Source organism: Sphingobium sp. AP49 (assembly GCF_000281715.2).
Lineage (GTDB): Bacteria > Pseudomonadota > Alphaproteobacteria > Sphingomonadales > Sphingomonadaceae > Sphingobium.
In genome coordinates, this window is the sequence record NZ_CP124576.1 from 3,077,282 (window position 1) to 3,132,626 (window position 55,345).

61 protein-coding genes and 1 pseudogene (2 of these 62 cut by a window edge) are annotated in these 55,345 nt (G+C 62.2%); 29 read left to right on the plus strand and 33 right to left on the minus strand.

What is annotated here, in order from left to right; translation table 11 throughout:
- The 3 genes in view from PMI04_RS14670 to PMI04_RS14680 are tightly spaced (at most 54 nt apart) and all read right to left on the minus strand, a layout consistent with a single transcriptional unit that may run on beyond the window.
- Positions 1–136 carry the 5' end (the start) of an HNH endonuclease signature motif containing protein gene (locus tag PMI04_RS14670; protein ID WP_007706619.1) on the minus strand. Its footprint begins 731 nt before the window's first position, so the window shows 136 of its 867 coding nt (coding positions 1–136); the start codon lies at positions 134–136; its stop codon lies beyond the left edge, outside the window.
- Positions 136–1,032: an abortive infection family protein gene (locus tag PMI04_RS14675; protein ID WP_007706602.1), complete on the minus strand. Its 897-nt coding sequence runs from the start codon at positions 1,030–1,032 to the stop codon at positions 136–138. The genes PMI04_RS14670 and PMI04_RS14675 overlap by 1 nt, the downstream gene beginning before the upstream one ends.
- A gap of 54 nt (positions 1,033–1,086) precedes the next feature.
- Complete coding sequence (locus PMI04_RS14680) at positions 1,087–2,007, minus strand: hypothetical protein (RefSeq protein ID WP_007706598.1); 921 nt, start codon at positions 2,005–2,007, stop codon at positions 1,087–1,089.
- Positions 2,008–2,217: 210 nt separating this feature from the next.
- Here PMI04_RS14680 and PMI04_RS14685 point away from each other — a divergent pair, with 210 nt between their 5' ends.
- Both PMI04_RS14685 and PMI04_RS14690 read left to right on the plus strand, forming a co-directional pair.
- Complete coding sequence (locus PMI04_RS14685) at positions 2,218–3,084, plus strand: hypothetical protein (RefSeq protein WP_007706589.1); 867 nt, start codon at positions 2,218–2,220, stop codon at positions 3,082–3,084.
- A 26-nt stretch (positions 3,085–3,110) separates the two neighbouring features.
- Positions 3,111–4,112: a DUF2971 domain-containing protein gene (locus PMI04_RS14690; protein ID WP_007706586.1), complete on the plus strand. Its 1,002-nt coding sequence runs from the start codon at positions 3,111–3,113 to the stop codon at positions 4,110–4,112.
- Positions 4,113–4,152: 40 nt separating this feature from the next.
- Here PMI04_RS14690 and PMI04_RS14695 read toward each other — a convergent pair whose 3' ends face one another.
- The 3 genes from PMI04_RS14695 to PMI04_RS14705 form a co-directional block, all read right to left on the minus strand.
- The gene (locus tag PMI04_RS14695) at positions 4,153–5,325 is read right to left on the minus strand and encodes a hypothetical protein (protein ID WP_007706583.1); all 1,173 of its coding nucleotides are present in this window, start codon (positions 5,323–5,325) and stop codon (positions 4,153–4,155) included.
- Between the two features lie 88 nt (positions 5,326–5,413).
- A complete protein-coding gene (locus PMI04_RS14700; protein WP_007706580.1) occupies positions 5,414–6,244 on the minus strand; it encodes a DUF559 domain-containing protein in 831 nt (276 codons plus the stop codon).
- Between the two features lie 122 nt (positions 6,245–6,366).
- A complete protein-coding gene (locus PMI04_RS14705) occupies positions 6,367–6,774 on the minus strand; it encodes a hypothetical protein (protein WP_007706575.1) in 408 nt (135 codons plus the stop codon).
- Between the two features lie 84 nt (positions 6,775–6,858).
- Between PMI04_RS14705 and PMI04_RS14710 the strand changes: the two genes are divergently transcribed.
- From PMI04_RS14710 to PMI04_RS14750, 9 genes are all read left to right on the plus strand, one after another.
- A complete protein-coding gene (locus tag PMI04_RS14710; RefSeq protein ID WP_007706573.1) occupies positions 6,859–7,869 on the plus strand; it encodes a hypothetical protein in 1,011 nt (336 codons plus the stop codon).
- Between the two features lie 18 nt (positions 7,870–7,887).
- Complete coding sequence (locus tag PMI04_RS14715; RefSeq protein ID WP_007706563.1) at positions 7,888–8,316, plus strand: hypothetical protein; 429 nt, start codon at positions 7,888–7,890, stop codon at positions 8,314–8,316.
- 24 nt (positions 8,317–8,340) lie between these two features.
- Positions 8,341–9,441, plus strand: coding sequence for a DUF4238 domain-containing protein (locus PMI04_RS14720; protein WP_007706561.1), 1,101 nt, complete (start codon positions 8,341–8,343; stop codon positions 9,439–9,441).
- Positions 9,442–9,768: 327 nt separating this feature from the next.
- Positions 9,769–11,058 (plus strand): hypothetical protein, encoded by a 1,290-nt coding sequence (locus PMI04_RS14725; protein ID WP_007706558.1) that lies wholly within the window; start codon positions 9,769–9,771, stop codon positions 11,056–11,058.
- Between the two features lie 151 nt (positions 11,059–11,209).
- Positions 11,210–12,007 (plus strand): type IV toxin-antitoxin system AbiEi family antitoxin, encoded by a 798-nt coding sequence (locus tag PMI04_RS14730; RefSeq protein WP_007706556.1) that lies wholly within the window; start codon positions 11,210–11,212, stop codon positions 12,005–12,007.
- Complete coding sequence (locus PMI04_RS14735; RefSeq protein WP_007706553.1) at positions 12,008–12,910, plus strand: nucleotidyl transferase AbiEii/AbiGii toxin family protein; 903 nt, start codon at positions 12,008–12,010, stop codon at positions 12,908–12,910.
- Positions 12,907–17,682, plus strand: a complete 4,776-nt coding sequence (locus PMI04_RS14740; protein WP_007706546.1) for a hypothetical protein — start codon at positions 12,907–12,909, stop codon at positions 17,680–17,682. The genes PMI04_RS14735 and PMI04_RS14740 overlap by 4 nt, the downstream gene beginning before the upstream one ends.
- A 2-nt stretch (positions 17,683–17,684) precedes the next feature.
- Positions 17,685–21,311 carry a hypothetical protein gene (locus PMI04_RS14745; RefSeq protein ID WP_007706544.1) on the plus strand — a complete coding sequence of 1,209 codons (3,627 nt, stop codon included), beginning with the start codon at positions 17,685–17,687 and terminating at the stop codon, positions 21,309–21,311.
- Positions 21,312–21,584: 273 nt separating this feature from the next.
- Entirely contained in the window at positions 21,585–22,901 is a 1,317-nt protein-coding gene (locus tag PMI04_RS14750) for a chloride channel protein (RefSeq protein WP_007706542.1), read from the plus strand.
- 12 nt (positions 22,902–22,913) lie between these two features.
- Here the strand turns inward: PMI04_RS14750 and PMI04_RS14755 are convergent, their stop codons facing one another.
- From PMI04_RS14755 to PMI04_RS14795, 9 genes are all read right to left on the minus strand, one after another.
- The gene (locus tag PMI04_RS14755; RefSeq protein ID WP_007706540.1) at positions 22,914–23,612 is read right to left on the minus strand and encodes a hypothetical protein; all 699 of its coding nucleotides are present in this window, start codon (positions 23,610–23,612) and stop codon (positions 22,914–22,916) included.
- A 117-nt stretch (positions 23,613–23,729) separates the two neighbouring features.
- Complete coding sequence (locus PMI04_RS14760) at positions 23,730–23,939, minus strand: hypothetical protein (protein WP_007706538.1); 210 nt, start codon at positions 23,937–23,939, stop codon at positions 23,730–23,732.
- A 64-nt stretch (positions 23,940–24,003) separates the two neighbouring features.
- Entirely contained in the window at positions 24,004–24,132 is a 129-nt protein-coding gene (locus PMI04_RS14765) for a hypothetical protein (protein ID WP_007706537.1), read from the minus strand.
- 116 nt (positions 24,133–24,248) lie between these two features.
- Positions 24,249–24,572, minus strand: a complete 324-nt coding sequence (locus tag PMI04_RS14770; protein WP_007706532.1) for a DUF6481 family protein — start codon at positions 24,570–24,572, stop codon at positions 24,249–24,251.
- Between the two features lie 624 nt (positions 24,573–25,196).
- Positions 25,197–25,445 (minus strand): hypothetical protein, encoded by a 249-nt coding sequence (locus PMI04_RS14775; protein ID WP_037485606.1) that lies wholly within the window; start codon positions 25,443–25,445, stop codon positions 25,197–25,199.
- Between the two features lie 123 nt (positions 25,446–25,568).
- The gene (locus PMI04_RS14780; RefSeq protein WP_007706526.1) at positions 25,569–26,117 is read right to left on the minus strand and encodes a hypothetical protein; all 549 of its coding nucleotides are present in this window, start codon (positions 26,115–26,117) and stop codon (positions 25,569–25,571) included.
- Between the two features lie 156 nt (positions 26,118–26,273).
- The gene (locus PMI04_RS14785) at positions 26,274–26,648 is read right to left on the minus strand and encodes an STAS/SEC14 domain-containing protein (RefSeq protein WP_007706519.1); all 375 of its coding nucleotides are present in this window, start codon (positions 26,646–26,648) and stop codon (positions 26,274–26,276) included.
- Positions 26,649–26,723: 75 nt separating this feature from the next.
- A complete protein-coding gene (locus PMI04_RS14790) occupies positions 26,724–26,975 on the minus strand; it encodes a hypothetical protein (RefSeq protein ID WP_007706515.1) in 252 nt (83 codons plus the stop codon).
- A gap of 95 nt (positions 26,976–27,070) precedes the next feature.
- Positions 27,071–27,277, minus strand: a complete 207-nt coding sequence (locus tag PMI04_RS14795) for a hypothetical protein (RefSeq protein WP_007706513.1) — start codon at positions 27,275–27,277, stop codon at positions 27,071–27,073.
- Between the two features lie 174 nt (positions 27,278–27,451).
- Here PMI04_RS14795 and PMI04_RS14800 point away from each other — a divergent pair, with 174 nt between their 5' ends.
- Positions 27,452–28,564, plus strand: a complete 1,113-nt coding sequence (locus PMI04_RS14800) for a histidine kinase (protein WP_007706511.1) — start codon at positions 27,452–27,454, stop codon at positions 28,562–28,564.
- A gap of 5 nt (positions 28,565–28,569) precedes the next feature.
- Complete coding sequence (locus PMI04_RS14805) at positions 28,570–29,319, plus strand: LytTR family DNA-binding domain-containing protein (RefSeq protein WP_007706508.1); 750 nt, start codon at positions 28,570–28,572, stop codon at positions 29,317–29,319.
- Positions 29,320–29,390: 71 nt separating this feature from the next.
- Here PMI04_RS14805 and PMI04_RS14810 read toward each other — a convergent pair whose 3' ends face one another.
- From PMI04_RS14810 to PMI04_RS14820, 3 genes are all read right to left on the minus strand, one after another.
- Positions 29,391–29,735, minus strand: coding sequence for a UrcA family protein (locus PMI04_RS14810; RefSeq protein WP_007706505.1), 345 nt, complete (start codon positions 29,733–29,735; stop codon positions 29,391–29,393).
- Between the two features lie 568 nt (positions 29,736–30,303).
- Positions 30,304–31,119: a phosphotransferase gene (locus tag PMI04_RS14815; RefSeq protein WP_007706502.1), complete on the minus strand. Its 816-nt coding sequence runs from the start codon at positions 31,117–31,119 to the stop codon at positions 30,304–30,306.
- 120 nt (positions 31,120–31,239) lie between these two features.
- Complete coding sequence (locus tag PMI04_RS14820; protein WP_052028039.1) at positions 31,240–32,805, minus strand: YadA-like family protein; 1,566 nt, start codon at positions 32,803–32,805, stop codon at positions 31,240–31,242.
- A gap of 1,119 nt (positions 32,806–33,924) precedes the next feature.
- Between PMI04_RS14820 and uvrA the strand changes: the two genes are divergently transcribed.
- The 8 genes from uvrA to PMI04_RS14860 all read left to right on the plus strand — a co-directional run bounded on the left by uvrA (position 33,925) and on the right by PMI04_RS14860 (position 41,001).
- On the plus strand, positions 33,925–36,852 hold the full coding sequence (uvrA, locus tag PMI04_RS14825; protein ID WP_007706495.1) for an excinuclease ABC subunit UvrA: 2,928 nt from the start codon (positions 33,925–33,927) through the stop codon (positions 36,850–36,852).
- Positions 36,853–36,875: 23 nt separating this feature from the next.
- Positions 36,876–37,715 carry a hypothetical protein gene (locus tag PMI04_RS14830; protein WP_007706491.1) on the plus strand — a complete coding sequence of 280 codons (840 nt, stop codon included), beginning with the start codon at positions 36,876–36,878 and terminating at the stop codon, positions 37,713–37,715.
- Between the two features lies 1 nt (position 37,716).
- On the plus strand, positions 37,717–38,223 hold the full coding sequence (locus tag PMI04_RS14835) for a hypothetical protein (protein ID WP_157178083.1): 507 nt from the start codon (positions 37,717–37,719) through the stop codon (positions 38,221–38,223).
- A gap of 195 nt (positions 38,224–38,418) precedes the next feature.
- The gene (locus tag PMI04_RS14840) at positions 38,419–38,589 is read left to right on the plus strand and encodes a hypothetical protein (protein WP_010336649.1); all 171 of its coding nucleotides are present in this window, start codon (positions 38,419–38,421) and stop codon (positions 38,587–38,589) included.
- A complete protein-coding gene (locus PMI04_RS14845; protein ID WP_007706483.1) occupies positions 38,586–38,864 on the plus strand; it encodes a type II toxin-antitoxin system RelE/ParE family toxin in 279 nt (92 codons plus the stop codon). The genes PMI04_RS14840 and PMI04_RS14845 overlap by 4 nt, the downstream gene beginning before the upstream one ends.
- 288 nt (positions 38,865–39,152) lie before the next feature.
- Positions 39,153–40,316 (plus strand): hypothetical protein, encoded by a 1,164-nt coding sequence (locus PMI04_RS14850; RefSeq protein ID WP_007706482.1) that lies wholly within the window; start codon positions 39,153–39,155, stop codon positions 40,314–40,316.
- A gap of 168 nt (positions 40,317–40,484) precedes the next feature.
- Complete coding sequence (locus PMI04_RS14855) at positions 40,485–40,700, plus strand: cold-shock protein (protein WP_007706481.1); 216 nt, start codon at positions 40,485–40,487, stop codon at positions 40,698–40,700.
- Positions 40,701–40,797: 97 nt separating this feature from the next.
- Positions 40,798–41,001, plus strand: a complete 204-nt coding sequence (locus PMI04_RS14860) for a hypothetical protein (protein ID WP_007706479.1) — start codon at positions 40,798–40,800, stop codon at positions 40,999–41,001.
- Here PMI04_RS14860 and PMI04_RS14865 read toward each other — a convergent pair.
- Positions 40,998–41,633: a hypothetical protein gene (locus PMI04_RS14865; protein ID WP_007706477.1), complete on the minus strand. Its 636-nt coding sequence runs from the start codon at positions 41,631–41,633 to the stop codon at positions 40,998–41,000. The genes PMI04_RS14860 and PMI04_RS14865 overlap by 4 nt on opposite strands.
- 278 nt (positions 41,634–41,911) lie before the next feature.
- Between PMI04_RS14865 and PMI04_RS14870 the strand changes: the two genes are divergently transcribed.
- The 3 genes from PMI04_RS14870 to PMI04_RS14880 all read left to right on the plus strand — a co-directional run bounded on the left by PMI04_RS14870 (position 41,912) and on the right by PMI04_RS14880 (position 43,244).
- A complete protein-coding gene (locus PMI04_RS14870; RefSeq protein WP_007706474.1) occupies positions 41,912–42,352 on the plus strand; it encodes a hypothetical protein in 441 nt (146 codons plus the stop codon).
- A gap of 140 nt (positions 42,353–42,492) precedes the next feature.
- Positions 42,493–42,693: a hypothetical protein gene (locus PMI04_RS14875; protein ID WP_007706470.1), complete on the plus strand. Its 201-nt coding sequence runs from the start codon at positions 42,493–42,495 to the stop codon at positions 42,691–42,693.
- 179 nt (positions 42,694–42,872) lie between these two features.
- The gene (locus PMI04_RS14880) at positions 42,873–43,244 is read left to right on the plus strand and encodes a glycine zipper 2TM domain-containing protein (protein ID WP_007706468.1); all 372 of its coding nucleotides are present in this window, start codon (positions 42,873–42,875) and stop codon (positions 43,242–43,244) included.
- Positions 43,245–43,313: 69 nt separating this feature from the next.
- Here the strand turns inward: PMI04_RS14880 and PMI04_RS14885 are convergent, their stop codons facing one another.
- From PMI04_RS14885 to PMI04_RS14900, 4 genes are all read right to left on the minus strand, one after another.
- A complete protein-coding gene (locus tag PMI04_RS14885) occupies positions 43,314–44,246 on the minus strand; it encodes an FAD-binding protein (RefSeq protein WP_007706466.1) in 933 nt (310 codons plus the stop codon).
- The gene (locus PMI04_RS14890) at positions 44,243–44,992 is read right to left on the minus strand and encodes an electron transfer flavoprotein subunit beta/FixA family protein (RefSeq protein ID WP_007706463.1); all 750 of its coding nucleotides are present in this window, start codon (positions 44,990–44,992) and stop codon (positions 44,243–44,245) included. The genes PMI04_RS14885 and PMI04_RS14890 overlap by 4 nt, the downstream gene beginning before the upstream one ends.
- Positions 44,993–45,104: 112 nt before the next feature.
- Positions 45,105–46,304, minus strand: coding sequence for an ADP-forming succinate--CoA ligase subunit beta (gene sucC, locus PMI04_RS14895; RefSeq protein WP_007706459.1), 1,200 nt, complete (start codon positions 46,302–46,304; stop codon positions 45,105–45,107).
- Positions 46,305–46,451: 147 nt separating this feature from the next.
- Positions 46,452–46,745, minus strand: coding sequence for a hypothetical protein (locus PMI04_RS14900; RefSeq protein ID WP_157178086.1), 294 nt, complete (start codon positions 46,743–46,745; stop codon positions 46,452–46,454).
- A gap of 99 nt (positions 46,746–46,844) precedes the next feature.
- Here PMI04_RS14900 and PMI04_RS14905 point away from each other — a divergent pair, with 99 nt between their 5' ends.
- On the plus strand, positions 46,845–47,243 hold the full coding sequence (locus PMI04_RS14905; protein ID WP_007706451.1) for a low affinity iron permease family protein: 399 nt from the start codon (positions 46,845–46,847) through the stop codon (positions 47,241–47,243).
- Between the two features lie 96 nt (positions 47,244–47,339).
- On the opposite strand, the gene PMI04_RS14910 is transcribed toward PMI04_RS14905, so the two are convergent.
- Both PMI04_RS14910 and nhaA read right to left on the minus strand, forming a co-directional pair.
- Positions 47,340–47,519 carry a hypothetical protein gene (locus PMI04_RS14910; RefSeq protein WP_007706448.1) on the minus strand — a complete coding sequence of 60 codons (180 nt, stop codon included), beginning with the start codon at positions 47,517–47,519 and terminating at the stop codon, positions 47,340–47,342.
- 109 nt (positions 47,520–47,628) lie between these two features.
- Positions 47,629–48,843 (minus strand): Na+/H+ antiporter NhaA, encoded by a 1,215-nt coding sequence (gene nhaA, locus PMI04_RS14915; protein WP_007706445.1) that lies wholly within the window; start codon positions 48,841–48,843, stop codon positions 47,629–47,631.
- 185 nt (positions 48,844–49,028) lie between these two features.
- On the opposite strand from nhaA, the pseudogene PMI04_RS14920 reads away from it, so the two are divergent.
- Positions 49,029–49,682, plus strand: a pseudogene (locus PMI04_RS14920) (glycosyltransferase); the annotation flags it as partial.
- Positions 49,683–49,694: 12 nt separating this feature from the next.
- On the opposite strand, the gene PMI04_RS14925 reads toward PMI04_RS14920, so the two are convergent.
- The 7 genes from PMI04_RS14925 to PMI04_RS14955 all read right to left on the minus strand — a co-directional run bounded on the left by PMI04_RS14925 (position 49,695) and on the right by PMI04_RS14955 (position 53,370).
- Entirely contained in the window at positions 49,695–51,281 is a 1,587-nt protein-coding gene (locus tag PMI04_RS14925) for a recombinase family protein (protein WP_007706440.1), read from the minus strand.
- A 135-nt stretch (positions 51,282–51,416) separates the two neighbouring features.
- Positions 51,417–51,785: a hypothetical protein gene (locus PMI04_RS14930; protein WP_007706433.1), complete on the minus strand. Its 369-nt coding sequence runs from the start codon at positions 51,783–51,785 to the stop codon at positions 51,417–51,419.
- A complete protein-coding gene (locus tag PMI04_RS14935; protein ID WP_007706429.1) occupies positions 51,782–52,252 on the minus strand; it encodes a hypothetical protein in 471 nt (156 codons plus the stop codon). The genes PMI04_RS14930 and PMI04_RS14935 overlap by 4 nt, the downstream gene beginning before the upstream one ends.
- Complete coding sequence (locus tag PMI04_RS14940; RefSeq protein WP_007706426.1) at positions 52,245–52,448, minus strand: hypothetical protein; 204 nt, start codon at positions 52,446–52,448, stop codon at positions 52,245–52,247. Before PMI04_RS14940 ends, PMI04_RS14935 begins: the two co-directional genes overlap by 8 nt.
- Before the next feature lies 1 nt (position 52,449).
- Positions 52,450–52,617 (minus strand): hypothetical protein, encoded by a 168-nt coding sequence (locus tag PMI04_RS14945; RefSeq protein WP_007706423.1) that lies wholly within the window; start codon positions 52,615–52,617, stop codon positions 52,450–52,452.
- Between the two features lies 1 nt (position 52,618).
- Positions 52,619–52,912 carry a hypothetical protein gene (locus PMI04_RS14950; protein WP_007706420.1) on the minus strand — a complete coding sequence of 98 codons (294 nt, stop codon included), beginning with the start codon at positions 52,910–52,912 and terminating at the stop codon, positions 52,619–52,621.
- Positions 52,909–53,370, minus strand: a complete 462-nt coding sequence (locus PMI04_RS14955; RefSeq protein WP_007706417.1) for a hypothetical protein — start codon at positions 53,368–53,370, stop codon at positions 52,909–52,911. The genes PMI04_RS14950 and PMI04_RS14955 overlap by 4 nt, the downstream gene beginning before the upstream one ends.
- A 142-nt stretch (positions 53,371–53,512) precedes the next feature.
- On the opposite strand from PMI04_RS14955, the gene PMI04_RS14960 reads away from it, so the two are divergent.
- The gene (locus PMI04_RS14960) at positions 53,513–53,920 is read left to right on the plus strand and encodes an HIRAN domain-containing protein (protein ID WP_081490991.1); all 408 of its coding nucleotides are present in this window, start codon (positions 53,513–53,515) and stop codon (positions 53,918–53,920) included.
- Here the strand turns inward: PMI04_RS14960 and PMI04_RS14965 are convergent.
- Positions 53,883–54,761, minus strand: a complete 879-nt coding sequence (locus PMI04_RS14965) for a S24 family peptidase (protein ID WP_238535881.1) — start codon at positions 54,759–54,761, stop codon at positions 53,883–53,885. The two genes, PMI04_RS14960 and PMI04_RS14965, sit on opposite strands and share 38 nt — an antisense overlap.
- A gap of 76 nt (positions 54,762–54,837) precedes the next feature.
- Between PMI04_RS14965 and PMI04_RS14970 the strand changes: the two genes are divergently transcribed.
- Positions 54,838–55,326 (plus strand): hypothetical protein, encoded by a 489-nt coding sequence (locus PMI04_RS14970; RefSeq protein WP_007706406.1) that lies wholly within the window; start codon positions 54,838–54,840, stop codon positions 55,324–55,326.
- On the plus strand, positions 55,323–55,345 hold the 5' end (the start) of the coding sequence (locus tag PMI04_RS14975; RefSeq protein WP_037485591.1) for a winged helix-turn-helix domain-containing protein. 496 nt of this gene lie beyond the right edge of the window; 23 of the gene's 519 nt are visible here — the first part of the coding sequence; its start codon is at positions 55,323–55,325; the stop codon falls past the right edge of the window. Before PMI04_RS14970 ends, PMI04_RS14975 begins: the two co-directional genes overlap by 4 nt.

Consider the following 55,345-nt stretch of genomic DNA (forward strand, 5'->3'; position numbering starts at 1 on the left):
CCGCTCCGGCTTCGCCCCGGCGACTATTCGACCAGTCCGACACGTCGAGACCGGCGGCGCGCACTAGATCGATGACGCGGTCCTTGCGCAGCGGGCGCAGCGCCGCGAGTGAGGGCGTGGAAGGTTGTCGCGGCATCAGGTTTCGCCAGCATGCTGAGGCAGGGAGCGGTGCTCTTTTCGTTCCCAGCTCTCGATCAGGAACAAGGCGAGCGAACTTGCCGCGTTGAGGGCAAGGCGCGCGATCCGCGCATCGATGCGGCGGAATCCTCTCTCCCGTCCATGAGCGTCTCCGCCATGTGTCCGTAGAGCACCGATTCCTTTGGCAACGGACGTCAGGCCACTGAGCGTTTGCCTGATATCAGATTCCACCTCGGACGGAAGGTCGGAGCGGCCCGGCGATAGGCCCAAAGGCTCCTGCACCGCGCGCATCAACCCATCGATGTCCTTTTTGGGGGGAAGCGGCAATTTGAGTTCGACGAGGATCGAACGGCACACCGCTTCAATCAGGGAACAAGCGGCCGTCACCGCATCTTCCGGGTCATCTTCCAGATTCGGAAGAGCGCGGGCAATCTCCATCTGCACGGTGTCGAAGTCCAACGTCGCGACCTTTTGGATGAACGGCTCCACGATCGTGCCGGACCCTCGTCGCTCAGTCACAAGGGCCTTACCGCCGACGATGACGACGGCGAGACCATCCGGTGCAAGCGCCTTGTTGAGATGCTCGCGCACAGCGATCGCCTTGTCGGGTTCCGCCAGATAGTCGCGAGGATCACAGACCCGCTCGATAATCCGGGTGACGTATATGTCGCCGTTGCCGTCATAGTGATTTGCAGTCTGGCGCAGAAAATCCGTCGTCGCTGGAACGCGCGAGCTGGCGCCGATCCGCATATCCAGGCCACAGTCGAGGAAGAATTGTTCGATCTTCGGTCCCGAACGGTAGATCCCGATGGCCGGCGCATTGTCGTTGCCGGCCCCACCTGTGATCGTATCGACCAGCGCCTTGATGACAAAAGGTGAAAATTTCCCGGTCACACTCTCTCCGCGCGCAAAGCATGGGCAGGCTGTTTTCGACCCATCCAATAAATTCTAGATTTGAATGGGGATTGGCGTCCAACTGCCCCCCGCTTCGGGCATTAGGTACATCTCTTCGGTTGGCCACGCTGGCGGTTCAACCGACATGAAACCTGTCAGTTCATGGGTCAGCGCGTCCCGCCCGAACTGCGCGACCAGCATGACCGCGCAGGCTGCGACCGCAGCAAAACCGTTGGCCAGCGTCGCCTGTTCGAACTCATGTTCGCGATTGTGCTTCACGCCATGATAGGCCGCAAACCAAGGTAGCGAGTTTGTCGGGTCGAGAGCGTCCCAACCGGCGAACGGCCTGACCGGGGCAATGTCCGGGCAAGGATGGAAGTGAACCCTATATTCCCGCAGGCCGAGGGGGGCTGCGAGCTTCACAAACTCATTCGTGTTGAATTTTGCGGTTGAGCCGTTGGCCGTCAGGATGCCGCGCCAGTGCATCTCGACCTCGGTCGCCGCCAAGATTAGCAGGTTACGGATCTCGTGCCCATAGACCGACAGCGTGCCGGCAGCAGGCTGCACGACGCGACAGATCAGCCGCAGATCATCGATCAAGGATCCAAGCTGGTTCTGCGCGCCGGTGACATAGCGCCGCTCCTTCGCGGCGTCAGGAAACCAGAGTTTCTCTTTCACCATCAGCGCAATTGGCCGGGCGACACGAGGATGAAATTCACCCGGCCCACGGATCATCCGCTGGAAGGGGCCGGAACCATCGAATCCGTCGAGCCAGGGTGTCGAGCGTCGTAGGCATGCCCAGATCGTTTCACCCGGATCCGCGGCATAATAGGTACCCGCGCCCGCCTCAGGGTTGGTGACGCCCATATGAGTGGCCGTCCGATCGGTGATCCGCCACAGCTGTTGCGCTTGGCCGGAGCCGACGTTGCGGACATACCAGCCCTCTTCTCCATGTCCGCCTTGAGCCAGTGCCATTCCCCCTCCATTCGTTGCATGGGCGTAGCGGATTGAGGGCGGGATCGCACCACAAAGGTGCGACGGAGAATAAGCGAAGCTCACTGGCAGTCACCAACGGTCCTGGTTATCAAGCTGGCGTTGCGGCGGTGGCCTCGATCCCGCTATTCCTGCGCAATCGCTGATCCGGCCGTTACCGGAAAGCTCGCTGCGGGTGGAGTAAGTCGGATAATGCAACTCGCGCTGGTCGATTCTGAGCGACTCGAGGCCTTCCCCGGCGGGCGTGGGCAATGCCCAACCTGCGGTGCGGCGATGGTTGCCAAGTGCGGGCCGCGCATTCTCCATCATTGGGCACACGCGGGCCGTCGGAATTGCGACCCGTGGTGGGAGAATGAAACCGAATGGCACCGGGACTGGAAGAACCTCTTTCCCGAGGCTTGCCGGGAGATTTCGCACACCGCGCCGGACGGCGAGATCCACCGCGCTGACATCCGCACTCCGACCGGCATTTATATCGAGGTGCAACATTCGGCGATGACCGACGCCGAACGGATTTCGCGGGAGGCATTCTACAAGAACCTCGTTTGGGTGATCGACGGGCGAGCCTTTCGGGACAATTTCGATATCTACCATATCCTGCCCGACCCCGGCTCCGAGCTGGCCCAAGACCTGGTGTGGTCGAAGGCGACCCGCTCGATGCAGGGCGCCGCGCGGGGCTTATTCTTTCGCGTCTCGGAAGGGCGCAAAGACTATCCCGGTGAGTATATCAGCAAGGCGACGCTATCTTTCGGTGAGATCCATAGCCTTCGAGAGCTGCAGACCGAGATCGAACAGGCCTATCGCGGCCACCATCAATATGACTGGGTGCGACCGCGGCGGACCTGGCTCGATGCGACTTGCCCGGTCTACATCGACTTTGGGGACGAGCATCTGGTGAGGCTCGAGATTTATGACGAGTCCAATCTTCCCTGTATTCGCTATGTGTCGAAGCGGAAGTTCGTGCACGACGTCATGGTCGAGACGGACGCGGGGGCGATCGCAACACGCTTCTATCCGATAACGACGGCTGATCGGGTGAGTGGAGGTTTTGCGATCTGACGGCCGGGCCTAAGCGAGGGGATGTCATGAGTGAGCAAGTTCCACCGAAGCGGCTCTACAAATATCGCAGCTTCAGCAATCTGACGCTCGCCATGCTCGTCGAGGACACAGTCTATTTCGCCGATCCTACGACGTTCAACGATCCGCTCGACACCAAGCCCACCCTCGACACCGATCTGCCCAGTGTGGCGCTCGAACCGGTTCTGGCGCAGCTGATTGAGCAACGGACGACGGCCGAGATGGCGGCGGCGGCAAAGACGATCCGGTACAACGGCCCAAAGACGCTCGATCATATCGCACGGCAGAGCCGCAAGGCCGCTGAGCGTCTGCTCGCTGATATTCGTTACAACGCCACCAACCCCGACTATGAGGTCGACGATCCAGAGCAATTCCTGCTCGGGCAATATGTGCAGGAAGAACTACTGCGGCGATACGATCGCGGTGTCTTCTCGCTCGCGGAACGGGTCAATTGTCCGTTGATGTGGAGCCACTATGGCGATCAACATCGCGGAATTTGTCTCGGCTATTCGGTGCCGGTCGACGTCGCCGGTGACGTGCACAAGATGAAATACGGCGGATCGCGTCTCGTCCAGGCAAGCGCAGTCTCGGCCATGCTCGCCGGCGACAGTGCGGCGCGGCGCGGAGTCGATGAAGCCGTCCTCCTCAAGAAAGCGAGGCCCTGGGCCTATGAGCGCGAATGGCGCCTGCTGGGTCCGCGTGGCGAGCAGCATTCGCCGCTCGAACTGGAAGAGGTCATCTTCGGCATGCGTTGCTCTTCGGCGGTCATATTTGCTGTCATCCGGGCATTGGAGGGCCGTGATCGTCCAGTGCGGTTCTACGAGATTCGTGGACAGCACGGGCGGTTCCTCCTCGACAAGCGCGTCGCGGACACGGGCGAGCTCCTGGCGACGCTGCCGCGACGGCATCGCGGCATCTATGAGATGTTCAGCGAGTTCGAGGACCTCGACGCCCCTGGCGGTGATGATGGAGCGGTCCGCCCGGTGTCTTCGTCACCGCCGACCAAATGAGGGGATCGGCCGACGGCGCCCAATGGGATCAAAGCGACGATCAGAACGTCGCCACGTCGACAGGGCGGAACAGTTCTATCGGTCCCAGGATGTGGCCATCGCGCAAGAGACTGGCGCCGCTATAGCCTGTGTCCGGAGGATCCAGCAGGCGCAGATCGTTGATGGCGGTCGGACCGGTTCTTGCGGCTGAGACGAGTGTTTTGAAGATGGTCTGCTCCACGCCGACGAAGGTTCCCGATCCAATATCGAGGCGAAACGGATCGCGAGGTGTCATCACGACCGTCCCGTCCTTCAGATAATAGGGAAGGCCGCCTTCAGGGTTGGACGGAAAATAGCCGCCGACGAAGCGAAGGCCTTTCAGCTGGGGAAGAAAGGACTCCCAGACGACAACTTGGAACTGCAGCTCGTCGGTAATGACCGAGCCATGGGCCAGCGCCGCCGAGAGGATCGGTTGGCGCAGCCTGCGGAGCGTCGGGGCATAGTGCAATGATCTGATTGCCGCGGCGAAGCTACCGCCCTCGTCAAAGAACGGACGTTCGCCCGGAGTCCGAGGGTCTTCTGCCGAGAGCTTGGTGAAAGTGCGGGCACTATCCTTCTCGGTCGCCCAGCGCATCGCTACGATATAGCCCTTGACGCTCATCGGCTGGCTGTGTGCGTCGAGGACGCGGACACGCTTGAACTGGTTCCGCCAGCGCTGAAACTCCTTGGCGGTGAAGCCGACCGCATGACGCGTGCCCTTCGCTTCGGCCAGAGAGATGCTGCCGTCTGCCTCCGCGCAAAAGAAATCGGGTGCATCGCCGGTGACGTCGGTATCAGATCCGACCGAAACGCCGCCGTGATCGGCGAGCGCACCATGGTCACGCACGGCGTCGATCGGCGCGACATGCGCAATGCCGAGAGCTTTATCGAGAAACCAGCGGCAGAAGGCCTCGCCGAGTTCATTCGACTTGTTGCCCTTGAAGGTCTTGTTGGCGCCCATGCCGCCGCGCTGGAAGCGGAAATCGGCACAGGGCAGCAAATAACGAACCTGCTCGAAATGGGCGGGATCGGGGTCGGGTGGCGCGCAGTCCCAGCTATTCAGGTAATAGTGGTGGTAGAGATCGGCGAGATCGACCCTAAGGTGGTCGACGGCTTTTTTCGGGTCGCTTGGATGCTGGATCGCAGTCGGGACTTGCGGGAATGCATTGATCGCGAGTTTCACCGACTTCTGCATGTGCATTCCACCCCCGGTTTCGATTTATGGCCCTTCCTAGATCAACCGGTCGTCAAGCCAAACGCCTTTGGAGGGAGCGCTGGCGCGCTCAGACCATTTCGTGAAGGGGGACGCCCGCAATCTGCGCGAAGAGATAGTCGATGTCCTGCCACTTCGCCGCGCGGATCGTCATCATTCGCGATCGGTCCGCATCCTTGCGGATCAGTGCGGCGAGATGCGGATCGGCATCCATGAATTCCGGGGGATAGGCGCCGTCGTCGGCCACCAGCACGACGCGGTTCTGATAGGTTGGGCGATGCGCCTTCAGGTGATCGAGAAGCTCGATCGCCATGAATTCCGCCTGATGCTCCTCGATGACGAAGCTGCGGCCTTCATGGGTCATGACACGGCTCGCCTCGAGCTTGCGGGCACTGTCGGAAAAGGTGCTCGCGGTGCCGAACAGATGGACGGCGACGGTTTCGGGCATATCGATGACCAGCGGCAACACCTGCAGGAAGGTGTCGCGGCTGATCGCGCCACGCTGCGCCAGGTGAGCGGCGTTGCGCCGCTCGAAATCGACGATCGCGCGCTGAAAGAACAGCCAGTCTATGTAGATCGCATAGACTGGCGCGGGCACTCCGAGAGCCTGAACGAAGTCCATCACCTCAGCGACACAGGCGTCGACATCCAGGTGGATCTCCCGGCCGGTGAAGCGCAGCACCGTCCAGCCTAGCCTTTGCAGATAGCGCTGACGCCGACCGTCGCGGATACGGTCTTCGACCGATGAATGGGTATCGTGCCCGTCCAATTCAATGGCGAGTTTGTGCGCGCGGACGATGAAGTCCGGCCGGTAGCGCCCTACCTGTTGCTCGGCTTCGATCTCCAGCCCGGCCGAGCGGCATGCCTTGGCGAATTTTCGTTCAATTGGGGTCTGAGCCATCCCGAGCACCTATGTTGGAAGATCGGAGTGAGCCGTAAGTCCAGACTGCCGTGATGCAAACGGGAAAGGAGAACGGGATTAGAAGATTCGTGACAGGCCGAGCCGCTATCGAAGCCCAGGCATTAAAAATGAAAAAGATGTCCGTCTTCTGCAGCCAGGAGCCTTTGGAAAATCTCCGCCCATTCGCCTGATATCAGCACATCCAGGCGAGCCGCTTCTCGCTCGTCATAGCGTGCATGAATTTCGAAATGCTGGCCGAACAGCGCGTCGCAATGGAAGCAGCCGTTGCTCATATAAACTTGCGCGAGCGTTTTGCTGAACCGGGGTTTGATCTCGCCAACATCTTTCATATCGGAGACGGCGCGGTTCACGTCACCGATCAACGCCGGATATTCTGAGAAGTCCGCGACCGCGCACTCGGCGTCATTCTTCGCGCCTGCCAGAAGGAGGGACGAGACAATCGTTGTTTCGGCGCCGCATGACCCGCAGGTCGATGGCGCGGTTCGGATGATTACAGTCATATTGCTCATATCGACTCAGATATTGCGCAACGTTTGTCGAATTGCGAAGCAATAATCAGGCCGAAGCGCCGAGCCAGGAGGAAGGGGCATGCAATGCTGTTGACGGTGGAAGATGTGAGCGAGAAGCGGGCCGCGCAAAAGGCGCTGGAGGCATCTGTTTGCCAGCATCTGACGGATCAAGGCGTGCGGAATATCGGCTTCCCGAGCGGGAATGTCGATGAACGCCTCTACGCGAACGGCTTTGGTGAGCTATGGGCTGCCTTCGGTAAGGTGGAGGATGCCGCCATTCCCCGGCGCTGGAATGCCTTTGGTGTTTTCGACCCCAAGCGGCACGCGCAAATCATCACCGTTGAGGTCAATATTCCGATGACCTCCAATTCCGCGCGGGTGGCCGGTTTCTTCGCTCGGGAACCGGCAACTGGCGACGTCTATCTCATGCACGACGGCAGCATCGGCGGCGGCAAAGCCGGGGTCGGGCGGAGTGCCTTTCTTTCATGGTCGAAGGCGACGCTTGAGGATGTCAGCCGGGACGGCGGTGACGACAGGGCGGGAATCATCATCGGCCGGGTCGACTCCGACGACATTGCCGGCCGCCTCTGGCGTTTTGTCCAGCTCGTCAAAGGCTTCAAGGACGCCGTCGCCAGGGGGGAACTGGATGACCCAGACGTGCGGCGGGCGATCGCGGAATGGGAGAAGTTCAATAGCGAGGGTTCTGGCCGCCGACGGGGACAACGGCGCTCCGAGATCGATTATATCTCCTATCATGGCGACGTCGTCCAACGGCTGTTTGAGGAGCGACGGGCTCAGTGTGTCAATGACGAGCGCGTCCTGAACAGCAAGCTGATCGACCTCTATGTCCGCAAGGGGCAGTCCATGACGGAAATCTATGAAATCAAGACAAGCGTCGATCGGCAGTCGATCTATACCGCTATCGGCCAGCTCATCAGCCATTCCGCCGATGCGCCATCGCAGGTCAAGCGAACACTGGTTCTGCCGGAAGGGCCGATGCCGCCGGATCTCGAAAATTCCTTGGCGTCTCTGTCCATCGGGGTGCGCCGTTTTTCGATTTCTTCGGGCAAAACGCCGAAGATCACTCTCTCCTGAGCGTCAGTGGCGGGCTCGATGACCGAGAGTGAACAGCCAACGAAGGCGGATCTTGATCGCTCCGCAAGGGCCTTGCTGGCCTTTTTGGAACGGAATCTGCACGAGCGGCTGTTCGACTACCCGTTTGGCAGCTCGTACCCGAAGAATAGCTGTGAGAGCGTATCGCTCATCCACACCTACCTGTTGGAAGAGAAATATCGGCTTGGAAACGTCAGGATCATCAAGGGCACCAATCGCCGGCATGAACATCATCTGTGGGTCATGGCTGACGATCTGATTTATGATCTGACCGCCCATCAATTTCCAAGCCGCGAGCCTGTCATCGGCGCGCTGGCCGACAAATTCCTGCTCGATGAATATCCCGATTGGTCGTTCGAGACCAATCGGGATTTCGTGGACCGCGATGAAGTGATCGCACTCTATCGGGCTGGCGTCATTCCATTCTGACGGTGCAGGTGAGAAGGTCCCCAGATGCCTGAAAACAAGAGCCATCATTATGTGCCGCAGATGTACATGCGCCTGTTTGCGCCGGCCGGTGACAACCGGATCGGCGTCTATGTTATCGATCGCGCCAAGTTCATTCCCAATGCGCCAATCCGAGGACAGTCTTGCCGCGACTATTTTTATGGCAAGGATGCGCGCGCAGAGCGAACCTTTGGCCACATCGAAGGCCATGCTGCGAGAATCTTCACCGACGCGGTCAAGCACAACCGTCTCCCGAAGCCGGGCAGCCAGGATCATGAATGGCTGATCTTATATCTGGGTATGCAGCACGCTCGGACGGTCGGGGCAGCCGAGCAGCACAATGAGGGCTCAGAAAAGCTCGCCAAGGCAATCCTTCGACGCAAGGCCGAACTGGAGGGCAATAGCGAAATCATCGCCGCGCTCGACAGGGTTCGGATCAGGCGCACGAATGCGGTTTCCGAGGTCGTGGGCTACGCAACGATCGGGGCGAGCCTTCTCGCTGATCTCACTTTGGCGCTCATCCGAAACGACAGCGCTACGCCTTTCATCGCTTCCGACACGCCTGTCGTCCTCCACAACAGACTCTACGAAGGTCAGCGCGTCAGCGTCGCCGGCTACGCCAATGTGGGATTGCAATTGTTTCTCCCGCTCGGGCCGCGGCTCGCTCTCTTCGGCTTCGACAGCGCTGCCTACGCCGTGCATGCAGATTCAGACGACATCGTTACGATCGATGATGTCGCGCAGATCCGTTTGATGAACGATCTTCAGTGGGAGGCTGCTCACGCGGTGCTGTTGGTGCCCCCTGATATGCCCGAGGCGGAATTGTGCTCATCAGCGGCTAATTGGGAAGCACTTCGGCGTACAGAGCGCACGGTGTACCGCGAAGAAATCGTCAGTCAGTCGGACACCGAAATGCGGACCCGGCATGGATCGGGCGAGGCTCCCTCGGCGGTATCGCTCGATCTGTCGTTCATCACCTGCCTATTGCCCGCACCGGCGCCCCTCGATCCGTGGGAGATACCGCCGTTCCGGGATGCAGAGCGTGTCGCGCGCGCGGATCGGGCATTCGAACGGTTGGATGATTGGGATCTGGCGCGTCGAAGATGACACATGCGGTATCACGCGATGCTTGCTACGGTATGCACACGTAACGGAAACGGTGATTACCTGGTGCTTACTTATGATGAAGAAGGCCCTATGGTCGGGTATATGAAATTTCGCCGGAGATAGGGCCTGCTTCCGCACATTTGACATAATTATCTCATTTTTTCAGTATATTGGAATCCTAAATCATGATTACCCGGTGATTACTTTTCTCCGTGTGGGTCATGAGGTTTTTTGCTTCGTGTTCCGATGCTGAAGCTGATTGTAGTGATGTGCGCAGACGATCCCTGCCGTGCGATAAAGACCATCTATCTTTGCTCAGGGCCCGCAATGCCGATTCGCCGTTTTTCGAAAATTGTTTCAGATGTGGAGTTGACCGAACTGCTTCGGCGCTTCGAGGCCGGCACCACTGTCGATGCCAACAAGACGATCCACTTTCACCATTTGGACTCGGACGAACTGGAGCGGATCTTACCCGATGCCTTCGAGGCGGACCCGGGCTTCACGGGCCGCCAGGTCCGCTATGTATTGCGCGAAGCCCTGTGGAGCAGCCGAAAGAAGGGGCCGCTCACCATCGAGGCGCTGGTGGCCGAAGCGCACCGCATTGCCAAGAAGCAGTTGGCGCAGCCACAGAAACGCTATGCAATGTGGACCAAGTTTCGCGCGCGACAGATGCCGTTCTCACCCGGCTTTCGACTAAGCTGGAATGGTGTCTCGCTGGAGAGCTCCAACCACCTGCCGGGCTACATGGCAATGGGCGAGTATTTCTTGAACGGCCATGGTCGTATCGATCCGAGTCGCCCCGTTTTCTTCGGCCATTTGATCGCACGATGCGAGGCCCGGCACGAGGAGAATGCGGTCGATCAGATGCTGGATACGACCGACCTCTTCATGGCGCTGTTCAACATGTACGAGATGTGGGGACGTTGGTCGAAGGGCGGCGAGCGATGGGCCGAGGGCAAACTTTGGCACGGCCCTTATCATTTCGTGTTCGAGGGTCAGCGTTTTCTCGGTGAAGAGCACATCTGGTATAGCCCCAACTTCGACGAAGAGGCCTGGGGCATTCACCCCATGGATATGCCCGCCGTTCTACGTCTTATCCCGCGTGTCCGGCGGGCGCTGTCTGCCTTGGACAAGCACCCGCTGTGTGATCTGCTGATCAAGGTTCTCCGCTTGATGCAGAATGCGATGAGTTCGCGCGATCAGAGCTACAGCCTGCTGCGATACTGGTCAGCGCTGGAGCAGCTTTATGGTGATCCGCATGGACGGGAGAAAAACTATTCGCGCATCATCCAGCGCGCGTCCTTCGCCGAGCATGACAAGCAGATTGCGCGTTGGAAGCTGGGGCACATCTCGCGCATCCGCAACGAATATGTTCACGCCGGTGACAATGACGACGACCTGCGCGTGATGGCCCAGTATCTCCGCATGCTGCTGTCGCGGCATGTCAATTATCTGCTGTTTCACGCCTCTCAGGTCGAAAGCCACAGCCATTGGCTTGAGATCGTCGACCTGCCGGGTGATGAGGCCGTGCTGACCGCGCGCAAGTCAGTCATCGATCTGCGCATCGCGCTCATCCGGCAGGGGCAAGAGCCGCAAATCGACAGCCAAGCGAGATGATTAATTCTCAAGGCATTTTAGTCGTATCACGACAGATTTTGTATATTTTCTAATCTCAGCGGGATTAATCTCTATGCCAGTTTGCGCGTGAGAGCTACAAAGCGGTATGGAATCTAATCTCCGTACTCTTGGTCCTAACGAGACTCGCCTCATGCTGTCGCTCGCAGAGGATGACCGCGATATCGTCTCGGCAACTGAAGTGATCGAGCTGCTCGGCTCCGAAGCCACAGCGCGTTCGGTCATTCGCAGCTTGCTGCGTAAGGGCTGGCTCACGCGCCTCATCGGCGGTCGCTATATGGTGCTTCCGCCCTCGCACGGGCCGGAAAACATGGGTGAGAATAATGTCCTCGCGCTAGCCTCTGCGGCGGTCGAGCAATCCTATGTGGGGTGGTGGTCGGCGGCATCCTTTCACGGGCTGACAACCCAGCGCCCGCGCATCACGACGGTAGCCGTACTCAAGCAGCGCGATGACGTGACGATCGAAGGTCACGCTATTCGGTTCGTCCAAGTCGCCGTCCGGAAATTCTTCGGTTTCGCCGAACTTGAGATTTATGGCCGCACCGCCCGCCTCTCGACGCCGGCCAAGACCGTCGTCGATTGCATCGACCGGCCCGCGCTCGCTGGCGGCCCGTCCGAAGTCACCCGAATCGTATTCGGCGCATCGCGCAGCGTCGCGATCGCGGACCTCCTGGCGGACGCTTTGCGGATGCAGTCGCAGTCACTGCTACAGCGCCTCGGTTTCCTCGCCGATCTTGTGGGCTGGGCCATACCGGAAGTTGATCGAGCGCAGCTCCGCGCAGCGATTGCGCCCTCGGCGCGATCGACGTTCGGCCGCAAGGAACGCCGACCGGACGATATCGGCTATGTCAGCGATTGGGGCCTGTTCGTCCATGCTGCCAAAAGCGACCTCCTCGCCGACGTTCCCAGAATGTCGCCGGGCGCGCGTTGAATGCTGACCACCACCGAACTTCGCAATGTCGCCAGGCGCTCGGGCGCGCGGGACATTGGTAATGTCGAGATCGACGTCCTGCTGACCCATATTCTTCAGCTGTTCCACGAGCGCGGCGTGCTCGACCACCTTGCGTTCAAGGGCGGGACGATGCTGCGCAAGATGGTGTTTGGCCCGCGCGGCCGGCTCTCTACGGACCTCGACTTCACCAAATCCAGCGATATCGACGGGGACGATCTCCTTCTCGAAATCGCCGCGATCCTCCACGATGCGCCCTATCACGACATCACGTTCCTGTTGGAGCGCGACAAGGATTGGTATCGCATCGCCGACGGCCTGTCGGCCAATCCCCTCTGCTCCCACGAAGCCAACAAAACCGGCGTGCGCATTAAAATCCAAGTCAGCACACGCGAGATGCCGATCTTGCCGGTGGTGCCGATCGCGCAGCTCGAACAGGACTATTTCAAGCTGCTGCCCTTCGAGCCCGCTGCGATTCCCTGCCTCGCCTTTGAAGAGATCGTCGGCGAAAAGATCCGCGCCGCCAGCCAACGATCGAAGGTGCGCGATCTCCATGATCTGTCCGAGATAGCCAAGCGCGCGATCAATCGGGACCTCATCCGGTCGCTGGCGGTGTTGAAGCTGTGGGGGGTGGATGATGCATTGTCCTTCGGCCGTTTCCGCGAGCGGATCGCAACCGCAGATTACGACGTCGACGACCTGCGCATGCTTCTGCGGCGCGACGAAAATCCAGACCTGAAAGCCCTTGCCGGCCGTGTCATCGAGGGATTTCAGTTTCTGGACCAACTGACCGAAGCTGAGCGCGCCCTTGCTGCCGATACGCGAGGCCAGTTGCGCGACGAAGCTATGGCGCTGGTCAATCAGCTTCGCGCAGGCGCAGCGTGACGTCGCCAAGCGATGACACGGTGGATAACGATCCATCCGGCCGGGATGCCTCGCCCGAGGCGACCGGCGGGATCGGCACGAGCTATGAGCATGTTTGCATCGCGGCCTATCTCGCCGCCCTCCTAACCCAATCGCATGCCCCTGCATGTCCGGGCATTGTGACCGGCATTGCCCTCCAGCAAAAAGCAAACGGCCGTCCGCTGGACGACATCGTAATTGGCTGGAAGGACGAGACAGGTCGCGAGGGAACGGTCGACCTGCAACTGAAGCGCCGTCTTCCGGTGTCGGCTGGGGAAACGTCCGATTTCTCCAGGATCGTTACCGACGCCTGGGCGACGATGAAGCGGACCGACTTCGTCGATCGTCGTGATCTCGCGGGTGGGCTGAGCGAGTTGGTATCGTCGGCCAACCATTATGCGTGCCAAAAGCTGAGAGAGTTGGCGGCAGAAACTGACCCGCCCGGATTTGCTTCGGCGGTAGCAACACAGGTGGACAGCGCGGCTCGAAAAGCGAGCGCCACGGTACAGGAAATCCTGACGCGAACGCTCGGCGCCGCGCCAGACCGCGAGGACTCGCACTTCTTCTGGCGCAACTTCGTCATCGGGCGAATGGAAACGACCGCCCACCTCGGAATCGACCGCCTTCGCGCTATCGATATGCTCGTTAAGGTTTCACCGCCTGATGGCGCTAATCCGACCCAATTATTCGCAGTGCTTGAAGCTCTGGCACGACAGCTGAACGTTCATGCGGCTCAAGTCGATCGCGGAAGGCTCATCAGCCTTTTGGAGGAACGCTTCGGGACGCGGCTTTCCTCACTGCCTGGCGACGTTCCCGATGCGTTGGAAATTGGTCGCCGTGGTGCGATGCTGGAACTTGATGGGTTTCGCGACCAGTCCTTGGCCCAGTTGATCGATCCGCTCTTCACAACACGCGAGGGCGAAGGGCGACAGATGACCGAGCGAACCGTTCGGCTCGACGCGGTAGAAGCCGATCTGCGTGCATCGCGGTCGCTGGTCATAGTGGGAGAGCCCGGCGCCGGAAAGTCGAGCGCACTCGCTCAAATTGCCGTGACGCTCCTGGGCCAGCCGGGGATTGTCCCGATCGTTCGAAGCCTGCCGGCCCTCGCCCTGAGTAAGACGTCGATCATTTCGCAGCTGTGCGGCAAAGGCAGCTTCGCCGACCTTTCCGAAGCCAGCTTCGCGGCCCTGGCACGAAGCGCTCAGACCGTCCTGCTATTTGATGGGTGGAATGAGCTTAACCCCGAACAGCGCATGTGGGCGTGGTCCGAACTTGAAGCACTTCGGCGCGACTATCCAGCCTTGTTGCTGGTCATCGCCACGCGCGCAGGGACGGCAAGTCCGTTCTCGCAGGCAACCTCCCTCGAAATTCAGCCGTTCGGCCGCGATCGGCAACTTGAAACAGCTGCGCGCCTGATCGGCGCTGCGGGCCACGATCTCGTCATTCGCGCGCGCGCTGTTCCCGCTCTTCGTCCGCTGCTACGCACCCCAATCTTCCTCTCGGCGATTCTCCAACAGGGCGCTGCCGGGCAGTTGCCCACTGATCGTGAAACCGCCATCGCCGGTCTCGTCGCTGGTGCAGGCGGAACGCCCGCTAGACGCGAACAATTGCGCCTCGCGCTCGATGGTCAGCAAAATATATTCCTGCAGGCGATCGCTGATCATCTGATGATGGCGGGGACCACTTTTTCCCCGGAAGCCGGGCTTCTGCCGATTATCGGTGTGGTCGCGGGCGACTTAAAGGCGCGCCAGCTTCTTGCGCAGCCGATCTCCGCACAGGGCGTGCTCGATCTCCTTGTCAGCCATCATTTACTGGTCGGCACCGGCGCTCCCGGTGAGCGAACGATCAGCTTCCAACATCAGCTCATCCAGGAATGGTTCGCCTCTCTCAGCGTTGAAGCTGCCATCGTTGGTCAAACGAACGGCGTGGTCGATGCGGCTCTCCACAGCCTGATCGATGCACCATTCTGGTCCGTAACAATCCTCTTCGCCGTTGATCGTTTGAGCCGCTTGGCGGCAGCGGAAGCGCCATTGCGAACCCTGATCCTCACGACGCTCGGGATCGAACCATTCCTGGCCGCCGATTTTTTCGTTTTGGCGCGCAACCGCATTGGCGCGACGCTGGATGACAAGATCATCGGCTTTGCCAATCGGTGGCTTGAACTCGATTCAACGCGGGCGACAAAATTCATGCTCGCGACCGGAATGACGCAGTTCGCCGATCACCTTTGGGAGACCCTGAAAGCGAGCAGAGCGCTCGCCTTCGATCTGCGTCGATCCGGCCGCAGTTTCCCGATCGGCGCACTGGCACAAAACTGGGACCGGGAGTTCCCCAGACTTGATAGCGAGACACGCCGCCTTCTGCTGATCGACCTTGTTGAGCAAGGCGACGCTCCCAGCCTAGCGCTCAGCGTAGAAGCTGCAGCAAAGGACCAGAGTGCCGACGTGGTGTCGGGCGTGATCGACTATCTCGATTTTCGGGACGAACGCGCATCGCTGGACCATCTGCTCGACAGTCTGCCAAAAGCGATTTGGGCCGAACTCGCCCGTAGCCGCTTGCCGGACAATCTCGCCGATCGGCATCGCACACGCTGGCTGCGCCAACGTCGCAAGCGATTCAAGCGAGCCGAGGGCTTTGAATGGGTTAACCTGGCGCTGGAATTCGACTGCGCAAAACCGGCGGCGATCATTGATGCGGCATTAGATCTGAAGTCGGACAACCATTGGTCCAGCTACGAACTGGAACAGCGTCTATTCGAGCGCTTTCCAACCTTTTTCCAGGCAGCGCTGGTGTCACGGCTACTGAGTGACGGCCACCTACCGTACCGAGCATCGCAATATCTCATCGATGTTGAACCGGCCGAACAGGCGACGCTGCTCGCTATTGCTCAGTCGAAGGACACGCATTTCCACCGCCGGCAGCTTGCGGCGCAGCTGCTTGGACCGGACGCTGTCACCGGGCTGACCGATCATATGATCGCCTGCGCAGGAAACCGCGACGCGCTGCGCGCACCCGAGACGCAGGAGGTACGCGACGCATTGCGCAGCGTCCGCCTCAATCTGTTGGTGCCGGATGTCCTTGGGCGGGCCGTCGCCGATGCTGACCAGGCGGCGGTCCTCATCTCGCTCCTGGCGGACTGGCGTGGCGCAGATGAAGAGCGCCGTTTCACTGTCTCGCCTGAGGAGAGTGCATCGTTGATTGAGCGCGCCCAGAACTGGGCGGCATTGCTCCTCGCGCATCCTGATCTGCGGCGCTACGATCTGGCCGAGCTGGGTCGCCTGATCGGCCGGCTTGCCGATGTATCGCTGCTGCCCACCTTGATGAAAATCTGGGACCGGGATCGCACCCAACAGGCGGAAGAACGCGCTACGCGCGCGGTCAACCCGCATGGGCCGCGCGCAAGCGAGGCCTTTATGGGCTATGACAACCAGTATCGCGCTGCGGTGCTGGCGATCAGTGGCGACGCCGCGATCAGTACCATGATTGAGCGACTTGATGATCCTGTTTGGGAACCTGATTCTGCAATCGTGCTCGGGCAGTTGCTGGAGGTCGATCCGGTCGAGCGCGGTCCGATGGGGCCGAAAATGGACGATCTGGCCACACGTCATGCGCGGCTGCTCGAACGCAGCGCCAGCTCACCGCACCCTGTCGCCGCACGACTGATCGACAGGATCGATGCGCTTGTTGCTCTGGGCGACGTGGATTCGATCGCACGTGCGTTTCAGCTCGCCGGTCCGGTCACGCTTATGAATTACGGCAACCGCCGCCCAAGCCTGTTGAACCTGATCGAGGTGGGCAAGGATAACGGACTGCTGCGGGATTTCTGCAAGGCATTTACAGACCGGGGAGAGTTTCTTCCGGCCCATATCGTTCGCCATGGTATCAGGCTCGGCGTCGCCGCCCTGGCGGCGATGAGTTGGGTTCATGACAACGATTATTGGCGCGTCGAAGACTGGTTGCGCCTTATCGCCTATGCCGATGATGCCGAAGCAGCGCTGCCCCCGTTCGATGAGCTGCCGGTCGAGCTGGTGCGCCAATATCGGCTGCGCGATCTGGTTTACAAAATGGGCTACTCGATATCGCCGAAAGCGGTCGCGGCGCTCGTGGAGCTGCTGCGACGGTCACCCGACCTGTTCGCCGAGGGTTGGCCAGAGGCTATTGCCAGAATCGGCAGCCCGGACGCCGGCCACGCCCTTCTTGATGCCTTAGGGACAGTATCCGGCGACACCAAGGAATGGCGCGACACCCATGCGCTCCGACAAGCGCTCGCCACGGTCGCGGCGCGACCGGGAGAGGTGCGGACCCGAGCGATGACGATGCTTCGAGAGACCCGCCATCCAGCCAAAAGGGCGGCTCTAGCCGACGCGCTGGCGCAGACGATGGACGAGCAGGATGCCATGGAGCTTCTGACCTATGTCGCCGAGACCGGCGACGCCGTGATCGCGCGGGTGCTGGTCGATAGGCTTGAGCACGCAGCAGTATCGCGCCTCCCGATCGAAGGCATGTCCAATGCATTCGAACTGGAGGGCGCGCCTTTGCCGCGGTTGCGGCAATTGGCCTTCCGCCAACTGCTCACGAACCCAAAGCATACGGCGCTGCGATCCTGCCTGCAGGCGATCGACCATCTGCGCGATGAATATGGCAAACCCATCAGCGAACCATATCATCCCGACATCGAAAGCGGTCATGCCTGGCCCACCGCGGCCGAGCCGCTTTGGCTTGCTCTCGGGCCTCACGTTGAGCCGAGGCCCTGAGCATGGACCCGCGCACCATTAAGGCGCTGGCCGAGATGACCGACGAAGGCCGCTTCGAGCAAATGGCGCTGGCCATCCTCCATCATGCGGAGCCGATCTGCGCAGGCCTGCTGCAGCAAGGCGTCAACGCGAGCGGTAAAACCCGCGCATCGCCGGTCGACAATATTGGGTTCGTGCGGGGAGCGACGCGGCCACATCTGATCGCGTCTCACCACACCACTGCCGTCGAGAGAGACCTCCGTACAAAGTGGATGACCGAGCCGTCAGATGCCGGGAGTGCCAGGATCGGCGATATCGCGAAGACGGCCAAGATCGTCGCGGAGGAGCGGGAGCGAACGCCTGATCTCATCGCCACCCTGTTCCTGACGACAAATCGCGAACCGGACGAAACGCTTGTGCGCGATGCTGTCGCGTTGGGCGCCAAGTTCGGGATTACCATCGATATCTGGTCGCGGGTCCGGTTGGCGCGGGTTCTCGATCTTGATCCGATCGGCCAGTCGATCCGCCGCACCTTTCTCGGGATCGAGCAGGAACTGTTGTCGCCCGATCTGTTCGCCGACCTGTCCAGATTGAGCCTCGGCGTGCTGGCACCGTCGGGGCTATCGAGCAGTTGGATCGCGCGCGACGTTGATCGGCAATTTCTCCAGTCCCGCCGGCCGGTGAGCTTTGTGATCGGCGAGTCCGGCTCGGGAAAGACGGTCGCATGTCTCCGGGCAATGACGCACTGGATCGCCGGGGGCGGGTTCGCGCTCATTCTTCCGGAAGATATTATTGACGCAGCTACTTCGCTCAGCGGTGCCGTTCTGACCGGATTGCGGCGTCTCCATCCCGCGTTGGCCGACACGCCTGGCGCCCTGTCGCTAGCCTCTACAACCCAACCCCTCCTGCTGGTGATCGAGGATATCAACCATTCCGCCAATCCCGGTCGGGCAATCGAGAAGGTGGCGCGATGGGCCGGCGAGCCGGTGGCGGACGAGCAACGTGGCGCACCGGCGTGGCGGATATTGTGTCCGGTCTGGCCGCGCGTTTTGAATGGTCTTTCCGAACAAGGCCGTCGCTTGGCCGAACCGCTACTTGTGCAAGCCAAGCCCTTTACCGAGCATGATGGCATCGCAGCGCTGGAGGCCAAGGCACAGACGATCGGATATCCGATCAGCAAAATGGCCGCCTACGCGCTCTCAACAGCGCTGGGCAACGATCCACTTCTCATAGGCCTGCACGAACTTGGTGCGACATCGACGGCCGATACCGTGATCGCTGATTTCGTGGAGCGCTCGCTCCATCGTTGTGAGAACCGTACCGGGACACCCGCCAGCGAACTGCGTATCGCCTTGGTGGAAATGGCAAAACAGATGCTGCAACGGCGCCAGCTTGCCCCGACCTGGAGCGACGTTTCGGGTTGGCCCTCCCTCCATGCCCAGGTCGATGCTCTGCGGCAGCTTTTTGCGCATGGCGAGGTCATTCGCCTGGAGGGCAGCGCAGCCAGGCAAAAGGTCGGTTTTCGCCACGATCGTGTGCGCGATCATCTGCTGGTCGTGGCGGCGGCAGCGCTTCATGATGTCGCGGCGCTTGATGAAGATGTCGTAACCGATCCTTATCTGGCAGCAGTCTTTGGGTCGCTGCTGCTCGATCGCCTCGACGATCGCCCGCTTGTCGATCGTGTTTGCGCAGGCAACCCATTGGCGATTTTCCACGCACTGAAGCGTACGCATCATGGGACCGAACCCAGGTCAGTGCTGATGGAAATCGCCGCAAAGTGGCTGGCGGCAGCGGAGAACCGCAGCAAGTACAAAAGCGCGTTGCGGGCCGAAATGGCAGTGGTCCTGATGGACGCGGAGGGACCAGATATCATCCCGCTCGCCAGATCGTTCCCGGAGAGCACCCCACATAGCCGGATGGCGCGCCTACGAAATGGCGAGATCGAGGCGGGTATCGAGGATTGCCTCGAACGCCAGTTTTACAATCGTGCGCAATGGCGTGAGAGACAGATCGAACACGCCAGGCTCACCCATGCCGCCACTCTGTCTGACGCGCTTTCCGCAAGGTTGCGACAGCCCACGATAGATGGCGATGTTCGCGCAGCGCTCCTCAATCTCGCAGGGAGCATAGCCGATCCGAGCCTCTTGCCGGCGATTGGCGCGAGCTGGGACACTGATGAAGGCCGTGTCGACCGGCTTGACGACTATCTTTGGGCCTTCGCCTATTGCTGCACAGCGGACAACGCCGAGCAGGTGCTCAGTCCAATTTGTGCAGCCTGGGGAGGATTGCCACAGGAACGAAACGGAGGAATGCCTTCGCCGCGCGACGATCTGGCCGACAGCGGCATCCGCTGGTCGTTCGAGCGTCGTCCCCCTGGCCCGGCCATTGATTATCTAGTCCAACGCGGCGAACAGGACGATCTTGCCTGGCAGATTTACTATCTGCTGCATGGTGTCGATCACCCGGCCGCCGTCCGGTTTGCGGTCCGCGCGATGGCACAGGCTCGGGCGAAGTCAGAGCAATGGTACTATGTCAACTTCCGCAACGGAGCGGATCACTGGCAGCGCTACGCTGATGAATACGGCATCCACATGTCGGCTGATAACCGCGCATGGCTCCGCGCACTCTGGCAGGATGGCGCTCGCGATGCGCATGAGCGCATCGCCGCCTTCGATCTATGGGTCTCTAGCTGGGGTGATGACGATCTCGGCCATTTGCGCACCCATCAGAGCGATGCGCTGCTGAGCGATCGGATTCTGAGGCGACGGCTTGAGCGCGGTGATGTCGACGCCGTCCCACTTCTGCTGCCAAAGTTGCAGGGGGAACAGACGCGCTACTGGTGGCAGTTCACCCGGACGGTCTGGTCAGATGATCTCACCGGCGCGTTGCGGGATGCATTCGCGCAGCGCGCAGCCGAGGTCGCGCAATCCGAAAACCTCCGCTACGAAATCGATCACGCGCTGTTTGAAGCGCTCATCCGACTTCCGACGGCAACAGCCGAGGCATTGTTGCAAGAGTATTGGGAGTCGGTTTCGACATCGCCAGAACTTGTTCAGGCCGCACTCTATCTGGCGACCCCACCCTTGCTTGAACTGGCAGCGACCGCCATCGCCGCGTCGCCCGACCCCACCGGACTGTTCAAATTCCTGACATCGCACTTCGGGGTGAAACAGCGAGGGCATCCTGGCCTCACCCGGCCAGAACAGATTGCCGGCCTGGCACCCTATTTCGATCTGATAGAGGAAAAGGACCTCGACTGGCTGGCCGAGGGCTGCAACGCGGTTGGATGGTTCGATCTGCGGCGACGTTTGTTCGATCCGAAAATCCCCAACTCTTCCGAATGCTGGACCGAGGCGCGCCTCCCCGGTCTGTTTGACCGGTTGGCGGAAGAGAAGCGTTTCGTCTCGCTCGACATCGAGCGCGTCTTGGAGACCGGCTTGTCATGGCCGGCGGTGGCTGCTGCGCTGAAAGATTGGATCAAGGAGCGGCCCCACGAGGACGCGCTTCGCCTTGCCGCTGAAATCTTAGAGGACAACGCCCGGCGCGTTGATCTCGATATTCTTTGGGCTTGGCCCGGTAAGATGACGGACAAGGGGCAAGCGCTGATTGCAAACACCGAATTTATCGTGCGACATCGGACGGTGGATTGATCGTGCCAGGACGCCTGACAGTCTTCCGGCGCGACTGCGGGAAACTGCCTGCGCGTTGCCAGGCCTTATCGAGCGCCTGCCAATGAAGGGTGCGGTATCATCGTCGACTCCGCGATTTGGTCAGAAAATCAGTGATTACCCGGTGATTACTTCTGCCCGCGGGCCTTCATAGAGTTGAGTAAAATGTCTTAATTTATCAATATTTTAAAGGAGTTTGGTGCCTATGGTCTGGTATTTCCGCTATCGCCGCCGCGACACCCCGGCCAGCGCCACATGAGCGGCGGGCGCCGCCGCTGGACCGTGCGCCGCACGCGCGCGCTCGTCCGGCACAGCGGCCCCACGTCGCTCCTGTTCCGCCGCCGCTTCGCGTTGATGGGCGGCGCGGTGCTGGTCGGCCTTGCCGCCCTCGCCTTTGCCTGGGCGGCCGATGAAGCGAGCGAGGCATTCCACCGCCTCGCCACCGCCAACCGCTATCTGCCGCTGCTCCTGACCCCGCTCGGCTTCGCCGCCCTCGCCTGGATCACGCGCAGCATCGCGCCCTTCGCTGGGGGATCGGGCATCCCGCAGGTGATCGCCGCCACCCAATTGCCGGAAAAGGTCGGCCGCTGCCTGGTCGATTTGCGCATGGCCCTGCTCAAGGTCGTCCTGACCATCGGCGGCCTGCTGATCGGCGCCTCGGTCGGTCGCGAAGGCCCCACGGTCCAGATTTCCGCCGCCATCCTGGCGCGCTTCCATGCCCTGCTCAACGTGCCGCTGCGCGCATCGGTGATGGTCGCCGGTGGCGCGGCCGGCGTCGCCGCCGCCTTCAACACGCCGCTTGCCGGAATCGCCTTCGCGATCGAGGAACTGGCCTCCGCCTATGAACAGCGCATGACGCTGCTGGTCATCACCGCCGTCATCATTTCGGGCATGGTCAGCCTCGGCCTGGCCGGCGACTATGTCTATTTCGGTGCTGTTGCGGCCCATCTGTCGCTTCCCGCCGCCATTCCGATTGCGCTGCTGGCGGGGGTGATGGGCGGCCTGTCGGGTGGCCTGTTCGCGCGCCTGGCGCTTGGCGCCGCCACCGCCCGCAATCGCGTCACCGACTGGACCCGCGCCCATCCGGTCTGGTTCGCCACCGGCTGCGGCATGCTCGTCGCGCTGATCGGCGTCGCCTCGGGCATCACCTGGGGGACCAGCTACGCGCCCGCGCGCGACCTGATCACCGGCGGCGACCAGCCGCTCTGGTTCGCGCCGGCCAAGTTCCTGAGCACGCTCGCCACCAGCGTCTCGGGCATTCCCGGCGGCATCTTCGCGCCTTCGCTCGCCACCGGGGCGGGCTTTGGCAATCTGCTGCGCTGGGTCTTCCCCGAAGACCAGGCCAGCGCCGTCGTGCTGCTCGGCATGGTCGCCTATTTCACCGGCGTCGTGCGGGCGCCGCTGACCGCCGTCATCATCATATCGGAAACCACCGGCAGTCGCGGCTTCATGCTGCCCCTGCTCGGCGCCGCGCTGGTCGCCGATGCGGCGGCCCAGCTCCTGTGCAAGGAACGGCTTTATCACGGCCTGTCGCGCAATTTCCTCGAACGCGCGCGCGCCGCCGCCAACTGAACCGGCGCCGTTTCAGTCGCCTGCCCGCTTGCCCGCCAACCAGATTTTATGGGTGACATGCTCACCGCCGGCAAAGGCCGGGATATTCACCTCTTCGACCGCGAACCCGACGCTGCCCAACCGGTCGACGAAGGCATCGTCGGCATAGGCCGACCAGATGGCGAGTGTGCCGCCGGGCTTGAGCGCGGCATGGGCCGCGCGCAGCCCCCAGGCGCAGTAGAGCCGTTCGTTGGGCAGGTGGATCAGGCCATCGGGGCCATTGTCGACATCCAGCAGGATCGCGTCGAAACCGGCCTCCGTGCGCTCTATCACATCGTGCACATCCGCCATTTCAAGCGACAGCCGGGGATCGGCGAGATAATCGTGAAACAGATGCGCCAGCGGGCCATTGGCCCAGGTCACGATCTTTGGCACCAGTTCCGCGACCGTGACCCGGGCCGTGGGCGGCAGCACCGCCAGGGCCGCGCCAAGCGTAAACCCCATCCCAAGACCGCCGATCAGAATCCGGCTTTCCGGGTCGATCAGTCGCCGGCATGCCAAGGTCGCGAGCGCTTCCTCGGAATGACGGACCTGATTGCCCATCAGCTCCTCTTCGCCGAAACGGATCGAATAATCCGTGCCGCGCCGCCACAGCCGCAACAACCCGCCATCGGGAAGCTCCGCCGTGTCGACCAGTTCCACGCGCATATGGGCATCAGATGTGGCCAGCATGGCGCGCGTCCTTCATGAATGCCGGCCCAGCCGGAAAGCCAATCGTGCCATCGCACGCGAAACCCTGCCCCGCCGGCCCGGCGCAGACAGGGAATATCCGGCACATGCCTTCACCGATCATTTGGTCGCATATTGTCCGGATTCGGCATTGAAGACATCGCGCGCGAAATTGCGGGCGGCCGTCGCCGTCTTGAAGAGCTCCGTCTGCAACTGGGATGTTACCAGCGGATAGCCTTGCGAATTATAGCGCGTCTCCCGCACCGTGAGCCGGAAATTCCCGTCCTCATCCTTGTTGATCAGAAAGGGTTGCACTTTTTCACGAGACATATTCGCTCCTGGTTGGGGGACAGCAGGCCGGCGGCGCGAACGCCCCGCCGGTAGAAAAATCTGGTCAGCCCAGCACGGCGGCAACGATCCGCTTCAGTTCGCTGCTGGACAGGGTGGCGGACACCGGTCGATGCGACGGGTTGCCCAATGGCAGCAGGCTCGCGCCTTTGCCGGCCTTGGATATGGTTTTCATGGGATAGGTCCTTGCGGCATCATGCCGCGACAATGGGGTGGCTGCTCGAAAATGAAGGGCGGGATCGCCCCGGCGCGGCTGCCGGGCCTGCGGCCCACAGGATGCGCCACGGGCCGTCACGATGACGTCCGCTTTTTCCGAGCGAGATAGCGCGCATCGCGCGCTGCTTTGCGCTCCGCTTCGGTCAGCACCGGCTTTTGCCGTGCTGCTGCTGCGGCGGCGTCCTGCGCCTTCGCATGCTTGACCGCCTTGGCGGCGAGCAAGGCATGCTGGCGCTTCTCCCGCTTGGCAGCTTCCTTGGCGAGTCGACTGGCCAGGCGGGCGGCTGCGGCAGCCTCATCCACGGGCGGCTTCGCCCGCAGCTGTTCGAGTGCCCCTGTACGGGCACGCGCGGCGGCACCGATGCGCTCCTGAAAGCCTGGCTCCTTGTATCTTTTCATGCGGTTGAAAAATATCCTGTTCTATATGCGTATTGAAATGGCCGGCTCGGCCACATGATGATGCGGCGTGACCGGTCCCGAATGTCCGATGGACCCGGCCCCTTGAGCGGGGCAGGCCCCTTGCGCGGATGTCGATGGCGATGATCCGTCGATATTCCCGATTGTTGCATCGCGACCGCGGGCCGCACCTGCGCTGGGGAAATTATCTGCTTTAGCGATCACGCAGCCTGCCCATGTCCCGTCCTTCATTGGGAAGCGCGACAATTCGCGCATCCTGGCTTCATGAGGGCAATAGGGGACAAAGGGAGAGCCGTAGCGGCCCGATACCCGTCAAAGTCGACGTTCAGCGACATGCTTGTAGCACGCATCGCCGCACATTGGAACTGCGCGCGGAAATAAGGCGCTCCGCCGCCGCTCGCGCCGAGGGATACGACAGGGGCAACACTGCCGATCAGGGCCTTTGATACCCGGATCGCACGATGGGGCCGGCGTGATCGATACCCGTAGATGATCGGGCCGGACCGCCCGATTATATCCGCACGGCCGGGAGTTCCGGATTGCAGGGCGTGTTTCACGCTTCGGCGGCGTTGCCGCCCGATACGATCGATCGGATCGAAAGCGGCTCTAGCCTTCGGCCCGCAATGTGTCGGCCAGTTGCTGGATCTCGTCGGGATTGAGCACCCAGGTGCGCGTCTTCTGTCCCTCGCGATGGACCGGCTGGGTCAACAGGATGCGCGCCTGTTCCCGCGCAGCAGGCTTGAACAGCCTGTAATGGATAGCGCAGTCACGGATCGTGGCGATCAGCGGCGCCTTGCCGTCCAGATCGATCATGGTTGCGGGCTGATCCCAGGGAATGGTGGATGTAATGGCCATGGCCCAACAGACCATCGGCAGGTGCAAAAATCAAGAAAAAGGCGCTGGTCACGCCCGTTTCAGGTCGTGGCGAATGGTCGTCCCGGCGCCCGCATCCCCCCGGAAGCGGGCGCCGCGCCGGGCTCAGTTCGCCTTGGAGAGGTCCACCTTCTCCACCCATTCGGGGTAGAAGGTCGGCTCGCGATTGGACCAGCCGACCGCCGTCGCCGCCGCTTCGCTGATCGACTGCAGCAGCAGCCGGCGCTTTTCGGGATGCAGATGTGGCAGGCTGGCGGCAGCGCAAAAGGCGCCCGGCAGCCAGGGCCGCGCGCCTGCGCCCAGCAGCCGCTCATACAGGAAGCGATAGGCCGAAAAACTTGCCAGCCGGTCCTGCCCTAGGTCAAAGGCCGATATCGTCACCAGCGGCGCCATGAACGGTTCCACCTGATCGAGGCCGCTGTCATCGGGCACATGCGCCTTGATCTCGTCAAGCCGGCCATAGATGCGCGCCTGGGCGCGGATGCTGGCTTCCTCGACCATGTCACGCGACCACAGCTTCATCGCGTCGCGCCGATGCAGCCCGATATCGAGCGATCTGCGGATATATCTCTGCGTGGCCGACGGGAAACTGGCGAATTCCCGCAATTCCGCCAGGGTGATGGCCCCGTCCGCCGGTCTTGCACTCGTACCCATGCTCTTGCCCTCCGACTTCAAGTCGATCAGCAGATCATGCACCTCACATGGTTAGCAAAGGCTTAATGAGGGCCTGTCCCACCGATTGGGACAAGGGAACAGATTTCGTTTTGCAGTGCAACATGATATTTTTGTGAAATGCGACAAGCGGAGGATTCAGCCCTGCGCATCAATCGCTTCCGGCGCCAGCAGCCAGGCGAGCGCCGCATCGGCATCGTCGAAAATCTGCAGATAGGGCTGTCGCATTTCCCGCTTCACCTGCAATCGGGCGATGGCGCTGGCGGTCACGATCGCAATCCGCCGCGCCTTGGGGAAATCGCCCAGATGCGTGCGGAATGCCTGCACCGCCTCCTGCGGCTGCACCGCACTCGCGCGCATGTCCATCCGCAGCAGATAGCCGGGGGCAAAGCCTTCGGCGCGAAAGCGCGCCTTGCACTCCTCGCCATAGCGCGCCACCGCCTCGGCGGTGAAAAGCTGGGACCAGCTAATGTCCAGCAGGTTCAGGTCATGGCGAAAATCGATGCGGTACATGGCTGCATGCCTGCCACGCCGTGGTTAAGAATTCGCTGAAGGCCGGCGCTGCGCCCGCCCGTTCAAGCCGCCCGCTCAGCCGGGACGCCGCTCCAGCACCGCGCCGATCATGCTGCGCCAAACCGCCACGTCGCCGGCCTGTGCCATCTGCGCATCGGGCTCGCGCAGGGTATGCAATATGGCATAGGCATCATCGACATGGGCGGGCCAGGCCGCATCCACCGCATGGGCCGCGTGCGGGTCGCTGCCGCCGCCATTCAGGCTCAGCTGGCGACCGGCCAGGACGCGGGCGATACGTTCGATTGCGGGCGTGGCGGAAGTCGGCATCGTCGATAGCTCCTCTCTCGCGGCGAGCCGGTCGGCCGACGGGAACCGGCGGACCATGCTCAGCTGTCTGGAATAACATGAATTTGCGGCGGGGGCTATCGGCCCTCCTTCCCCGGAAAGCCCGACGATGGCACGGGGTCGCCATGATCGCCCGGCTGGGTCGTCGCCGGCGGGTCGGATGCGTCCATCGAATCCTTCAACCCCTCGTCCAGCTTCTCTTCGCGGTCGACCGCATGATCCTGCGCATCGGTCGGACGCGCGTCATCCGCCTCTTCGCGGCTATGGGTGTTGATGTCGGTCATGGCGTCTCTCCTGCCTGTTCTGCTGCCGGCCCGTTCTGCGGCCTGTCGCGAAACCAACCGATGGCGCCCGCCTGCGGTTCCGGCCCGCCGCCGCTTCGACCAACCGCCAAACCGCTTCGACCAGCATCGCGCCCAAGGGGCGACAGCGGCGCCGGGCTGGCGTAAACAGGCGATATGACATTTGATTCCGAAGACGGACCGCGCGGCGTCGCCCCCGCCGTCGCCCTCTATTCCATCATTGGCTTCTGGTTCTTCTATGCCGTCCTCATCAGCGTGCGCGCGGTCATCGTCGGGTTTGAAGCCCAGGGCGAAATGGCTGCCCGCCGCGCCGTGGTGACGCTGATCGGCATCATCGTCACCTGGGTCCTCTATCTGGCCATGCGCCGTTTCGACGAAAAGCCGCTGGTGATGCGTGTCATCGCCGCCTTTTCGCTGGCCGCCCCCTTCGCGCTCGCCATGGCCGTCGCCAATTACTACATCTTCAACATCTATGACCCCATGAGCATGTTTCCCGACATGGACCCGCAGAAATATGCGGCCAAGGATCATGCCCTGTCCGACATATTGGACGATGCGCTCAGCCGCTATTTCTTCCTCTCCGCCTGGGCCGGCCTCTATCTCGGCCTGTCCTATGCGAGCGAGGCGCATCGCACCGAACGGCGTGCCGCGCGGCTGGAACGCACCGCGCAACAGGCCGAACTGCGCTCGCTGCGCTATCAGGTGAACCCCCATTTCCTGTTCAACACGCTCAACTCGCTCTCCTCGCTCGTCATGAAGGATCGGCGCGACGAGGCCGAACAGATGATCATGTCGCTGTCCAACTTCTACCGCACCAGCCTGACCGGCGACCCGCTCGACGATGTCCCGCTGGCGGAGGAGGTCCATCTCCAGAAACTCTATCTGGACATCGAGGCGGTACGCTTTCCCGAGCGGTTGACGACGCGGATCGACATTCCCCCCGCCCTGCTCAACGCCTGCGTGCCCGGCCTCATCCTGCAGCCCTTGGTCGAAAATGCGATTAAATATGGCGTCTCGCGCACCTCCAGCCCGGTGACGATCGCGATCAGCGCGCGCGAAGGGGATGATGGCCTGCTGCATATCCGCGTCAGCGACAATGGCGACAAGCCGCCCAGCGACGCCGACCGCGGCAGCGGCATCGGCCTCACCAACGTGCGCGATCGCCTGACCGCCCGCTTTGGCGACCAGGGCCGGATCGACTATGGTCCCCGCGCCGATGGCGGCTTTGCCGTCGACCTCACCCTTCCCATCATCCGCCGGGGCTGCTGACGCCGATGTCCATCCGCACCATGATCGTCGATGATGAACCGCTCGCGGTGGAGCGGCTGCAGATGCTGTGCGCGCGCGAACCGCGCATCTCGCTGGTCGGGACGGCCAGCGATGGCGAGGCCGCCCTGCGCCTGATCGAAGGGCTGCGCCCCGACCTAGTCCTGCTCGACATCGCCATGCCGCTGCTCGACGGTATCGGCGTCGCCCGCGCCGTCGGCCGGATGGGCATCCGTCCCGCGGTCATCTTCGTCACCGCCTTTGAAAGCTTCGCGGTCGAGGCGTTCGACCTGGCCGCCGTCGATTATCTGCTCAAGCCGGTCGCGCACGACCGGCTGGGTCGTGCCGTCGACCGCGTCGAACAGGCGTTGCGCAGCCGGGACGGCGAAGCCGATGCGGCGCCCGCCGACATCCTGCCGGCGCCCGAATGGGCCGATGAATTCTGGGTGCCGCACCGGTCCGAACTGATCCGCATCGCCGCCAGCCAGATCGACCGGATCGAGGCGGAACGCGATTATATGCGCCTCCATGTCGGCGCCCATTCCTATCTGCTGCACCAGACCATCAGCTCGCTGGAGGAACGGCTCAATCCGCAGGAATTTGTCCGGCTGCACCGCTCCCATATCGTGCGCCGCCCGCATATCGCCCGGCTGCGCCACGATGGCAGCGGCGTCTGGTTCGCGGCGCTGGCCGACGGCAATGAAATCCGCATCGGCCGCACCTACCTCGCCAATGCGCGCGCGCTGACCGGGCGCTGAAGCCGCCGCCTCTGGCACGAAAAAATGGCCCGGCTTTCACCGGGCCATTTTTTTCGTGCCGCGAGCTATTGTCAGTTGCCGACGACGGGCCGGACATCCTTGCCGGCATCGGCATAGCGCTGGCCGCTTTCGGCGCGGGCGATCGCGGTGGCGACCGGCGCCTCGACCCGGGCGATCGCGGCGGCGCGACAGGCGGTCATCGCCGCCAGGTCGGTCGTGGCGCAGACCTTGTTGGCTGCCCGGGCGATCCGGGTGCGCAGCTGCTGCTGGTCGGCCTGGCGGGTCAGGTCGAGATCGCCGAAGCGAACCTGGGTCGTGCGGCCGTTGGAGATGAACTCCTCGGCCGAAGCGGCACCGGCCGTGCCCATCAGGGCAAGGGTACCAAGGGCGGCGATGATCTTCGTGGTGGCGAACATGGCGATGTCTCCTCAAACTTGTGTCTGCACCCGGCGCCGCCAAGGGGGGGCATGTGGCGCGGTCGGGTGCGAACGGTCCGGCGGATCTTCAGGGGGGGGCTTTGCGCCGTTTCCCGTTCGCCCATTCTGTGTACGCCGCGTCGCGCGCCGATGCCCGGCCGCTTCGACCGGCAACCATCCCCATCGTCCAACGACAGCGCCGTCGACAAAGCGCGGACGACGAAGGACGAACGACGGGTCGCACGCTCGCAATGTCCGAAAACTGTAGCATTTCCGTAGGGGAAAACCCTGACCACAACGACCGGCGGATATGAAAACGCCCCCGGCGCAAGGGAAGGCCGGGGGCGTATCCGGATGCTGTCGGGCACTCCAGATCCTGCAAAACTCTCGCCGGTACCACGGCGCCAATGCCCGTGAACCGTCGCTTAACGCGCCGTCCTCTGGCCCGTTGCAGTGTCAGAATAATGACGAAACGCCACATTCGGATCATCGTTCGATGATCCGCCGATCAAAACCGCCGGGCGGCATGGCCGGGGGACGAACCGTCCATCCCGATCCACCAACGACATCAGCCCTCGATCGCGGGCAATCCGGCGCTGTCCAGCGCCCGCGTCAGATAGGCGGCAAAGGCCGGATCGCGCGCCGGCAGCCGGTGGCGCAGCCAGGCCAGCGCCACCAGCGCGCGCCACGCGGCCAGCGCCTCGGCCTCCATCCGCGCGGCCTTGCGATAATGGCGGACATAATAGGCGGTGACGCCATCGCGGACCGCGCCTTCCCACCATCCGCCCGCCTGCCCGGGGCCAAAGCGCATCAGCATCTCGCTGCGCACCACGTCGGCCGCCGGCGCCGCGCGCGCAGCCTTGGACCAGTCGATCACCGCCAGCCCGTCCGGTGTCACGATCAGATTGGCGGGGTGCAGGTCGCCATGCGACAGAAGGTCGCCCTCGATCAACTGGTCCAGCCGGTCGATCGCCACCGCACGCAACCGTTCGCCCACCGGCGCCATCTCGATATCCTCGGTCAGGATCGCCTTGCGGCTGCGCAGCAGCGGCACGCTCTGGCCATGGATCTGCCGCTGCAGCCGGGCCATCGCCCGCATCGCCCAGCCGACGCGATGGGGATGGCGCCAGATATAGTGGAGCAGGTTCGGTCCCTCGACCTCGCTATAGATAATGCCCTGCCGCCCGGCGACCTCGCCCAGGCCCAGCGCGCGCGGGACCGGCAGCCCGGTCGCCTCGATCGCCTGCGCCATCGCATATTCGCGGGTGATGATGCTCTGGTCGACACCGTCATGGAACAGCTTGAGCACCCGGCCCGGCTCAAGCCGATACACCGCCGCACTCGCGCCCTCGGCGATGAAGGTGGAAGGATCGGGCAGGCTCATCCCGCCAGCCTCTGCCGCAGCCGCGCCGGATTGACCAGTGATTTTCAGGACGCGCCACCCCGATCATGACGGAAAGGCGCGCCCCGAACTTTCAGCCCCTGGCTCTACCAGCTGCCGAATTTACCAGCCGAAGGTCATGCCGACCCGGCCGCCGGTCGAACCCTTGACGGTCGAACCGGCAAAGCCGCCGCTCATCCACACGCGCTCGGTGACCTGGGCCACTGCCGCGCCGGAAAAGCCCTGCTGGCCGCGATAGGTCGACAGGTTGAACGACAGGGCGAAGGTCGAATCCGGCGGCAGCAGCGTGCCCCCCATCGCCATGGCAGCGGCGATGCCGGCATTGGCCGCGCGCAGTTGCTGCTTCATGCCGACGACTTCGGTCTCCAGCGTGCCGACCCGGCCGCCAAGACCCGACAATTCGCCGACATCCAGCGCCGCCGTTGCCAGATTGCCCGCCGCATCGGTCGTCACCAGGCTGACTGCGCCCGCCTGGGCGGCCCGGCTGGCCGACGATGTGATGCCGGCGGCGGTATAGGTCGAACTGGCCGAACCCAGCGCCACCTGGCCCTGCCGGACGGTGGTGACATTGGCGCCGATCGCGATGCTATCGGCAAAGACCGCCTGGGCGCCATTACCCAGCGCGACCGCGCTCGCGCCATTGGCCGTGCTGGCATTGCCCAGCGCGACTGCGCCGTCGCCGGTGGCCGTGTTGTTGGCGCCGATCGCGACGGCACCGGTACCGGTCGCGACATTGGGATCGCCGATCGCCACCGCGCCATTGCCGCTCGCGCGATTGGCATAGCCGACCGACACGGCTGCGCCGTTGGTCGCCTGCGCGCCATTGCCGATGGCGACCGCGTTGGCGGCCGACGCGTTGGCAGCATTGCCCATCGCGATGGCATTGGCACCACTTGCGGTCGGGGCAGCACCCGATCCGTTGGCCGCGACATAGGCGGTGCGGGCCGCTGCCGCATCAGCGCTCACCTTGGCATCATTGGCGGTCGCCAGCGCGCTGTTGGCGGTGCCGGCGATGCCATTGGCGACGTTCAGCGCCTCGGTCGCGCTGCTGCTGGCGGTGCCGATCTGCGCCAGCGCATTATTGGCAATGTCGCGCGTCTCGTTGCCATAGGCGATCGCCGTATCCGCCTTCACGCCCGCCGCATCGGCAGACGCCTGCGCCGTCGCCGCATTGGCCAGCGCGCTGTCGGCGGTGGTCTGCGCGGTGGCCGCGTTGGCGAGCGCGCTGTCGGCCGTGCCTTGTGCCGCGGCCGCGTTGGCAAGCGCCGTGTTGGCGGTGCCTTGTGCCGTGGCCGCATTCGCCAGAGCGCTGTTGGCCGTCCCCTGCGCCGACGAGGCATCAGCCTTCGCGCTGTTGGCGGCATCCTGCGCCGTGGCCGCGTTGGCCAGCGCGGTGTCGGCCGTTGACTGGGCGGTCGCGGCATTTGTCATCGCCGTGTCGGCGGTGGACTGGGCCGTCGCCGCATTGGCCAAAGCCGTATTGGCTGTGCCATTCGCCGTCGCCGCATTCGCCAGCGCGGCGTCGGCGGTGGACTGGGCAGCCGCCGCATCGGCCTTGGCACCATCTGCCGTCGATTGCGCCGTCGCGGCATTGGCGAGCGCGGCATCCGCCGTGCCCTGGGCCGCAACGGCCAGGCCATTTGCAGCATTAGCATTGGTCCGTGCCATATTCGCTACATTCCGAACCTGGTCCAACTGGGCTAGATTCACCGCATCGGTTGCTTGGCTGCCCGCTGCGACATTGGTGATTTGCCTTTCGCTACCTGGCTGACCCACGGAAATAGAATTGTCCCTGCTCGCGAAAGAGAGTGTGCCAAGCGCAATGCTGTTGGTACCTCTGGCAGAAGCCCCATTGCCAATTGCAATAGAGGACACTCCGGTGGCTTGGGTATCGACACCGATCGCGACACCCCGCAATCCGGCTTGACTATTCGCGCCTAGCGCAGTTCCGAAATTTTCCGCCGAGGACTCGTTACCAACTACAACCGCGTAATTGGAGGAGACAGATTGCCCCAACTTCGTTCTGCCGACCACAACCGAAAACATTCCGCTAACGCTGGTCGCTTGGCCTATTCCGATCGACCCGACACCAGACACGTTAGCGCGATCCCCAATGGAAACTGCTCCCGAATTGGCTAATGCGTTTCGCCCGATGGTAACGGCGCCTGCTTGCGCAATGGCTTCTGCTCCCACCGCTACCGCAAAATCCTTTGCATCGCTCTGCGCGCCAATCGCAGTGTTATAAGAGCCATCAGCATTGCTCTTCGCCCCGATCGCGGTTTGATGCGATGGTCCGCTGGATTGCCTACTCCCCGCGAAAGCTCCGCCACCGATTGCTGTGCTGAAATCGTCAAAGGCAACGGCAGCATCGCCGACTGCAGTTGCATATTCACCGCCCGCGGCAGAATTCTTTCCGCATTCGGTCGCGGTACTGAATGGCGCATTGCATTCCACCGTATCGTCGGCGCGCGCCACACCGGCCGTGGCGAGCGCGCACAGGCTGATCCCCGTCGCGACGCTGCGCGACAGGCCAAATTTCTTCCTCATGAAAAAGACTACTCCTACAGACCAAAGGTGCAGTCGGAGGGGACGGCTCTCAAGCAATGCCCCGAATCATCCCCTCTTCCCCCACGAAGCGTGTCTTAATCGCGCCGAAGCGCTTCGCAAGTCATTGCAGGACGACCGGAAATCGCGCCCGCTGGCATCTTCCCCAGCCGGTTCCTATCTTCCGTAGCGTCACGGCCGGCACCCCTTGCCCCCACGGAACAAATCTGGAACAACGCCCCCATGAGTCTGACCCACATCTCCGTACGCGGCGCGCGCGAGCATAACCTCAAGGGCGTGGACGTCGATCTGCCCCGCGACAGCCTGATCGTCATCACCGGCCTGTCGGGCTCGGGCAAGTCCAGCCTCGCCTTCGACACCATCTATGCCGAGGGGCAGCGCCGCTATGTGGAGTCGCTCTCCGCCTATGCGCGCCAGTTCCTGGAGATGATGCAGAAGCCCGATGTCGAGCATATCGAGGGCCTCTCCCCCGCCATCTCGATCGAGCAGAAGACGACCAGCCGCAACCCGCGCTCCACGGTCGCGACCGTCACCGAAATCTACGACTATATGCGCCTGCTCTGGGCGCGCGTCGGCATCCCCTATTCGCCCGCGACCGGCCTGCCGATCAGCGCCCAGACCGTCAGCCAGATGGTCGACCGGGTGATGCTCCTGCCCGAAGGCACGCGCTTCTACCTGCTCGCCCCGGTCGTGCGCGGCCGCAAGGGCGAATATCGCAAGGAACTGGCCGAGTGGCAGAAGGCGGGCTACACCCGCGTCCGCATCGACGGCGAAATGTATCTGATCGAGGATGCCCCCGCCCTCGACAAGAAATACAAGCATGACATCGAGGTCGTGGTCGATCGCCTGGCGGTGAACGCCGACATGGCCACCCGCCTCGCCGACAGTTTCGAGCAGGCGCTCAAACTCGCCGACGGCCTCGCCTTTGTCGACCTGGCCGAGGGCGTGGTCCCCGGCCGCGAGGACGAAGTCCAGTCCACCGACAAGAAGATGAAGGGCGCCGGCATCCCCGCCAACCGCATCGTCTTTTCCGAGAAATTCGCCTGCCCGGTCAGCGGCTTCACCATTCCCGAGATCGAGCCGCGCCTCTTCTCCTTCAACGCGCCGCTCGGCGCCTGCCCGGCCTGCGACGGCCTGGGCGAGCGGCAGGAGTTCGACCCCGAACTGGTCGTCCCCAACGAAGCCCTCTCCCTGAAGAAGGGCGCCGTCGTCCCCTGGGCCAAGTCCAACCCGCCCAGCCCCTACTACATGCAGGTCTTGGGCTCCCTCGCCAAGGAATTCGGCTTCTCCCTCGACACCCCCTGGGCCGAGCTGCCGGGCGAAGTGAAGCTCATCATCCTCCACGGCACCGGCGGCAAGCCCGTCACCCTGCGCTTCGTCGACGGCAAGAAGAGCTATGAGGTCAAGAAGGCCTTCGAGGGCGTGATCGGCAACCTCAACCGCCGCCTGCTCCAGACCGAAAGCGCCTGGATGCGCGAGGAACTGTCCAAGTACCAGACCGCCATGCCCTGCGAGACCTGCCACGGCGCGCGCTTGAAGCCCGAGGCGCTCGCGGTCAAGATCGCCGGCGAGGACATTTCCGTCTCCACCCGCCGCTCGGTGGTGGACGCGCTCGCCTTCTTCACCGCCATGCCCGATGCGCTGGGTGACCAGCAGAACCAGATCGCCCGCGCCATCCTCAAGGAAATTGTCGAGCGCCTCGGCTTCCTCAACAATGTCGGCCTCGACTATCTGAACCTCGACCGCACCAGCGGCACCCTGTCGGGCGGCGAAAGCCAGCGCATCCGCCTCGCCAGCCAGATCGGCTCGGGCCTCTCGGGCGTCCTCTACGTCCTCGACGAACCCTCGATCGGCCTGCACCAGCGGGACAATGACCGGCTGCTCGTCACCCTCAAGCGCCTGCGCGACCTCGGCAACAGCGTCATCGTCGTCGAGCATGACGAGGATGCGATCCGCGCCGCCGACTATATTGTCGACATGGGGCCGGGCGCCGGCGTCCATGGCGGCACCATCGTCGCCCAGGGCACCCTGCCCGAACTCTTGACGCACAAGGACAGCCTGACCGCGGACTATCTCAACGGCACCCGCCGCATCGAAGTCCCGGCCAAGCGCCGCAAGGGCTCGGGCAAGAAGCTCACCGTCCACAATGCCCGCGCCAACAACCTCACCGGCGTCACCGCGTCGATCCCGCTCGGCACCTTCACCTGCATCACCGGCGTGTCGGGATCGGGCAAGTCCAGCTTCACCATCGACACCCTCTATGCCGCCAGCGCCCGCACCCTCAACGGCGCCCGCATCGTCGCCGGCCCGCATGACAAGATCACGGGCCTGGAAAATTGCGACAAGGTGATCGACATCGACCAGTCGCCGATCGGCCGCACCCCGCGCTCCAACCCGGCCACCTATACCGGCGCCTTCACCAATATCCGCGACTGGTTCGCCGGCCTCCCCGAAGCCCAGGCGCGCGGCTACAAGCCGGGCCGCTTCTCCTTCAACGTCAAGGGCGGCCGCTGCGAAGCCTGTCAGGGCGACGGCGTGCTCAAGATCGAGATGCACTTCCTCCCCGACGTCTATGTCACCTGCGATGTCTGCCACGGCGCCCGCTACAATCGCGAGACGCTGGAGGTGAAGTTCAAGGGGATGAGCATCGCCGACGTGCTCGACATGACGGTCGAGGATGCGGTGGAATTCTTCAAGGCCGTGCCGCCGATCCGCGACAAGATGGCGATGCTCGCCGAAGTCGGCCTTGGCTATATCAAGGTCGGCCAGCAGGCGACCACCCTGTCGGGCGGCGAAGCCCAGCGCGTCAAGCTCGCCAAGGAACTGAGCCGTCGCGCCACCGGCAACACCCTCTATATCCTCGACGAACCCACCACCGGCCTGCATTTCGAGGATGTCCGCAAGCTGCTGGAAGTCCTCCACGCCCTGGTCGAACAGGGCAACAGCGTCGTGGTCATCGAGCATAATCTCGATGTCATCAAGACGGCGGATTACATCATCGACATGGGACCGGAAGGCGGCGTGAAAGGCGGCGAAGTCGTCGCACAGGGCACGCCGGAGCAGGTCGTGAAGGAGAAGCGCAGCTTTACCGGGCGCTATCTGGCGCCGTTGCTTAACCAGAATAAGGCAAGTAACGTGGCTGCGGAGTGAATTAATCTGGGGGTAAGCACCGCATGTTCAACATTCACATCTTACGAGTTAAATGTGAAGGCTTACCCCAAGGAGATTTCCTTCGAGAGGCATCTAATCCTGTCGATGTAATTATCAAATCTTTCCAGTCCAAACCTACTGCAGACGTGGGACGTGGATCTGAATGGCACATAGGGAATGTGGAAGTCTTAAATGAGGGCGTCATCGGCTTTGCCATGGGCCGAACCCAAGCGGTTAAATCGCCACAATTTGATGAAATAACACATGACTTTCTTGAAGAAGAGGCCATGAGAGCGCCGTTTACGATTGGTGTATTCGATCCAAAAACTCAAACTTGCGGCATCATGCGAAAAAATGGCGTCTCGCAGAGCTCGAGCGAAATTGCTAGAAAACTTGAAAAATTACTAAATTCAGCTCCATTTGCAAAAGAATCAAATTACATCATCGTGGCAGAACCCATCCCAGACCCCGTTAATTTCATTCAAGCTATCATCAGCGCGCAGGCAGTAACGCGCTTCAGTTTTACGGTCAGCCCCCCAAACCCTCACGACGTAGACCGCCTCATTCAAGGTCCAGCCAAAGAGTTTACTAAGGAAGCTGGCGGAGAGCAGACAAAGATTGAGGTCGAAGGACCGGACTTGAATAGAGAGTTACTCCAGGATGTGACCAAGGCCGTCGCCGCTGATGGGCAGAAGGCCGCCGCGGACATCAAGCCGACAGAAGGAGGGCCTTCACGACGGGTACACCTATCAGGCAACCCCGTTGTTGAAAGAGTTACATCGGAACCTAGCCAATCTATATTTGAAAGTATGGTAGCCGCAACGCGCCGCGCCTACGCGCGCGTTCGGGGCACCGCGGTGTGACATGACGAATTTCTGGAAATGGGTTTTCAAAGGCGTAGAAAGCGCGCCGCCGGGCTACAAGAGCATCGTCAATGCGTATCTTTTTTTTCATGTGCTAATTGCACTTATTGCTCAAACACTGATCAAATCCGATCCATTCACTTTTGCGGGAAAAGCTCTTTTCCCAGCCGCATCAATATTAATCGGCATGTCGATGGCTTGGACGACAAGGGCATCCACGATTCTTCAAAGTAAGGAATTGCGTTCAGCGCTATTTAGCGCAGACAGGCCGGCGGAAGATTACGTATATGGATTTCAGTTAGCCATTTTGATTATTATAATCATGGTTACCTATGTTTCCGTAATGGCGGGAGGCGGATTCAATTTAATCGTTTTTGGAAATCCCATAGACCAATACGCGTCCGGCTTTTGGATGTATCTACTCCTAAGCATTTCTTTGAGAGAATGCTGGGGCGTAATAAATTTCACAAACATGTTAAGCATGTTGGAATATTATCGACAAAAATGACATATTACGACAATTTATTCAGAGCGACCTCATGAATAGACCGGCCCACCGTCAGTCAGCACGAACCTCAGCAGAACAAAAATCCGGCATTCAGCCCCTCGTTAACGAAGCCAAAGCTTATCCATTTTGGATCTAACACCGCAGCAGTCGCACCGTGATATAGCAATGTGGCTGCACCTCCGTTATGATTGCTCCATGACCAAGCTCACCCCCATCGAGTCCGAGTTCGCGACGACCGAGGATGCGGAAGCCCATGACGCATGGGTCCGAGCCAAGGTGGAACGTGCCCTCGCCTCCACCAAGCCGCGCATCCCGCATGACGCAGTCATGGCCAAGGCGCAGGCCGTTCTCGACAAATATAAATGACCCTGCCGGTCGTCTGGGATGACGAGGCAGAAACGGCCCTCCTGACCATCCTCGACTATATCGGCCCGCGCAACAAACTGGCAGCCGATCGCCTTTATGCCGCCATCCGGCACACTGCTGACAATCTGCCCAACCACCCTTATGCACATCGCCCCGGCCGCACGCCCGGCACGCGCGAAGCCGTGGTTCACCCCAATTATATCCTCATCTACCGCGTCGCGATCGAGGCGATCGAGATATTGACGCTCGTCCACGCGCGCCAGCAATATCCCTGATCTCCACGGCAACCGCTACGCAGGAATTGGTCTCCAGTGCGTCCAGACGGAGCCGGAGTCGAAGACGACCGTAGGGCAAAAGTGGGATCTTGCGAGTAACTCGAACCGAGACGCGGGTCTGGGTTCGACGCAGCGCACTTCAAGTACGTGAGCACCGGAACGCAGAAAGGCGCGCTTTGCAGGCCCGGATGGGCGCGCTGGTGGCCAATTCCTATTCCGCTGTCCTACACCCCGCCTTTCTGCCTACCCTTCCGGCAACGCACCCTCTTTCCCTGAAAGGGCCTTGCCATGTCCTGCGCATTTCCGCCGATCACGCCGCCCCTGCCGGACACTATACCCACGCCCGATCCGCAGCGGCGGGTCGATGGCTGGAGCCCGGCGCGCCAGCGGCGCTTCCTGGAGATACTCGCCGCCACCGGCGTCATCATGCTCGCCTGCGAAGGGGTGCGCATCACCGCGCGCTCGGCCTATACCTTGCGCATCCGCCATGACGGCGCCGCCTTTCGCCTCGGCTGGGACGCCGCGATCCTGATCGCCCGCGCCCGCCTTGCCGACGATCTACTGTCGCGCGCGATCATGGGCAGCGAGGAGACCATCCGCAAGGATCCCGACAATTACGAGGTCCGCCGCCACCGCCATGACAATCGCCTCGCCATGTCGATGCTCGCGCGGCTCGACCGCATGGCCGACAGCCCGCCCGAAGGGTCGGACGCCGCGCTCGCCCGCGTCGTCGCCCAGGATTTCACCGCCTATCTCGACCTGATCTGCCCGGCCGAGGAGGCCGACAAGGAGTCCGAACTGATCGGCCTGCCGCGCACCGGCATGGAACATATGGCCCGCCAGATGGCGGACGCCCACCTGCTCAACGGCGACCAGCCCGCGACGCCCGAACCCGTCGAACCGGAGGCAGCAACCGCCCTCGCCCCCGCCGCCTCGGTCGCGCTGTTCATCGCCGCCCGGCTGGCGCTCCAGCCCGGTGCCAAGCGCCCGCCTGTGCAGCCCGGAATCTCGCCCTTTTCTCACCAGAATGAACGGTGTGAACTTCGCCCCCATATCCACCGCGCCGACCTGCCGCCGGAGGAGGCCGCGACCCGGTTGCGCGGCGTCTGGTGGGATGAGGATCGCGAGGAATTGCGCACCGATTATCCCGCCCCGCCCGGCTTCACCGGCGACCAGAGCGAGGATTATTACGATATCGACAATTATCACCGCGCCCTGACGCCCGCCGAGGAGGCCGCCTATGCGGCCGAGCTGGAAGCGGAGGCCCGCCCCTATGAAGAGGCCGCCACCCGCGCCCGCGACGCCCGTTTCGGCTTCGCGCCGGGCAGCGAAGAGGAAATCGCCATCCTCGAATCCGCCGGCCTGATCGGGGAAGAGGAGGATGAAGACGAGGATGAAGAGGAGGCGGACGAGGCCGAGGCAATGGCCGAACTCGTACCCGCGCCGGCCTGATCCTGGCGGCATGATTTGCTATTGCGGCCGATCTGCCCTATAGGGGTCGGGCTATAGTCGCAAATCGACGGTCTTCGGCGCTTTGCGGCACCTATCTCCTTCTTTCCCTGCCCCTCTAGCCCCCGGCGGGTCCACACGGGGTCTGCCGCACAGAAAGAAGGAAATATCATGAGCAGCATCACTGGCGTCGTCAAGTTCTTCAACGCCGACAAGGGCTATGGCTTCATCGCCCCCGACAATGGCGGTCAGGACGCGTTCGTCCACATCAGCGCCGTCGAGCGTGCCGGCCTCGCCACCCTGCGCGAGAAGGACCGCGTGTCCTATGACCTGGAGCAGGACAAGCGCGGCAAGATGGCCGCGGTGAACATCGCCCACGCCGAATAATCGGCCGGCCGGGGATCGGTCGAATGATCGACCGGTCCGGATCGGGCGCCGCCCTGGCGTGGCGCCCGGCCCGCTTCCTTGTCCAAAGGAGTTTTTGATGGCCAATCCCGATTATCGTGCCCTTGCGGCACAGGCCCATGCAGATGCCGGGGCAACCAGCCTCGCCAATGTCCGCGACCGCTGCCTGCGGGCGGAAGCCGCCTGGCTCGAAATGGCCCGGCGCCAGGAAATGACCGACAAGGCCCGCGCCCGCCGCGATGCGGAAACCGCCGCTGCCGCCGCCGAGCGCCTGCTTTCCTAGACCTGATCCAGATAGATGCTGGCTGACGGCAGCAACAGCACCAGCACCAGCAGCATGACGATGTTCCAGCGCCGCGACCGGATGACCAGCAGCGCGCCGAGCAGCAGGAACAGGCTCAGCAGCGCCAGCCCCATGATCGTCTCGGCCATGGCGCTCATCGCCGGTTCCGCCGCCGCAGCCGCCCCTATTGCCAGCGTATCTGCCGCCGCTGTATCCTCCGCCGTCGCGCCCAGCACGATCTGGCCGATGATGCTGCCGACATTGGCCGCCAGCAGCCCGCCGATCACCATCCTTTTGTGCCGGTCGTACCAGTCGTCGAAATCGGGCCATTGTTCCGGATCATCGGGAAAGATCAATGTCGCGGCCAGATAATAGACGCCCACGATCGCCAGCACCGCGACCAAGGTCAGATAATCGGCCCCCATCGCGTCCCGTTCCTCGAACGCGGTCAGCCAGAAACTGGTGAGGTCGAGCAGCACGAACAGGCCCAGCAGCGGCGTCAGCCAGCCGATCCGCACCGGCTTTGCAGCCCGCTTGAGCTTGAGCGCCCGGGAGAAACCGCCCAGCACTTCGGTGATGGCCAGGCCCAGCAGCAACCCGAATGCCGCGAACACCAGATCGAAACCGCTCATTGCTTCCCCCTTCCGCATCCTGCCGCCCCGGGCATCGACCTCATCGTGCGAGCGTTATCCCGTCCAGACCCGTCGCTCGGCCTGCCCTGCGCCGCCTGCATCCTGCCGTACCGCTACGGCATTGCTGGATTTTGCCATAGCGTTTCGGATTGAAATTCGGATCGGGTAACGCTACCGCTTGGCATCTATCTCTCACACAATAAACCGGGGAGATAGCCGGGGTCGCGCCATTGGATCATCGTTTTTCTGCAAAGGAGCTGACACGGCTCCTCGGTCTCGTGTCGCAGGTCGCTCGGGACAATGACTGCTCGACCGGATCGGCCATCGCCCGGATAGAAGCCGCGCTTTCCGACTCTCCATCCCCCCCGCCGTCACGCACCTCCGTGGGCGAATTCGCCGGCCGCCTGCGCACGCTGCGTGGACGCCGCAACCAGATACTGGGTGCCAATCTGATGCGCGATCCAGCCTGGGACATGCTGCTCGATCTGGTCGCCGCGCATGGCCAGGAACAGGATCTGTGCGTCACCGCCCTGTGCCTGGGCTCCGGCGCACCGATGACGACTGCATTGCGCCAGCTCGATCGGCTCGAACAGCTGGGCTTCCTCATCCGGCGCCCCCATCCGCATGACCGGCGCCGATCAGTAGTCAGCCTCGCTCCCAGCCATGCCCCAAAGGTGGAAGCGCTGATCGCCATGTTCCGGGACCTTTCCCAGAACTGATCCAACGGCGCGGATCGGTCCGTCGGACCGATCCGGCACCCTGTCGCCGCAATCCTTCCTTGGCTGCAACGACCGGAACCGTTCACCCGCGCGGCCCGTTACCGCAATGAACGTCCCGATCATCATCCAAGGAGCATTGCATGATCCGCACCCTTATTTTCGGCGCCATCGCCGGTTATGTCGGCAAGAAGCTCTATGACGAAGGCAAGCTGACCGAGTTCAAGAGCGATCTTGTCGCGCGCTATAATGAAGCCAAGGCAAAGCTGGAGGACCAACGCCTACAGGATGGTCCCGCACCTACCGCGACATCCGCCGCCAGCGCCTCGCCGCTCGCCCATTAATCCTTCGCTTTCGGCGATACACGTTTATCGACGCGCCGCCGATTGCCATCCGCCCGCTGCGATATGCCCCTCTCAACGCAGCGGCGGGTGGCTTTTCGTTTTCTTCCAATCTCTTGGCGCAACCTTAGCGCCATTTCCGGGTTGATCCTTCGACTGGGCATAAGAAGAGGAGACACCCATTGCGTACCCCCATCCTGGCGATAGCCACGCTTGCCATGCTGCCGCTCGGCGCCTGCGCCTCGGACAATGGAGGAGGCGGCTATGGCTATGACCGGCCTGGCTACAACCGCCCGCCCGGCGATCGAGGCCGCGACCGGCGCCCGCCCCGCCACCTGGGCGACAATGACCAGATCTACCGGGACCGCGACGGCCGCTATTATTGCAAGCGGGACGACGGCACCACCGGCACCATCGTCGGCGCCATCGCCGGCGGCGTGCTTGGCAATGTTATCGCGCCAGGCGGCTCCAAGACGCTCGGCACCATCCTGGGCGGTGCCGGCGGGGCGCTTGCCGGCCGGGCGATCGACAAGAACGACATCAACTGCGAGTGACGCAGCGCTGACGCAAAAAAGGGCGTGGGGACCACTCCCCACGCCCTTTTTCTACTCGTTGACGCTGGATTACAGCTTGCCGGTCAGTTCCGGCACCACCTTGAACAGATCACCGACCAGGCCGATGTCGGCCACCTGGAAGATCGGCGCATCCTCGTCCTTGTTGATGGCGATGATGGTCTTGCTGTCCTTCATGCCCGCCAGATGCTGGATCGCGCCGGAAATACCGACGGCGATATAGACTTCCGGCGCGACAATCTTGCCGGTCTGGCCGACCTGATAGTCGTTGGGGACGTAGCCCGCGTCGACCGCAGCGCGCGACGCACCGACGGCCGCGCCCAGCTTGTCGGCCAGCGGCATGATATATTCCTCAAAGGTCGGCCCGTCCTTGAGCGCACGGCCGCCCGACACGATGATCTTGGCGCTGGTCAGCTCGGGGCGTTCCAGCTTGGCGATCTCGGCGCCGACGAAGGACGAAATGCCCTTGTCGCCGGTCGAGGCCACAGCCTCCACCGCGCCATTGCCGCCTTCCTTGGCCGCCTTTTCAAAGGCCGTGCCGCGAACGGTGATGACCTTCTTGGCGTCCTTCGACTTGACCGTGGCGATGGCGTTGCCGGCATAGATCGGGCGGGTGAAGGTGTCTTCGCTCTCGACCGACAGGATGTCGCTGATCTGCATGACGTCCAGCAGGGCGGCGACGCGCGGCGCGATATTCTTGCCGTTGCTGGTGGCCGGCGCGACGAACGCGTCATGATGGCCCATCAGTTCGACGATCAGCGGCGCGACATTCTCCGGCAGCGCATGGCCATAGGCCGCGTCGTCGGCGACATGGACCTTGCCCACGCCGGCGATCTTGGCGGCTTCGGCGGCAACGCCGTCGACACCCTGGCCAGCGACCAGCAGATGGACTTCGCCCAGCTTGGCGGCGGCGGTCACGGCGGAAAGGGTCGCGTCCTTGACGGCGCCGCCCTCATGTTCAACCCAAACGAGCGTCTTCGTCATGCTGCAACTCCCAGAGCCTTGAGCTTGGTCACCAGTTCATCGACATCGGCGACCTTGATGCCAGCCGAGCGCTTGGGCGGTTCGGAGACCTTGAGCGTCTCCAGACGGGCGGCGATGTCGACGCCGTAATCGGCAGGCGTCTTGTTCGCCAGCGGCTTGGACTTGGCCTTCATGATGTTCGGCAGCGACGCATAGCGCGGCTCGTTGAGGCGCAGGTCCGTGGTGATGATCGCCGGGGTGGCGAGCTTCACCGTCTCCAGGCCGCCATCGACTTCGCGGGTCACGTTGACCTTGTCGCCCTCGACCTCGACCTTGCTGGCGAAGGTGCCCTGCGGCAGGTTCAGCAGCGCAGCCAGCATCTGGCCGGTCTGGTTGCTGTCATCATCGATCGCCTGCTTGCCCAGGATGATCAGGCCAGCGCCCTCCTCTTCCTGCACCTTGGCGAGCAGCTTGGCCACGCCCAGCGGTTCGACTTCGTCATCGGTCTGGATCAGGATGGCGCGGTCCGCGCCCATCGCCAGCGCCGTGCGCAGCGTTTCCTGCGCCTTGGCAACGCCGATCGATACCGCCACGACCTCGGTCGCCGCGCCCTTTTCCTTCAGGCGAATGGCTTCCTCGACGGCGATTTCGTCGAACGGATTCATGCTCATCTTGACGTTGGCCAGGTCCACGCCCGTGCCATCCGCCTTCACACGGGGCTTTACGTTATAGTCGATAACCCGCTTCACGGGCACAAGGATCTTCATTTCAACATCCTCCATTTTCACGCCATCGCCCGCCAACGCGAACACGGACGTGGGCGACCCGTTTCCAGGTCACCCACGCCCTATGGCGTATCTTCTCAGGTGATTAGGGGGCTCAGGCCGCCTTCCTCACTTCTGCCACGATCTTCTTGGCCGCATCGCCCAGGTCGTCCGCGGGAACGATCGGGAGACCCGAATTGGCCAGAATGTCTTTGCCCTGCTGGACGTTGGTGCCTTCCAGGCGGACGACCAGCGGAACCGACAGGTTCACTTCCTTGGCAGCCTCGACAATGCCATTGGCAATGATGTCGCACTTCATGATGCCGCCGAAGATGTTGACCAATATGCCCTTAACGGCCGGGTCCTTCAGGATGATCTTGAACGCTGCGGTCACCTTTTCGGTGGTGGCGCCGCCACCCACGTCCAGGAAGTTGGCGGGGAATTCGCCATTCAGCTTGATGATGTCCATGGTCGCCATGGCCAGGCCAGCGCCGTTCACCATGCAGCCGATGTTGCCGTCCAGCTTGATGTAGGCGAGGTCGTACTTCGACGCTTCGACTTCGGCCGCATCTTCCTCGGTCAGGTCGCGCAGTTCGGCGATGTCCTTGTGACGGAACATGGCGTTGCCGTCGAACCCGACCTTGGCGTCGAGGACGAGGAGGTTGCCCTGCTCGGTCAGCGCCAGCGGGTTGACTTCGATCTGCTCGGCGTCGGTGTCGAGGAACGCGGCGTAGAGCGACGAAGCGACCTTCGAAGCCTGCTTGGCAAGGTCGCCGGTCAGGCCCAGCGCAGCGGCAACGGCACGGCCGTGATGCGGCTGGAAGCCGGTGGCCGGATCGACCGAGAAGCTGTGGATCTTTTCGGGCGTCGAGTGGGCGACCTCTTCAATGTCCATGCCGCCTTCGGTCGACACGACGAACGCGATGCGGCTGGTGGCACGATCGACCAGTAGCGCCAGGTAGAATTCCTTGGCGATGTCGGCACCGTCGGTGATGTACAGACGGTTGACCTGCTTGCCGGCGTCGCCGGTCTGGATGGTGACCAGCGTGTTGCCGAGCATGTCGGTGGCGTGGGCCTTGACCTCGTCCAGGTTGAAGGCAAGGCGAACGCCGCCCTTGGCTTCGGGGGCCAGCTCCTTGAACTTGCCCTTGCCGCGGCCACCGGCGTGGATCTGCGACTTCACGACATAGAGCGGCCCGGGCAGCTTCTTGGCGGCCTCGACGGCTTCCTCGACAGTGAAGGCGGCGTGACCGGCGGCGATCGGCGCGCCATACTTGGCGAGCAGTTCCTTCGCCTGATATTCGTGAATGTTCATGGGCTAGCCCGTCCTTTGTTCACAGGAAAACTGTTGAGGCGGGTTAAGCACAGGCGAAGAAGCAGGGCCAGAGCCATTTCGCAAAACAACTTTGCAAAATTGCAAAACCCTTGCGAAGGCCGACCCTGCTTTATTGTGAAATCGCGGTCAGAAAGAGCAGTGGATGGCGGCCTTGCTGGTCACCAGGAATATCTCCGGATCCTCCAGTGCACGGACCTTATAGAGCAGTTCGTCCATGCTCATCTTGCCCATGTGCGACTTGTGGAGCGAGGCGATCGACTGAAGCCGCCGCAATTGGGCGATACTGAGGCGATCAACCATCCGCTCGGCCATGCAACCGGCCATTTTCGGCGAAAGGCCGGCATCGATCAGGCCAGCACGCACGCGTGATTCGGGCGAGATGCTCGCACATGACGCAAGAAGGAGGGATCCGGCGATCATGCCGAGAGTTGTGCGGAAGGATAGGGTTGCCATGACAGGCTTCATGACGACAAGTGGCTGAACAGGGCCTAAATAAGCGGGTCGTCCCAAGGAGATTGCATGGATCAGATTTTTTCCGCCCTGTCGGCGCGGATCGCCAGTTGGACGGGGCAACCGCTCGCCTTCATCCTGGCGATCGCGACGGTATTGATCTGGGGCATAACCGGCCCGGTTTTCCATTATTCCGACACCTGGCAATTGGTCATCAACACCGGCACGACCATCGTGACCTTCCTGATGGTATTTCTGATCCAGAATGCACAGAACCGCGACAGTTCAGCGATCCAGGCAAAGCTGGACGAGTTGATCCGCGCCATCGACACCGCACGCAACGACTTCATCGGCATCGAGCATCTGACCGAAGCAGAACTGGAAAAAATCAAGAAAGTGCTGGAGCGCGAGTGCGGAGCTGATGGCCCCCATTGGCAGGTGATTGATCGCCTCATCGCTCGACGTTGAACAACGCCACTCACGGCTTCCCAAGGCCGCCTATAGCATCTGGCGCGCTGATCGGCCGCACCAGAACGAGAATATATTGAATAAGTGCCGGCCGCCTCAATGCGCCGGCACGATCAGCCGCTCATTCTGCCGCCGATAAGCATCGACCTTGTCGATATAGCTGCGGGCGAGATGCTCATACGCAGCCCGCCCCTCTGGCGAGGGACTCGCTTGCGCGCGTATCAGCGAAATCTGCTGACGATGCAGCAGATAATTGACATCCGTCTCCAAGCTCATGTCGCCCTCCTCCCGTATCTTCGAAAGTGCGTGCGGCCCATTATTGTCGATCGAGTCGCAATAGCGGCAGGGCGATGATAACATTTTCGCATCCGGCGATCGATTCTATTCAGCCTGCCGTAGGGGCACCCGGCCGCACCGACGGTGCGAGGCGCAGCACCACATAGCCGCACAGCGCGGACAGCAGTGAACCAGCCAGAATACCGATCTTCGTTTCTTCGATCAGCAACGCCGCATTGGGGAAGGCCAACGCACCGATGAACAAGCTCATGGTGAACCCAATACCGCACAACAGCGCCATACCATAGATTTGCAGCCAGCTAGCGCCCGACGGCCGTGCCGCAATACCCAGCTTCTGCGCCAGCCAGATGCTGCCAAAGACACCTGCCTGCTTGCCCAATAACAGCCCGCCGGCGACCCCCAACGGCAACGGCGACAGCAGCGCCTCCATCGCGTCGCCATTCAACGCAATACCTGCATTGGCAAAGCCAAAGAGCGGCACGATCAGATAGGCGCTCCAAGGATGGATTAAATGTTCCAGCCGATGCAGCGGACTGTGCCCCTGATCGGGCGCACCGGGCGTTGAGCGCACCGGTATGGTGATAGCCGCCAGCACGCCGGCGATCGTTGCATGAACGCCTGATAGCAACATCAGATACCACAGCAGCAGAAATCCGATCAGATAGGGCATGAGCTTTTTCACCCCAGCCCGGTTCAGCGCAAACATTCCGGTCAACAGAATCAAGGCGCCGCCCAAGGCCCAAAGATTGATCCCATGACTATAGGCTAGCGCGATGATCGCCACGGCCCCCATGTCGTCGACGATCGCCACAGCCGTCAAAAACAGCTTGAGCGACGCGGGCGCCCTGCGGCCCAGCAAGGCCAGCACGCCGATGGCAAAAGCAATGTCCGTTGCCGCAGGAATAGCCCACCCCCGGGCCAATCCAGGCTGTCCTGTCGTCACCAGCAAATAGACCAAAGCCGGCACGATCATACCTGCCCCCGCCGCGATGAATGGCAAGCGCCGCCTTTCCCAAGTGGACAGTCCGCCATCAACGAACTCGCGCTTGATCTCCAACCCTACCAGCAGGAAGAAAATCGCCATCAGGCCGTCGTTGATCCACAAATGGATGGTCATCGGCCCCAGCGCAGGCGCAAGAATCGGGCCTGTCAGAGTTTCCATCATGGCATGATAAATATGGCTCGCCCCACCCGGCAGATTCGCCATGACCATTGCCAGCGCCGCCGCGACCATCAGCAGCACACCGCCACCTGCTTCGCCAGCCAGGAAATTACGGAGCGCGGATGCCGGGCGCTTCGTCATGAATATTTCTCCTTAAGTGCCTGCCGGGACTGCCATTGTATTCCCCTTAGGACGTTTTGCTCACAGGGGCCAATGCAGATCGACTTCCAAAATGTCCCATTCGATATGCAAAATGCTTGGAAGAGACCTGTTTTAATGGCATTCTCAACCGCGTTGCGGCGGCCAGGCAAAGGGGGAACCGGGTCGTGGAAGACAGGCTCTTTGCTGCGCTACAGATCATTCATCATGAAATCTTGCTGTTCGCCGTCATCGGACTGGCCCTTGGCGGATTGGACGATCTGGCCATCGACATCCTCTTCTTTCTCCGACGAGGTTGGCGCGCGGCCAGAAGCGGTCGCACCGGAAGAATGACCATGGCGACACTGCCGCCATCCCCTTCTCCCGGACGCATCGCCGTCTTCATCCCCGCGTGGCAGGAATCGGACGTTATCGGCCCCATGCTGCGGCATGCCCTCGATCGCTGGAACGATGAAGACTATCGCGTCTTCGTGGGTGTCTATCCCAACGATCCGGCAACAGTCGCAGCCATTGCGCCGATTGCGATCGACCAACCACATATCATCATCGGGATGAACGATCGTCCAGGGCCAACGACCAAAGCCGACTGCCTTAATATCCTGTGGCGCGCGATGCTGGATCAGGAGAGGCGCGAGCAAGTGCGTTTCAAGGCCGTGCTGCTCCATGACGCCGAAGATGTCGTCCACGAAGATGAAATCCGCCTGTTCGATCATATGATCGACCGCTTCCAACTGGTTCAGCTCCCGGTCCTGCCACTACCCGGCCGAGGGTCATGGTTGGCCCGCGCGGTCGCCAATCATTATTGTGATGAGTTCGCGGAAACGAATTGGCCGTTAGCGCAATTGTGAAAACTGCTGTCCGCCGGTCGCGATCGACAGGATTTCGTCCATTTGGCGAACCACTTGCACGATGACACCGCGCTGCCGATCGAGGCGCGGCCTGACGATGATGCTGGAAATGATGGAGCGCAGGCGCGGGATTGCCTCTAGCTGGGCTTCGGGATCGGCCAGGGCCGCCTCCAGCTCCTCCACCTGACGCCGATAGACTTCCTCGACATGGGGATGCAGCGCGAGGACATTCGGCACGGCGTCCATGCTGGCAAGCTGTCGTTGCAGCGCTTCCTTGTCGGCGCGGGCGCTGGTCAGCATGTCGCGGATTTCCTCGAACTCGCTGCCCCCATCGGTGAAGGCCTGCAACATGCGCTTCATTCGGCGGTCGGCTTCTTCCAGCTTGCGTTCCAACTTGGCGCGGTCGCGGCCCATATCGGCGGTCTGCCGCGCGAAGTCGCGGTGATATTCGCGGACATATGCACTGATCACGTCGGGCGACAACATGCCTTCCTTCAGATCATCGAGAACCATCCGCTCAAATATATGGGTGCCCACCAGGCGGTTGTTGGTGCAAGCCTTGCCATAGCGGAAGTTGCTGCATCCCCAGAACTTGCTAGAGCGCAGCACCCATCGTGCGCCGCACACCTCGCAGATGCCAAGCCCAGACAGAATATGCTTGGGTCGCCGTTGCCGCTCGGGGCGCACACCCTGGTTCGATGCAAGCCGGGCCTGAACCTGTTGCCACAGTTCATCATCAATGATCCGCAAGTGCGCGATTTCCTGACGCTCGACCACGTCTTCACCGTTCGGGCGCATCAGCCGTTGGCGGGTCTGCGGATTGACCACCGTCCGGCTGCGCCCATAAGTGACGACGCCGACATAGGTCTCATTGCGCAGGATGCCGCGTTTGTGCCGCGTATCGCCGCTGATTGCCGTTTCGTGCCAGATGCCGCCGCGGGAGCCGGGAATGCTCTCTGCATTCAGGCCGGCGGCGATGGCATTGGGGCTGCGCCCCGCAGCATATTCGCGGAAGATACGGCGGACGATGTCCGCCTTGTTCGCGTCAATCTCTCTTAGGCCCCGCACGATCTGGCCGCGATCATCAAGGCGGTTCGCCTGGCGGTAGCCATAGGCAATGCTGCCAGGAATGCGCCCCTGTTTCAGGGTGCCCAGCTGACCGCGCCGAACGCGCTTGGCAAGATCGGTGCGGAACTGCGCGTCAGTAAACCCCTTGATCAGACCGATCATGGGGGTGACCGTGCCATCGAACAGGGTGAAGAGCCGCGCGCCAGCAAATTCGATCCGCTCGCGGAGAATATGCGCATCGGCCACATGGCGGGAAATGCGGTCGGTGGACTCTGCCAGCACCTGATCGACGCCGCCAGCCTCTACCATACGCATCATCGCATTGAGGCCGGGGCGCTGATCGGCGCCGATGCCGGCGGCACCGGAAATAGCAGCGTCTTCAAACGCGCCGATGACGGTCCAGCCTTCGTCGGCGGCCCGCTTGCGACATAGCGCGATCTGGTCCGCCGTGGATCGCGGGTTCTGGTTATCGCTGCTGAAGCGCGCGTAAATGACCGTTCGCACGGGCGTCCTCCTGTCGGCCGCCTCCCTGCGCGGCGCGAAGGGAGGCAATGTCTCTCTTCACCTGCATCCGCGCAAGGGCTTCTGCGAAGGCGATCATGTTAGGGTCGGCCGCTGGCCTGATTTTTGCGGGTGCGTTCATGCGGCAGCCCTCGCCTGATGTGCAGGCACAGGCCGCTCCAGCGTGTAGAGCAAGGTGAACTGCACCGCATATTGCAGATCGCGCAGCCCCCGCACCTTTCCGGGCAGCGCATAGAAGGCTTCCGGCGCCTTGCGCAGGGTGGCCGCGATATTCTCGACCATGATCTGCTTATGCTCGGGCAGCCAGGATATCGGCCGATGCTCGCCATTCAGGATGCGCGCGAAATGTTCGATGTTGGACCAGATGATTTCATCATCGCGCGCGGCGGGGCTATCCAGCCAGCCCGCGCGTTCCCACGCCGCCTTGCGGCGGGCGCGTTCCTCGCGGGCGATCTGGACTAGGTGACAGGCGGGGGGGCGGATCATTCGCACAGTCCATAGCCGCAGTCGCATGGTCCCGGCGCCGCGATGCGGAATGAGCCGCAGTCAGCACTATGCGCATGATCGGGGGGCGGCTTGGCCAATCGCTGGGCCTCGCGAATGATGACCGCGATCCACTGCTTGCCGTCGTCGCCCAGGCAATCCCATTCGACGGCGGCGAAGACGCGCAACACCGGGTCGCTGTCGACAATGGCATGGGCAAGGCGCAGCTCTGCTGGCGTCGCAAACTGGGTTTCGCCCTGGCTCGGGATATGGCGCAGCGCGACGGGCTTGAACGGCAACGGTTCATGCCAGCGATGATTGATGGGCGCTCGGGCGTATTCATGGCCGGACCAATAGCCTCGCGCGACCTGCCCTTCCGCGCCGATATAGTCCACGACGATGAAGCGATGGTCACCAACCGGCATATGGCTGAGTGGGTGCCAGCCTTCGGGAATGGATGGCTTAGACATGCTTGGCCTCCAGTTCAGCGACGCGGGCGCGCAGCTGCATATTGTCGTGGTGAAGGGTGATGATCTGCGCGCGGTAGCCGGCGTTGCTGCGGCACAGGCGGCGGACATCGTTGGCGCGCTTGCGTTCGCTGATCCCATCCAGATAGGAGGCGACGCCCTGCGCGGTGTTGACGATGACGGCGGCTGGGCTGGCCATGTCAGTCGATCCTCTCGAAGCCGGCGCTGGTCAGGCGGGCGAAGCCGGTGCTGGTCATTTCGACATCGCCCAGCTTCTTGATGGTGTGGGCCGGGCCGGGCACCGGCTTTCGCCACGGCGGGCGGTAGCGGGTCGCGGGTCGACGATCGGCAAGGGTGCGGCGGGCCATGTTAGAACGTTGCCCGCTCTGTGCGGCCCGGCGCATAAGGCGCCACGCCAATGTGGTGCCGCGCCGTTTTGATGTCGACCACGCGCACCTGCACAGTCGGTGCATCCAGACGGATGGCGCGCTGGATTTCGTCTGGATGGCTATAGGTCAGCACCAGCCGATTATCTTCGGTCGGGATTTCGTGCTGCATGGCATCCCAGCAGTCGACAATATGCGTCGCACCGTAGAGCTGAGCGAAAGCCCTTTTGTGGAAGGTCTTGCCGCTCGCCATCGGACCATGAATGATCGTGATCATTCCGACACCGCCTTCGCCGTGCGGCGATAGACCGGGCTGCGGTTCGGTTCGGCGCCGGCATATCCATGCTTGTGCCAGCCTAGGCCGCGCATGATTTCGACCAGATGGTAATTGTCGCGGATACGGGGAACATCGCCGGCAGCGTGGGCGGCGGCCAGATGGTGGCCCAGATCGCGCAGGGCGACTTCGTTACGGTCGCGTAGATGGTGGGCGACGTGGAGCGCCAGGCGCTTGGTATCGCGGCCGACGCCCTTGACGGCCAGGACGCCATCGCCGTCGACCAAATTGGCATCGACCAGATCGGCCACGGGTTCGCGGCGGCGCCCCTGTGCGCCCGCCCCTTCGCGGACGATCAGCGCGGTGGCGCCATTGTCGAACAGCTGGCGGATCGTCCAGCGCAGGCCCTTCGACAGCACGACGCTGCCGGGAAACGGAAACTCGATAGGCGCATGAAGCATGATTGCCTCCCGTTGAATGGTGGGGAGGAAATAGTGTGCTTCGTCACACTTCGTCAAGGCATAAAGTGTGATTGGTCACAATGTTCTTGCAATGTTCTCGCGCGGCTGAAATGTTGATCGAGGTTCAACAGGGAAACGAGTCGTGGACGAAATATTCTTCCTTCGCCTTGCCGGTGTGTCGCATCATCAGCAGGCACTGGCGGACACATACATCGGGGAGGCGGTTCGCTTCTTTCATGAGCCTGACAATCCGTATGATTGCATGGCCATCCGGGTCGAAAATTCCGGGGGCCAAACATTAGGCTATGTGCCGCGTAATAGCTGGCTTCGGACGGTCGTTCATGAAAAGGGGCGCGGCGTGGCCGGCGTAATTGACAGCATTGGGATGAGCCGAGCTTGCCTGCTTGGCGCAACGATCAGCGTCTCGATCTGCGCGGATCGGGTGAAGGTCGTGTCCTATTACCCAGACCGCGCACCCCCAAAACCGCCGAAGGGCGGTTTCCGATATTGGGTTAGCGCTGAAGAACCGCGCGACCGGCGCGCGGCATAACGAAGATAATCGGGGTCGCCCACTCGACCTCGACATCTTCGATATCTGCGGCGTTGAGCGAGCGAAGCGTGAAAAATCCCGGCCGACTGCCGCGCGCGAGCAGCTTGACGAAAGTTTCGCCGCTGGACAGCCTCACGGCGCAGTAGTCGCCAATGTAGGCATCCAGAACGCCGTCGACCTCGCGAGATATGTAAACAATATCGCCCGACGAATAGCGGGGAAGCATAGAGTCGCCAATGACCTCCAATGCTTCGAGGCGTCCGGTCGCACCAGGCGGACGCGGCACAGTTTCCATACTCGTATTCTCATCGAAGATAATCGATCCGCCTGCGCCGACGCGACCGGCCAACGGCACCTGCTCGACCCCAAGCAAATCTTCGATTGAAGCATCTAAGGCGTTCGCGAGGCGGCGCAACGTCCCGAGTTTCACATCGGCGCCTTCTCGATCGAGAAAATCGCGCACTGCCGTTTCCCCCAGCCCAGCTTGCTTGGCAAGCGGCTTCGGCTTCACGCCGCGCTTTTCCATAAGCGCCCTTAGGGCAGCACGGACGCGCTCAACCTCATTTTGCGGAGAAATCATGGGTGCTTTTTCACACATAATGCACCCTGGCGAACAGGTGATATGGATCACACCTTGACGGTGTGATTTAGCACACTTATACCCGCCGCCATGAACGATCTTCTCCGCGATGTAGAAGCCTATTTGGCCCACACCGGCATGGCGCCCACTGCCTTCGGCGTTGGCGCGTTGCGCGACCGTCATTTCGTCCGTCAGCTCCGCAATGGGCGACGCACGTTCCGTGAGACGGAAGACAAGGTTCGTAATTTCATGGCCACCCATGTGGTTGGCGATACCGGTCGGAACACTACGGCGTCACCCCATAGCGCGCCCAAAAATATCGGGCAGGCGGCCTGATATGGCGCGGGGGGCGGAAAATCTGGGGCCAGCGGATATCGCGATCAGCGAGGCCACGGCCGACGCAGTCCATGCGGCAGGCCGACAAGTCTATGTCGGCCGTATGCTGGAGCGCAACCAGTCCACGGTCGCGCAGTGGGGCAATAGCGAAGTTGCCGAATTTATTCCTCTGCGCCTGGTGCCAGTGGTGGAGAATATGTCCGCCGGTCAGGACGGCTGGCCGCATATCACCCGCGCGCTGGCAAAGATGCAGGGTTTCGAGCTGTTCCGCCTGCCCGCGCCAGAAGGTGAGGCAATGGATTGGCTGGCCCAGATCGGCATTCTGTCGACCGAAGGGGCGGATATCACCCGCAAAATCTGCACGGCGATGGGCGATCGCAAGGTGTGCGCCCATGATGTGAAGCGGCTGGGCATGATCGAGGATGCGGAACAGCTGGTCAGCGTGGCGGTCGCCATTTTGGCCCGGTTGCGCGCGGTGGCGGGGGAATGACATTCATGAAGCCGGAACA

Bases quoted from the DNA above. Each gene is read 5' to 3' on its own strand.
- PMI04_RS14775 (WP_037485606.1), bottom strand. From the start codon at position 25,445: ATGGCCATTACATCCACCATTCCCTGGGATCAGCCCGCAACCATGATC.
- PMI04_RS14935 (WP_007706429.1), bottom strand. From the start codon at position 52,252: ATGTCTAAGCCATCCATTCCCGAAGGCTGGCACCCACTCAGCCATATG.
- PMI04_RS14725 (WP_007706558.1), top strand. From the start codon at position 9,769: ATGCCGATTCGCCGTTTTTCGAAAATTGTTTCAGATGTGGAGTTGACC.
- PMI04_RS14745 (WP_007706544.1), top strand. From the start codon at position 17,685: ATGGACCCGCGCACCATTAAGGCGCTGGCCGAGATGACCGACGAAGGC.
- PMI04_RS14695 (WP_007706583.1), bottom strand. From the start codon at position 5,325: ATGCAGAAGTCGGTGAAACTCGCGATCAATGCATTCCCGCAAGTCCCG.
- PMI04_RS14910 (WP_007706448.1), bottom strand. From the start codon at position 47,519: ATGAGCTTGGAGACGGATGTCAATTATCTGCTGCATCGTCAGCAGATT.
- PMI04_RS14890 (WP_007706463.1), bottom strand. From the start codon at position 44,992: ATGAAGATCCTTGTGCCCGTGAAGCGGGTTATCGACTATAACGTAAAG.
- PMI04_RS14970 (WP_007706406.1), top strand. From the start codon at position 54,838: ATGGCGCGGGGGGCGGAAAATCTGGGGCCAGCGGATATCGCGATCAGC.
- PMI04_RS14750 (WP_007706542.1), top strand. From the start codon at position 21,585: ATGAGCGGCGGGCGCCGCCGCTGGACCGTGCGCCGCACGCGCGCGCTC.
- PMI04_RS14805 (WP_007706508.1), top strand. From the start codon at position 28,570: ATGTCCATCCGCACCATGATCGTCGATGATGAACCGCTCGCGGTGGAG.
- PMI04_RS14810 (WP_007706505.1), bottom strand. From the start codon at position 29,735: ATGTTCGCCACCACGAAGATCATCGCCGCCCTTGGTACCCTTGCCCTG.
- PMI04_RS14900 (WP_157178086.1), bottom strand. From the start codon at position 46,745: ATGATCGCCGGATCCCTCCTTCTTGCGTCATGTGCGAGCATCTCGCCC.
- PMI04_RS14720 (WP_007706561.1), top strand. From the start codon at position 8,341: ATGCCTGAAAACAAGAGCCATCATTATGTGCCGCAGATGTACATGCGC.
- PMI04_RS14830 (WP_007706491.1), top strand. From the start codon at position 36,876: ATGTTCAACATTCACATCTTACGAGTTAAATGTGAAGGCTTACCCCAA.
- PMI04_RS14760 (WP_007706538.1), bottom strand. From the start codon at position 23,939: ATGTCTCGTGAAAAAGTGCAACCCTTTCTGATCAACAAGGATGAGGAC.
- PMI04_RS14940 (WP_007706426.1), bottom strand. From the start codon at position 52,448: ATGGCCAGCCCAGCCGCCGTCATCGTCAACACCGCGCAGGGCGTCGCC.
- PMI04_RS14815 (WP_007706502.1), bottom strand. From the start codon at position 31,119: ATGAGCCTGCCCGATCCTTCCACCTTCATCGCCGAGGGCGCGAGTGCG.
- PMI04_RS14835 (WP_157178083.1), top strand. From the start codon at position 37,717: ATGACGAATTTCTGGAAATGGGTTTTCAAAGGCGTAGAAAGCGCGCCG.
- PMI04_RS14780 (WP_007706526.1), bottom strand. From the start codon at position 26,117: ATGGGTACGAGTGCAAGACCGGCGGACGGGGCCATCACCCTGGCGGAA.
- PMI04_RS14710 (WP_007706573.1), top strand. From the start codon at position 6,859: ATGCTGTTGACGGTGGAAGATGTGAGCGAGAAGCGGGCCGCGCAAAAG.
- sucC (WP_007706459.1), bottom strand. From the start codon at position 46,304: ATGAACATTCACGAATATCAGGCGAAGGAACTGCTCGCCAAGTATGGC.
- PMI04_RS14885 (WP_007706466.1), bottom strand. From the start codon at position 44,246: ATGACGAAGACGCTCGTTTGGGTTGAACATGAGGGCGGCGCCGTCAAG.
- PMI04_RS14680 (WP_007706598.1), bottom strand. From the start codon at position 2,007: ATGGCACTGGCTCAAGGCGGACATGGAGAAGAGGGCTGGTATGTCCGC.
- PMI04_RS14950 (WP_007706420.1), bottom strand. From the start codon at position 52,912: ATGATCACGATCATTCATGGTCCGATGGCGAGCGGCAAGACCTTCCAC.
- PMI04_RS14705 (WP_007706575.1), bottom strand. From the start codon at position 6,774: ATGAGCAATATGACTGTAATCATCCGAACCGCGCCATCGACCTGCGGG.
- PMI04_RS14955 (WP_007706417.1), bottom strand. From the start codon at position 53,370: ATGCTTCATGCGCCTATCGAGTTTCCGTTTCCCGGCAGCGTCGTGCTG.
- PMI04_RS14860 (WP_007706479.1), top strand. From the start codon at position 40,798: ATGGCCAATCCCGATTATCGTGCCCTTGCGGCACAGGCCCATGCAGAT.
- uvrA (WP_007706495.1), top strand. From the start codon at position 33,925: ATGAGTCTGACCCACATCTCCGTACGCGGCGCGCGCGAGCATAACCTC.
- PMI04_RS14790 (WP_007706515.1), bottom strand. From the start codon at position 26,975: ATGCCGACTTCCGCCACGCCCGCAATCGAACGTATCGCCCGCGTCCTG.
- PMI04_RS14820 (WP_052028039.1), bottom strand. From the start codon at position 32,805: ATGGCACGGACCAATGCTAATGCTGCAAATGGCCTGGCCGTTGCGGCC.
- PMI04_RS14865 (WP_007706477.1), bottom strand. From the start codon at position 41,633: ATGAGCGGTTTCGATCTGGTGTTCGCGGCATTCGGGTTGCTGCTGGGC.
- PMI04_RS14730 (WP_007706556.1), top strand. From the start codon at position 11,210: ATGCTGTCGCTCGCAGAGGATGACCGCGATATCGTCTCGGCAACTGAA.
- PMI04_RS14690 (WP_007706586.1), top strand. From the start codon at position 3,111: ATGAGTGAGCAAGTTCCACCGAAGCGGCTCTACAAATATCGCAGCTTC.
- PMI04_RS14875 (WP_007706470.1), top strand. From the start codon at position 42,493: ATGATCCGCACCCTTATTTTCGGCGCCATCGCCGGTTATGTCGGCAAG.
- PMI04_RS14685 (WP_007706589.1), top strand. From the start codon at position 2,218: ATGCAACTCGCGCTGGTCGATTCTGAGCGACTCGAGGCCTTCCCCGGC.
- PMI04_RS14840 (WP_010336649.1), top strand. From the start codon at position 38,419: ATGACCAAGCTCACCCCCATCGAGTCCGAGTTCGCGACGACCGAGGAT.
- nhaA (WP_007706445.1), bottom strand. From the start codon at position 48,843: ATGACGAAGCGCCCGGCATCCGCGCTCCGTAATTTCCTGGCTGGCGAA.
- PMI04_RS14785 (WP_007706519.1), bottom strand. From the start codon at position 26,648: ATGTACCGCATCGATTTTCGCCATGACCTGAACCTGCTGGACATTAGC.
- PMI04_RS14855 (WP_007706481.1), top strand. From the start codon at position 40,485: ATGAGCAGCATCACTGGCGTCGTCAAGTTCTTCAACGCCGACAAGGGC.
- PMI04_RS14765 (WP_007706537.1), bottom strand. From the start codon at position 24,132: ATGAAAACCATATCCAAGGCCGGCAAAGGCGCGAGCCTGCTGCCATTG.
- PMI04_RS14715 (WP_007706563.1), top strand. From the start codon at position 7,888: ATGACCGAGAGTGAACAGCCAACGAAGGCGGATCTTGATCGCTCCGCA.
- PMI04_RS14945 (WP_007706423.1), bottom strand. From the start codon at position 52,617: ATGGCCCGCCGCACCCTTGCCGATCGTCGACCCGCGACCCGCTACCGC.
- PMI04_RS14795 (WP_007706513.1), bottom strand. From the start codon at position 27,277: ATGACCGACATCAACACCCATAGCCGCGAAGAGGCGGATGACGCGCGT.
- PMI04_RS14700 (WP_007706580.1), bottom strand. From the start codon at position 6,244: ATGGCTCAGACCCCAATTGAACGAAAATTCGCCAAGGCATGCCGCTCG.
- PMI04_RS14735 (WP_007706553.1), top strand. From the start codon at position 12,008: ATGCTGACCACCACCGAACTTCGCAATGTCGCCAGGCGCTCGGGCGCG.
- PMI04_RS14965 (WP_238535881.1), bottom strand. From the start codon at position 54,761: ATGGGTGGCCATGAAATTACGAACCTTGTCTTCCGTCTCACGGAACGT.
- PMI04_RS14770 (WP_007706532.1), bottom strand. From the start codon at position 24,572: ATGAAAAGATACAAGGAGCCAGGCTTTCAGGAGCGCATCGGTGCCGCC.
- PMI04_RS14905 (WP_007706451.1), top strand. From the start codon at position 46,845: ATGGATCAGATTTTTTCCGCCCTGTCGGCGCGGATCGCCAGTTGGACG.
- PMI04_RS14850 (WP_007706482.1), top strand. From the start codon at position 39,153: ATGTCCTGCGCATTTCCGCCGATCACGCCGCCCCTGCCGGACACTATA.
- PMI04_RS14800 (WP_007706511.1), top strand. From the start codon at position 27,452: ATGACATTTGATTCCGAAGACGGACCGCGCGGCGTCGCCCCCGCCGTC.
- PMI04_RS14930 (WP_007706433.1), bottom strand. From the start codon at position 51,785: ATGATCCGCCCCCCCGCCTGTCACCTAGTCCAGATCGCCCGCGAGGAA.
- PMI04_RS14755 (WP_007706540.1), bottom strand. From the start codon at position 23,612: ATGCTGGCCACATCTGATGCCCATATGCGCGTGGAACTGGTCGACACG.
- PMI04_RS14845 (WP_007706483.1), top strand. From the start codon at position 38,586: ATGACCCTGCCGGTCGTCTGGGATGACGAGGCAGAAACGGCCCTCCTG.